At 67.8% G+C, this 55,342-nt stretch carries 54 protein-coding genes, 1 tRNA gene and 1 other RNA gene (1 of these 56 running past the window's edge); 36 read left to right on the top strand and 20 right to left on the bottom strand.

Translation table 11 applies throughout. The features are described from left to right. Positions 1-132 precede the first annotated feature (132 nt). The 10 genes from E0W60_RS24180 to hutG all read left to right on the top strand — a co-directional run bounded on the left by E0W60_RS24180 (position 133) and on the right by hutG (position 11,012). Positions 133-1,068 carry an ABC transporter substrate-binding protein gene (locus E0W60_RS24180; RefSeq protein ID WP_371702380.1) on the top strand — a complete coding sequence of 312 codons (936 nt, stop codon included), beginning with the start codon at positions 133-135 and terminating at the stop codon, positions 1,066-1,068. A gap of 30 nt (positions 1,069-1,098) precedes the next feature. After that, on the top strand, positions 1,099-1,959 hold the full coding sequence (locus E0W60_RS24175) for an ABC transporter permease (protein ID WP_133092204.1): 861 nt from the start codon (positions 1,099-1,101) through the stop codon (positions 1,957-1,959). Then, the gene (locus E0W60_RS24170; RefSeq protein WP_133092203.1) at positions 1,956-2,735 is read left to right on the top strand and encodes an ABC transporter ATP-binding protein; all 780 of its coding nucleotides are present in this window, start codon (positions 1,956-1,958) and stop codon (positions 2,733-2,735) included. Before E0W60_RS24175 ends, E0W60_RS24170 begins: the two co-directional genes overlap by 4 nt. Positions 2,736-2,741: 6 nt before the next feature. After that, positions 2,742-3,500 carry a histidine utilization repressor gene (hutC, locus tag E0W60_RS24165; protein WP_029046008.1) on the top strand — a complete coding sequence of 253 codons (759 nt, stop codon included), beginning with the start codon at positions 2,742-2,744 and terminating at the stop codon, positions 3,498-3,500. A gap of 63 nt (positions 3,501-3,563) precedes the next feature. Further along, positions 3,564-5,138: a histidine ammonia-lyase gene (hutH, locus tag E0W60_RS24160; protein ID WP_135705862.1), complete on the top strand. Its 1,575-nt coding sequence runs from the start codon at positions 3,564-3,566 to the stop codon at positions 5,136-5,138. 40 nt (positions 5,139-5,178) lie between these two features. Further along, a complete protein-coding gene (hutU, locus tag E0W60_RS24155) occupies positions 5,179-6,879 on the top strand; it encodes a urocanate hydratase (RefSeq protein ID WP_133092201.1) in 1,701 nt (566 codons plus the stop codon). Beyond that, positions 6,876-7,469: a HutD/Ves family protein gene (locus E0W60_RS24150; RefSeq protein ID WP_135705861.1), complete on the top strand. Its 594-nt coding sequence runs from the start codon at positions 6,876-6,878 to the stop codon at positions 7,467-7,469. Before hutU ends, E0W60_RS24150 begins: the two co-directional genes overlap by 4 nt. Then, complete coding sequence (gene hutI / locus E0W60_RS24145; protein WP_135705860.1) at positions 7,466-8,740, top strand: imidazolonepropionase; 1,275 nt, start codon at positions 7,466-7,468, stop codon at positions 8,738-8,740. Before E0W60_RS24150 ends, hutI begins: the two co-directional genes overlap by 4 nt. Further along, entirely contained in the window at positions 8,737-10,143 is a 1,407-nt protein-coding gene (locus tag E0W60_RS24140; protein ID WP_135705859.1) for a formimidoylglutamate deiminase, read from the top strand. The genes hutI and E0W60_RS24140 overlap by 4 nt, the downstream gene beginning before the upstream one ends. A gap of 53 nt (positions 10,144-10,196) precedes the next feature. Further along, positions 10,197-11,012, top strand: coding sequence for an N-formylglutamate deformylase (gene hutG, locus E0W60_RS24135; RefSeq protein WP_133092197.1), 816 nt, complete (start codon positions 10,197-10,199; stop codon positions 11,010-11,012). Between the two features lie 31 nt (positions 11,013-11,043). Here hutG and E0W60_RS24130 read toward each other — a convergent pair whose 3' ends face one another. Beyond that, entirely contained in the window at positions 11,044-11,787 is a 744-nt protein-coding gene (locus E0W60_RS24130) for a M48 family metallopeptidase (protein ID WP_133092196.1), read from the bottom strand. 169 nt (positions 11,788-11,956) lie between these two features. On the opposite strand from E0W60_RS24130, the gene E0W60_RS24125 reads away from it, so the two are divergent. After that, entirely contained in the window at positions 11,957-12,145 is a 189-nt protein-coding gene (locus E0W60_RS24125; RefSeq protein WP_240745897.1) for a BrnA antitoxin family protein, read from the top strand. Positions 12,146-12,200: 55 nt separating this feature from the next. Here the strand turns inward: E0W60_RS24125 and E0W60_RS24120 are convergent. Continuing rightward, positions 12,201-12,285: transfer RNA gene (locus E0W60_RS24120), tRNA-Leu, on the bottom strand. Between the two features lie 197 nt (positions 12,286-12,482). On the opposite strand from E0W60_RS24120, the gene E0W60_RS24115 reads away from it, so the two are divergent. Next, positions 12,483-13,409 carry an alpha/beta hydrolase gene (locus tag E0W60_RS24115; protein ID WP_135705858.1) on the top strand — a complete coding sequence of 309 codons (927 nt, stop codon included), beginning with the start codon at positions 12,483-12,485 and terminating at the stop codon, positions 13,407-13,409. Positions 13,410-13,428: 19 nt separating this feature from the next. Here E0W60_RS24115 and E0W60_RS24110 read toward each other — a convergent pair whose 3' ends face one another. The 4 genes from E0W60_RS24110 to E0W60_RS24095 all read right to left on the bottom strand — a co-directional run bounded on the left by E0W60_RS24110 (position 13,429) and on the right by E0W60_RS24095 (position 17,810). Further along, entirely contained in the window at positions 13,429-14,313 is an 885-nt protein-coding gene (locus E0W60_RS24110) for an NAD(P)-dependent oxidoreductase (RefSeq protein WP_135705857.1), read from the bottom strand. Positions 14,314-14,358: 45 nt separating this feature from the next. Further along, positions 14,359-15,528 (bottom strand): ABC transporter substrate-binding protein, encoded by a 1,170-nt coding sequence (locus E0W60_RS24105; protein WP_133092192.1) that lies wholly within the window; start codon positions 15,526-15,528, stop codon positions 14,359-14,361. 65 nt (positions 15,529-15,593) lie between these two features. After that, positions 15,594-16,757: a methyltransferase gene (locus tag E0W60_RS24100; RefSeq protein WP_135705856.1), complete on the bottom strand. Its 1,164-nt coding sequence runs from the start codon at positions 16,755-16,757 to the stop codon at positions 15,594-15,596. Positions 16,758-16,868: 111 nt separating this feature from the next. Continuing rightward, positions 16,869-17,810 (bottom strand): CysB family HTH-type transcriptional regulator, encoded by a 942-nt coding sequence (locus E0W60_RS24095; RefSeq protein WP_135705854.1) that lies wholly within the window; start codon positions 17,808-17,810, stop codon positions 16,869-16,871. A 165-nt stretch (positions 17,811-17,975) separates the two neighbouring features. On the opposite strand from E0W60_RS24095, the gene E0W60_RS24090 reads away from it, so the two are divergent. Genes E0W60_RS24090 through cobA form a run of 7 tightly spaced genes read left to right on the top strand, consistent with a single transcriptional unit; the run spans position 17,976 to position 25,020 of the window. Beyond that, positions 17,976-18,749 carry a sulfite exporter TauE/SafE family protein gene (locus tag E0W60_RS24090; protein ID WP_133092189.1) on the top strand — a complete coding sequence of 258 codons (774 nt, stop codon included), beginning with the start codon at positions 17,976-17,978 and terminating at the stop codon, positions 18,747-18,749. 28 nt (positions 18,750-18,777) lie between these two features. Continuing rightward, positions 18,778-20,460, top strand: coding sequence for a nitrite/sulfite reductase (locus tag E0W60_RS24085; protein ID WP_133092188.1), 1,683 nt, complete (start codon positions 18,778-18,780; stop codon positions 20,458-20,460). Positions 20,461-20,478: 18 nt separating this feature from the next. Further along, positions 20,479-21,075 (top strand): DUF934 domain-containing protein, encoded by a 597-nt coding sequence (locus E0W60_RS24080; protein ID WP_135705852.1) that lies wholly within the window; start codon positions 20,479-20,481, stop codon positions 21,073-21,075. Then, positions 21,072-21,875, top strand: coding sequence for a phosphoadenylyl-sulfate reductase (locus E0W60_RS24075; RefSeq protein WP_133092186.1), 804 nt, complete (start codon positions 21,072-21,074; stop codon positions 21,873-21,875). Before E0W60_RS24080 ends, E0W60_RS24075 begins: the two co-directional genes overlap by 4 nt. 13 nt (positions 21,876-21,888) lie before the next feature. Beyond that, positions 21,889-22,854 (top strand): sulfate adenylyltransferase subunit CysD, encoded by a 966-nt coding sequence (gene cysD, locus E0W60_RS24070; RefSeq protein ID WP_133092185.1) that lies wholly within the window; start codon positions 21,889-21,891, stop codon positions 22,852-22,854. 21 nt (positions 22,855-22,875) lie between these two features. Continuing rightward, positions 22,876-24,180: a sulfate adenylyltransferase subunit 1 gene (locus tag E0W60_RS24065; protein ID WP_135705850.1), complete on the top strand. Its 1,305-nt coding sequence runs from the start codon at positions 22,876-22,878 to the stop codon at positions 24,178-24,180. Positions 24,181-24,219: 39 nt separating this feature from the next. After that, complete coding sequence (cobA, locus tag E0W60_RS24060; protein WP_133092183.1) at positions 24,220-25,020, top strand: uroporphyrinogen-III C-methyltransferase; 801 nt, start codon at positions 24,220-24,222, stop codon at positions 25,018-25,020. 85 nt (positions 25,021-25,105) lie between these two features. Here the strand turns inward: cobA and E0W60_RS24055 are convergent, their stop codons facing one another. Genes E0W60_RS24055 through lptF form a run of 3 tightly spaced genes read right to left on the bottom strand, consistent with a single transcriptional unit; the run spans position 25,106 to position 27,806 of the window. Then, the gene (locus tag E0W60_RS24055) at positions 25,106-25,504 is read right to left on the bottom strand and encodes a sirohydrochlorin chelatase (protein ID WP_133092182.1); all 399 of its coding nucleotides are present in this window, start codon (positions 25,502-25,504) and stop codon (positions 25,106-25,108) included. An 8-nt stretch (positions 25,505-25,512) separates the two neighbouring features. After that, entirely contained in the window at positions 25,513-26,682 is a 1,170-nt protein-coding gene (gene lptG / locus E0W60_RS24050) for an LPS export ABC transporter permease LptG (protein ID WP_133092181.1), read from the bottom strand. Beyond that, entirely contained in the window at positions 26,679-27,806 is a 1,128-nt protein-coding gene (gene lptF / locus E0W60_RS24045; RefSeq protein ID WP_133092180.1) for an LPS export ABC transporter permease LptF, read from the bottom strand. Before lptF ends, lptG begins: the two co-directional genes overlap by 4 nt. A 187-nt stretch (positions 27,807-27,993) precedes the next feature. Between lptF and E0W60_RS24040 the strand changes: the two genes are divergently transcribed. The 3 genes from E0W60_RS24040 to E0W60_RS24030 are packed head-to-tail and all read left to right on the top strand — an operon-like array spanning position 27,994 to position 30,495. Further along, complete coding sequence (locus E0W60_RS24040; protein WP_133092179.1) at positions 27,994-29,532, top strand: leucyl aminopeptidase; 1,539 nt, start codon at positions 27,994-27,996, stop codon at positions 29,530-29,532. Positions 29,533-29,575: 43 nt separating this feature from the next. Next, positions 29,576-30,010 (top strand): DNA polymerase III subunit chi, encoded by a 435-nt coding sequence (locus E0W60_RS24035; RefSeq protein WP_135705848.1) that lies wholly within the window; start codon positions 29,576-29,578, stop codon positions 30,008-30,010. Continuing rightward, positions 30,007-30,495, top strand: coding sequence for a hypothetical protein (locus E0W60_RS24030; protein WP_135705846.1), 489 nt, complete (start codon positions 30,007-30,009; stop codon positions 30,493-30,495). Before E0W60_RS24035 ends, E0W60_RS24030 begins: the two co-directional genes overlap by 4 nt. Before the next feature lie 100 nt (positions 30,496-30,595). On the opposite strand, the gene ilvD is transcribed toward E0W60_RS24030, so the two are convergent. Beyond that, positions 30,596-32,269 (bottom strand): dihydroxy-acid dehydratase, encoded by a 1,674-nt coding sequence (gene ilvD, locus E0W60_RS24025; RefSeq protein WP_133092176.1) that lies wholly within the window; start codon positions 32,267-32,269, stop codon positions 30,596-30,598. 150 nt (positions 32,270-32,419) lie between these two features. Here ilvD and E0W60_RS24020 point away from each other — a divergent pair, with 150 nt between their 5' ends. Then, entirely contained in the window at positions 32,420-33,370 is a 951-nt protein-coding gene (locus E0W60_RS24020) for a LysR family transcriptional regulator (protein WP_135705844.1), read from the top strand. Between the two features lie 41 nt (positions 33,371-33,411). Next, entirely contained in the window at positions 33,412-34,230 is an 819-nt protein-coding gene (gene lgt, locus E0W60_RS24015; protein WP_135705842.1) for a prolipoprotein diacylglyceryl transferase, read from the top strand. Between the two features lie 19 nt (positions 34,231-34,249). Here the strand turns inward: lgt and E0W60_RS24010 are convergent, their stop codons facing one another. Continuing rightward, positions 34,250-35,338 (bottom strand): M48 family metallopeptidase, encoded by a 1,089-nt coding sequence (locus tag E0W60_RS24010; protein ID WP_135705841.1) that lies wholly within the window; start codon positions 35,336-35,338, stop codon positions 34,250-34,252. A gap of 26 nt (positions 35,339-35,364) precedes the next feature. Further along, positions 35,365-36,453, bottom strand: a complete 1,089-nt coding sequence (locus tag E0W60_RS24005; protein WP_135705839.1) for a YjgN family protein — start codon at positions 36,451-36,453, stop codon at positions 35,365-35,367. Between the two features lie 806 nt (positions 36,454-37,259). Here E0W60_RS24005 and E0W60_RS24000 point away from each other — a divergent pair. The 5 genes from E0W60_RS24000 to E0W60_RS23980 all read left to right on the top strand — a co-directional run bounded on the left by E0W60_RS24000 (position 37,260) and on the right by E0W60_RS23980 (position 43,197). After that, on the top strand, positions 37,260-37,967 hold the full coding sequence (locus tag E0W60_RS24000; RefSeq protein WP_133092171.1) for a GntR family transcriptional regulator: 708 nt from the start codon (positions 37,260-37,262) through the stop codon (positions 37,965-37,967). Between the two features lie 76 nt (positions 37,968-38,043). Then, positions 38,044-39,543, top strand: a complete 1,500-nt coding sequence (locus E0W60_RS23995) for a malonyl-CoA decarboxylase domain-containing protein (RefSeq protein ID WP_135705837.1) — start codon at positions 38,044-38,046, stop codon at positions 39,541-39,543. A gap of 150 nt (positions 39,544-39,693) precedes the next feature. After that, positions 39,694-40,707, top strand: coding sequence for a Bug family tripartite tricarboxylate transporter substrate binding protein (locus E0W60_RS23990; RefSeq protein ID WP_135705835.1), 1,014 nt, complete (start codon positions 39,694-39,696; stop codon positions 40,705-40,707). 44 nt (positions 40,708-40,751) lie between these two features. Then, positions 40,752-41,534: an enoyl-CoA hydratase/isomerase family protein gene (locus E0W60_RS23985; RefSeq protein ID WP_133092168.1), complete on the top strand. Its 783-nt coding sequence runs from the start codon at positions 40,752-40,754 to the stop codon at positions 41,532-41,534. Positions 41,535-41,643: 109 nt separating this feature from the next. Beyond that, complete coding sequence (locus E0W60_RS23980) at positions 41,644-43,197, top strand: malonate--CoA ligase (RefSeq protein WP_135705834.1); 1,554 nt, start codon at positions 41,644-41,646, stop codon at positions 43,195-43,197. Between the two features lie 65 nt (positions 43,198-43,262). On the opposite strand, the gene E0W60_RS23975 is transcribed toward E0W60_RS23980, so the two are convergent. The 6 genes from E0W60_RS23975 to E0W60_RS23950 form a co-directional block, all read right to left on the bottom strand. Then, the gene (locus tag E0W60_RS23975; protein ID WP_135705832.1) at positions 43,263-43,961 is read right to left on the bottom strand and encodes an SIMPL domain-containing protein; all 699 of its coding nucleotides are present in this window, start codon (positions 43,959-43,961) and stop codon (positions 43,263-43,265) included. Positions 43,962-44,055: 94 nt separating this feature from the next. Then, positions 44,056-44,880: a sulfite exporter TauE/SafE family protein gene (locus tag E0W60_RS23970; protein ID WP_135705830.1), complete on the bottom strand. Its 825-nt coding sequence runs from the start codon at positions 44,878-44,880 to the stop codon at positions 44,056-44,058. A 17-nt stretch (positions 44,881-44,897) separates the two neighbouring features. Continuing rightward, a complete protein-coding gene (locus E0W60_RS23965; protein ID WP_133092377.1) occupies positions 44,898-45,338 on the bottom strand; it encodes an EVE domain-containing protein in 441 nt (146 codons plus the stop codon). A gap of 141 nt (positions 45,339-45,479) precedes the next feature. Next, positions 45,480-45,697, bottom strand: a non-coding RNA gene (gene ssrS, locus E0W60_RS23960) — 6S RNA. Positions 45,698-46,001: 304 nt separating this feature from the next. Then, positions 46,002-46,334, bottom strand: a complete 333-nt coding sequence (locus E0W60_RS23955) for a cell division protein ZapA (protein WP_029046048.1) — start codon at positions 46,332-46,334, stop codon at positions 46,002-46,004. Next, entirely contained in the window at positions 46,331-46,642 is a 312-nt protein-coding gene (locus E0W60_RS23950) for a hypothetical protein (protein ID WP_133092164.1), read from the bottom strand. Before E0W60_RS23950 ends, E0W60_RS23955 begins: the two co-directional genes overlap by 4 nt. 580 nt (positions 46,643-47,222) lie before the next feature. Here E0W60_RS23950 and E0W60_RS23945 point away from each other — a divergent pair. Genes E0W60_RS23945 through E0W60_RS23915 form a run of 7 tightly spaced genes read left to right on the top strand, consistent with a single transcriptional unit; the run spans position 47,223 to position 54,099 of the window. Then, positions 47,223-49,133 carry a TonB-dependent receptor domain-containing protein gene (locus tag E0W60_RS23945; RefSeq protein ID WP_135705828.1) on the top strand — a complete coding sequence of 637 codons (1,911 nt, stop codon included), beginning with the start codon at positions 47,223-47,225 and terminating at the stop codon, positions 49,131-49,133. A 15-nt stretch (positions 49,134-49,148) separates the two neighbouring features. Beyond that, positions 49,149-50,156, top strand: coding sequence for a FecCD family ABC transporter permease (locus E0W60_RS23940; protein ID WP_135705826.1), 1,008 nt, complete (start codon positions 49,149-49,151; stop codon positions 50,154-50,156). Further along, the gene (locus tag E0W60_RS23935) at positions 50,153-51,001 is read left to right on the top strand and encodes an ABC transporter ATP-binding protein (protein WP_135705824.1); all 849 of its coding nucleotides are present in this window, start codon (positions 50,153-50,155) and stop codon (positions 50,999-51,001) included. Before E0W60_RS23940 ends, E0W60_RS23935 begins: the two co-directional genes overlap by 4 nt. Beyond that, positions 50,998-51,630, top strand: coding sequence for a cob(I)yrinic acid a,c-diamide adenosyltransferase (gene cobO, locus E0W60_RS23930; RefSeq protein WP_135705823.1), 633 nt, complete (start codon positions 50,998-51,000; stop codon positions 51,628-51,630). Before E0W60_RS23935 ends, cobO begins: the two co-directional genes overlap by 4 nt. A 44-nt stretch (positions 51,631-51,674) precedes the next feature. Further along, positions 51,675-52,715, top strand: a complete 1,041-nt coding sequence (cobT, locus tag E0W60_RS23925) for a nicotinate-nucleotide--dimethylbenzimidazole phosphoribosyltransferase (RefSeq protein ID WP_135705820.1) — start codon at positions 51,675-51,677, stop codon at positions 52,713-52,715. After that, positions 52,712-53,527: an adenosylcobinamide-GDP ribazoletransferase gene (locus tag E0W60_RS23920; RefSeq protein WP_135705818.1), complete on the top strand. Its 816-nt coding sequence runs from the start codon at positions 52,712-52,714 to the stop codon at positions 53,525-53,527. Before cobT ends, E0W60_RS23920 begins: the two co-directional genes overlap by 4 nt. Next, positions 53,512-54,099, top strand: a complete 588-nt coding sequence (locus E0W60_RS23915) for a histidine phosphatase family protein (protein WP_135705817.1) — start codon at positions 53,512-53,514, stop codon at positions 54,097-54,099. Before E0W60_RS23920 ends, E0W60_RS23915 begins: the two co-directional genes overlap by 16 nt. A gap of 15 nt (positions 54,100-54,114) precedes the next feature. On the opposite strand, the gene E0W60_RS23910 is transcribed toward E0W60_RS23915, so the two are convergent. Together E0W60_RS23910 and cobD are read right to left on the bottom strand one after the other, a co-directional pair. Continuing rightward, a complete protein-coding gene (locus E0W60_RS23910) occupies positions 54,115-55,029 on the bottom strand; it encodes a cobalamin-binding protein (protein ID WP_133092156.1) in 915 nt (304 codons plus the stop codon). A 9-nt stretch (positions 55,030-55,038) separates the two neighbouring features. Continuing rightward, positions 55,039-55,342: the 3' portion of a threonine-phosphate decarboxylase CobD gene (cobD, locus tag E0W60_RS23905; protein WP_135705815.1), read on the bottom strand. Its footprint extends 716 nt past the window's final position; only the last 304 of its 1,020 coding nucleotides appear in the window; its start codon lies off the right edge, out of view; it ends in the stop codon at positions 55,039-55,041.

Genomic DNA, 55,342 nt, shown 5'->3' with positions numbered 1-55,342 from the left:
TGTTTAATGCCCGAAAACGAGCGCGCCACAAGCATGGCCTGCCGTCGACGGACACACCAAAGGAGCGTTTCGATGAGGATGGAAAGCCGCATGCAGGGCAGGATTCAAGGCAGGATTCGTGGCCGCAAGGCAATGCAGGCCGCGCTGTTTGCCGCGGCAGTCACCATGGCAGGCGCCGGCCACGCGCAGACCACCAAGGTCACGCTCGGCATGAGCGGCTGGACCGGCTTCGCGCCGCTGACGCTGGCCGACAAGGCAGGCATCTTCAAGAAGAACGGTGTCGAGGTCGACATCAAGATGATCCCGCAGAAGGACCGCCACCTGGCGCTGGCCGCCGGTGCGATCCAGTGCGCGGCGACCACGGTCGAGACCCATGTGGCCTGGAACGCCAACGGCGTACCGATCACCCAGATCGTGCAGCTCGACAAGTCCTACGGCGCCGACGGCCTGGCCGTGCGCGGCGACGTCAAGACCTTCGCCGACCTGAAGGGCAAGACCATTGGCGTCGATGCGCCGGGCACCGCGCCGTACTTCGGCCTGGCCTGGATGCTGAAGAAGAACGGCATGTCGCTGAAGGACGTCAAGACCACGACGCTGTCGCCGCAGGCGGCGGCGCAGGCGTTCGTGGCCGGCCAGAACGACGGCGCCATGACCTACGAGCCCTACCTGTCCACCGTCCGCCAGAACCCGGACAAGGGCAAGATCCTGGCGACCACGCTGGATTACCCGATGGTGACCGACACGCTGGGCTGCGCGCCCAAGTGGCTCAAGGAGAACCCAAAGGCGGCGCAGGCGCTGGTCGACAGCTACTTCGAGGCGCTCGAGATGATCCAGAAGGAGCCGGCGAAGGCTAACGAAATCATGGGTGCCGCAGTCAAGCAGACCGGCGAGCAGTTCGCCAAGTCGGCCGCCTACCTGCGCTGGCAGGATCGCGAGGCCAACAAGAAGTTCTTCTCCGGCGAACTCGCCAGCTTCAGCAAGGAAGCGGCGGGCGTGCTGATGGAAATCGGCGTGATCCGCCAGGTGCCCGACGTGACGGCGTTGTATGACGCGCGTTTCCTCAAGTAAGCAGAGCAGTCGCAAGGAGGCGTGAACGTCATGACGCAAGCCCGAATCGGTTCCCACGCGCCCGCAGCGGTGTCCGCCCCCCCGGCGGCACCGGCGCGCCGGCGCCATCCCTGGCTGGCACCGCTGGTGCCGGTGCAGCCCAATACCCGCTGGATGCTGGGCCTGTCTTTCTTCGTGCTGTTCTTCGGCGTGTGGGCCGTGGTGACGCTGGGCGGCTTCGTGCCGCGCACGTTCCTGGCCGATCCGCTGACGATGGCCAAAGAGGGTCTGATCCTGTTCACCGAGCACAACTTCATCGGCGACATCGGCATGACGGTGTGGCGCGTTGTAGGCGGCTTCGTGCTGGCGGCGGTGCTGGCGGTGCCGCTGGGCATCTTCATGGGCGCGTACAAGGCGGCCGAGGCGTTCTTCGAGCCCTTTGTTTCGTTCTGCCGCTACCTGCCGGCGTCGGCCTTCATCCCGCTGCTGATCCTGTGGGCCGGCATCGGCGAGACCCAGAAGCTGCTGGTGATCTTTATCGGCTCGTTCTTCCAGATCGTGCTGATGGTGGCGGTGGCGGTCGGCGGCGCGCGCAAGGACCTGGTCGAGGCCGCCTACACGCTCGGCGCCAACAGCGCCGGCATCGTGCGCCGCGTGCTGATCCCGGGCGCCGCGCCGGAAATCGCCGAGATCCTGCGGCTGGTGCTGGGCTGGGCCTGGACCTACGTGATCGTGGCCGAGCTGATCGGCTCGTCGTCGGGCATCGGGCACATGATCACCGACAGCCAGGCGCTGCTCAATACCGGGCAGATCATCTTCGGCATCATCGTGATCGGCTGCATCGGCCTGGTCTCCGACCTTGTCTTCAAGCGCGCCAACCAGCGCCTGTTCCCGTGGAGTTCGATCCAATGAGCGCACTGTCCATCCAGCAGGTCTCGCGTACCTTCTCCAACCCGCGCGGCGGGAAGACGCTGGCGCTGCAGCCGGTCGATTTCGAAGTGCGCGATAACGACTTCGTCACCATCCTGGGCCCGTCGGGCTGCGGCAAGTCCACGCTGCTGCGCATCGTGGCCGGGCTGGACACGCCTTCCACCGGCCGCGTGCTGCTCGACGGCCAGCCGGTCTCCGACCCGGGCGCCGACCGCGGCATGGTGTTCCAGTCGTACACGCTGTTCCCGTGGCTGACGATCGAGCAGAACGTGCGCTTCGGCCTGCGCGAGCGCGGCATGAGCGCGGCGGAGCAGAAGGAGCGCAGCGACTTCTTTATCCAGCGCGTGGGGCTGCGCGGATTCGAGCACCATTACCCGAAGCAGCTGTCGGGGGGCATGCAGCAGCGCACCGCGATCGCGCGGGCGCTGGCCAACGATCCCAAGATCCTGCTGCTCGACGAACCGTTCGGCGCGCTCGACAACCAGACCCGCGTGCTGATGCAGGAGTTATTGCTCGGCATATGGGAAGCGTCGCGCAAGACGGTATTATTCGTGACCCATGATATCGACGAGGCCATTTTCATGGCCAACCGGGTGGCGGTGTTTTCCGCCAGGCCGGGCCGGATCAAGAGCGATATCGCGGTCGATTTTCCGCATCCGCGCCATTACACGATCAAGACCTCTCCGGAGTTTTCCGCGCTCAAGGCGCGGCTGACCGAGGAAATCCGCGCCGAGGCCATTGCCGCGGCCGAGCACTGAAACGCCATGAACCACGCCGTCGGCTCCGCCACCCCAGCTTCCTCTCCCACCGCGCTCTACCAGCAGGTGAAGGAGTACATCGCCCGCCAGATCCAGAGCGGCGCGTGGCAGCCGGGCGACCGGGTGCCGTCGGAGCAGGAACTGGTGAACCGCTTCGGCGTCTCGCGCATGACCGTCAACCGGGCCCTGCGCGAGCTGTCGGAGCAGGGGCGGGTGGTGCGCGTCGCCGGCGTCGGCACCTTCGTCGCCGAGCACAAGCCGCAGTCCACGCTGCTGTCGGTGGTTAACCTGCAGGACGAGATCCGCATGCGCGGGCATGACTATGCCTGCGACGTGATCCTGGTCGAGCGGGTGTCGGCGTCGATCGAGGTGGCGGCCGCGCTGGAGCTGCACACCGGAGAGTCCGTGTTCCATTCGGTCTGCGTGCATCGCGAAGATGGCGTGCCGGTGCAGCTGGAAGACCGCTACGTGAACCCGCGCGTGGCGCCGGACTTCATCGGCCAGGACTTCAGCGCGACCCAGCCCGGCGAATACCTGTTGCGCCACGTGCCCTACGATCAGGTAGAGCACGTGGTCGATGCCATTGCCGCCACGCCGGAGCAGGCCGCGCAACTGGAAATGCCGCCAACGCAACCTTGCCTGATGCTGACCCGCCGCACCTGGACCAATGGCGTGCCAGTGACATTCGTTCGTTGCCTGCACCCGGGCAACCGTTACCGCCTCGGCAGCCGATTCCGCGCCGACGGCAATCCCGCTTTCGGCTGATCCGCGCGAGGGTCAGCCATTGCTTCAATTTTTATCCTAAGCTGTATAGACAGGAACATACAAATGACTGCGAGCCAACACGACCAAGCCTCCTGCCCGCTGCTGACCTTGCAGCCGGGCCAAGTCACCCTGGCCGACCTGCGCCGCATCTACCGCGGCGAAGTGCGCGTGGCCATGGCCGATTCCGCCTGGCCCGGCGTGCGCGCCGCGCAGGCCACCGTGCAGGACATCATCGACGCCGACGCCGTGGTCTACGGCATCAATACCGGCTTCGGCAAGCTGGCGCAGACCCGTATCCCCAACGACAAACTGGCGCAGCTGCAGCGCAACCTGGTGCTGTCGCACAGCGTCGGCACCGGCCCGGACCTGGCCGAGGATACGGTGCGCCTGATCCTGGCCACCAAGGCGGTCAGCCTGGCGCGCGGCCATTCCGGCGTGCGTCCGGAATTGATCGAGGCATTGCTGGCGCTGGTCAACCACGGCGTGACGCCGTGCATCCCGGCCAAGGGTTCGGTCGGTGCCTCGGGCGACCTGGCGCCGCTGGCGCATATGTCGTGCACGCTGATCGGCGTGGGCGACGTGCTGGTCGACGGCAAGCGCGTGCCGGCAGCCGAGGGCCTGGCCCGTGCCGGCCTGAAGGCGTTCGAGCTGGGCCCGAAGGAAGGCCTGGCGCTGCTCAACGGCACGCAGGTGTCGACCGCGCTGGCACTGGCCGGCTTGTTTGCCGCCGAAGACACCTTTGCCGCCGGCCTGGTGGCGGGCGCCCTGTCGCTGGAAGCGATCAAGGGCTCGGTCAAGCCGTTCGACGCCCGCATCCATGAAGCCCGCGGCCAGGCCGGCCAGATCGCCGTGGCCGGCGCCGTGCGCGCGATGCTGGATGGCAGCGAGATCGTCGATTCGCACAAAACCTGCGGCCGCGTGCAGGACCCGTATTCGATCCGTTGCCAGCCGCAGGTGATGGGCGCTTGCCTGGACAACCTGCAGCACGCCGCGCGCATCCTGCAGATCGAGGCCAATGCCGCGTCGGACAACCCGCTGGTGTTTTCCGAGCAGGGCGACGTGGTCTCCGGCGGCAACTTCCACGCCGAGCCGGTGGCCTTTGCCGCCGACATCATTGCGCTGGCGATCGCCGAGATCGGTGCGATTTCCGAGCGCCGGCTGGCGCTGCTGCTCGATACCGGCCTGTCGGGCCTGCCGCCGTTCCTGGTGCGCGACGGCGGCCTGAACTCGGGCTTCATGATCGCGCAGGTGACCGCGGCCGCGCTGGCCTCGGAGAACAAGTCGCTGGCGCATCCGTCCAGCGTGGACAGCCTGCCGACCTCGGCCAACCAGGAGGACCATGTGTCGATGGCCACCTACGGCGCGCGCCGGCTGGGCGACATGGCGGCCAACACCGCGGTAGTGGTCGGCATCGAGGCGATGGCAGCGGCGCAGGGTATCGAGTTCCACCGCCCGTTGAAGTCATCGCCGCTGGTGGAGCAGGAACTGGCACGTATCCGTGCGCGGGTGGATTTTGTGGAAGGCGACCGCTACCTGGCGCCGGATATCGAAGCGATGAAGCAGTGGGTGGTGCAGGGGGATGCGGGGGCGGGGTGGCCGCAGGCGGTTCGGGAAATCTTGCCGACCAACGCTGGTTGATTGGAGCGCGTCACAAGCGCCAACGAAGGAGAACAAGCACATGAACGCCAACGAAAGCCAATTCATCCAGCGCGGCCAGCGCGAAATCCGCGCCCCGCATGGCACCCAGCTGCACTGCAAGAACTGGCTGATCGAAGCTGCCTACCGCATGATCCAGAACAACCTGGACCCCGACGTGGCCGAGCGCCCGCAGGACCTGGTGGTGTACGGCGGCATCGGCAAGGCCGCGCGCAACTGGGAATGCTTTGACGCCATCCTCGACAGCCTGCGTCGCCTGGGCGAGGACGAATCGCTGCTGGTGCAGTCGGGCAAGCCGGTCGGCGTGTTCCGCACGCACCCCGACGCGCCGCGCGTGCTGATCGCCAACTCCAACCTGGTGCCGCACTGGGCCACCTGGGACAAGTTCAATGAACTGGACCGCGCCGGCCTGATGATGTATGGCCAGATGACCGCGGGCTCGTGGATCTACATCGGCACGCAGGGCATCGTGCAGGGCACGTATGAGACCTTTGTCGAAGCCGGCCGCCAGCACTACGACGGCGACCTGTCGGGCAAGTGGATCCTGACCGCGGGCCTGGGCGGCATGGGCGGCGCGCAGCCGCTGGCCGGCGTGCTGGCGGGTGCCTGCGTGCTGGCGATCGAGTGCCAGGAATCGCGCATCGACTTCCGCATCCGCACGCGCTACCTCGACAAGAAGGCCACCACGCTGGACGAGGCGCTGGCGATGATCGCCGAGGCCACGGCAAAGAAAGAAGCCATCTCGGTCGGCCTGCTTGGCAATGCCGCCGACATCGTGCCGGAGCTCGCCAAGCGCGCGCAGGCCGGCGGCATGCGTCCGCATATCGTTACCGACCAGACCTCGGCGCACGACCTGGTCAACGGCTACCTGCCGCAAGGCTGGACGGTCGAGCAGTGGGAAGACGCACGCAAGCGCGATCCCAAGTCGGTGGAAGCCGCCGCGCGCCCGTCGATTGTCAAGCACGTGCAGGCCATGCTCGACTTCCAGAAGATGGGCGTGCCGACGGTCGACTACGGCAACAACATCCGCCAGGTGGCGTTCGATGAGGGCGTGCACAATGCCTTCGATTTCCCGGGCTTCGTGCCGGCCTATATCCGCCCGCTGTTTTGCCGCGGCAAGGGCCCGTTCCGCTGGGTCGCGCTGTCGGGCGATCCCGAGGATATCTACAAGACCGACGCCAAGATGAAGGAGCTGTTCCCCGAGGACAAGCACCTGCACCGCTGGCTCGACATGGCGCACGACCGCATCGCCTTCCAGGGCCTGCCGGCGCGTATCTGCTGGGTTGGCCTGGACGAGCGCCACCGCGCCGGCCTGGCCTTCAACGAGATGGTGAAGTCCGGCGAGCTGAAGGCGCCGGTGGTGATCGGCCGCGACCATCTGGACTGCGGCTCGGTGGCGTCGCCCAACCGCGAGACCGAAGCGATGCGCGACGGTTCCGACGCCGTGTCCGACTGGCCGCTGCTGAACGCGCTGCTCAATACCGCCGGCGGCGCCACCTGGGTCAGCCTGCACCATGGAGGTGGCGTGGGCATGGGTTTCTCGCAACACTCCGGCGTGGTGATCGTCTGCGATGGCACCGATGCAGCAGCCAAACGCATCGAGCGCGTACTGTGGAACGACCCGGCCACCGGCGTGATGCGCCATGCCGATGCGGGATACGACATCGCCATCGCATGCGCGCAGGAAAAGGGCCTGAACCTGCCGATGGTGAAGGGCGTATGAGGACGTTCACGCTCGCGGCCATCGACCCGACGCGCTGGAAGAATGGCGGCGGCAACACGCGCGAGATCGCGGTGTGGCCGCCGGGTGCCGGCATGGATGACTTCGTTTGGCGCCTGAGCGTGGCCGATATCGAAGCCGACGGCCCGTTCTCCGCCTTTCCCGGCATCGACCGCCAGATCGTGCTGCTCGACGGTGCCGGTGTTGTGCTGCGCGCCGACGACGGCAGCTTCAGCCATCGGCTGGTCCAGCCCGGCGCACCGTTTGCCTTCTCTGGCGACACCGGCCTGCAGTCGGCATTGCTCGACGGCCCCACGCGCGACTTCAACGTGATGACGCGGCGTGGCCGCTGCCGCGCGCGCGTCGACGCCTTCCGCCAGGGGTTTGCCATCAGCACCGGCGCCGATACCGTTTGCCTGCTTGCCGTGTCCGGCACCTGGCTGGCGCAGGACGCGCAGCCGGCCGTAGCGCTGGACGCGGGGCAGGGCGTGCTGTATCCCGCCGGCGAACCCGCTGGCCGGCAAGCCTTCGCGCCAGGCGCCGGCGACGCGCTGTGCCTGTGTGTCACGCTGGAAATGGAGTCCGATCAATGACGCTGCCTTCCGTACCTGGCACCGCCAGTGCAGCCAATGCTGCCAGCGCCGACGGTGTCTGGCACAACTGCCACCTGTTGCCCGACGCCGACCCGGCGCGCGCCATCCGCGATGCCGCGCTCGTGGTCGAGCAAGGCCGCATTGCCTGGCTTGGCGCCGCGGCAGAATTGCCGCAGTCCTACCGCGACCTGCCGCGCCACGACGCCAACGGCGCGTGGATCACGCCGGGACTGGTCGATTGCCACACGCACCTGGTCTACGGCGGCCAGCGCGCCGACGAGTTCGCGATGCGACTCGCCGGTGCCGGCTATGAAGAAATCGCGCGCGCCGGCGGCGGCATCGTCTCGACCGTGCGCGCCACCCGCGACGCCGACGAAGACACGCTGTTCGCGCAGGCCGCCGCGCGCCTGCAACCGCTGCTCGCCGAAGGCGTGACCGCCATCGAGATCAAGTCCGGCTATGGCCTCAGCCTGGAAGCCGAGCGCAAGCAGCTGCGCGTGGCGCGTCGCCTGGGCGAGCAGTTCGGCGTCGCGGTGCGCACCACCTTCCTCGGCGCGCACGCGCTGCCGCCCGAGTACGCGGGGCGCGCCGACGACTACATCGACCTGGTGTGCGGCAGCATGCTGCCGGCGCTGGCCGAAGAAGGGCTGGTCGACGCCGTCGATGCCTTCTGCGAATCGATCGGCTTCTCGATCGCGCAGACCGAACGCGTTTTCGATGCCGCTGCGCGCCACGGCCTGCGCGTCAAGCTGCACGCCGAGCAGCTCAGCAACCTCGGCGGCGCGGCGCTGGCCGCACGCCATCGCGCACTGTCGGCGGACCATCTCGAGCATCTCGACGAGGCCGGTGTCGCCGCGATGGCGGAAGCCGGCACGGTCGCGGTGCTGCTGCCCGGCGCCTACTATTTCCTGCGCGACACCAACCTGCCGCCGATCGCGCTGTTGCGCCAATACGGCGTGCCGATGGCGATCTCGACCGACCACAACCCCGGCACGTCGCCGGTGACGTCGCTGCTGCTGATGATGAATATGGCCTGCACGCTGTTCCGCCTGACGGTGCCCGAAGCGCTGGCCGGCGTGACCGTGCATGCGGCGCGCGCGCTGGGTGCACCGGAGCGCCACGGCAAGCTGGAAGCGGGGCGAGGGGCTGACTTCGTGCTCTGGCGCGTCGATTCGCCGGCGGAGCTGGCGTACTGGTTCGGCCGCAATCCCGCCTTGACGGTCGTGCGGCAAGGGCGCGTATATCCGGCGCAAGCGGAGGCACAGCCATGAGCGCATCGCAGCTGTTCGCAGACTGGGCCCTGCTGCCCGAAGGCTGGGCGCGCGATGTGCTGCTCGCCTGGGACGAGCAGGGCCGCCTGACCACCGTGCAGGCCGGTGCCGCCGCAAATGCCGGCGTGCCGCGCGCCGCGGGCCCGGTGCTGCCGGGCATGCCCAACCTGCATTCGCACGCATTCCAGCGTGGCTTTGCCGGCCTGACCGAATACCGCAGCCGCCCGCAGGGCGACAATCCCGCCGGCGCCGATTCGTTCTGGAGCTGGCGCACGCTGATGTACCGCTTCGCGCAGCGGATCTCGCCCGACACGCTGGAAGCCATCGCCACCCAGCTCTACATCGAGATGCTGCGCGCAGGCTATACCAGCGTGTGCGAGTTCCACTACGTCCACCACGACGCCGACGGCAAGCCCTACGCCGATGCCGCCGAGATGTCGCTGCGGCTGCTGCGCGCGGCGCAGCGCACCGGCATCGGCATGACGCTGCTGCCGGTGCTGTACCAGACCGCCGGCTTCGGCGGCAAGCCGCCGCTCGCCGAACAGCGCCGCTTCCTGCACAACACCGACGCCATGCTGCGCCTGCTGGAGCGGCTGTCGCCCGTGTGCGCGCAGGCCGGCGCGCGTCTCGGCCTGGCGCCGCATTCGCTGCGCGCTGTGCCCGAAGACAGCCTGCTGCATGCGCTGGCGGGGCTGAAGGCGATCGACGCGCAGGCGCCGGTCCATATCCATATCGCCGAGCAGCAGCGCGAAGTCGACGACTGCATCGCGTGGTCCGGCACGCGCCCGGTGACATGGCTGTTCGATCATGTCGACGTCGACGCGCGCTGGTGCCTGGTGCACGCCACGCACATGGACTGGGACGAGCGCCGGCGCCTCGCGCATAGCGGCGCCGTGGCCGGCATCTGCGCGACCACCGAAGCGAACCTCGGCGATGGCGTGTTCGAGGCGGCGCCTTACCTCGCGCAGCACGGCGCGTGGGGCATCGGCTCGGACAGCCATGCCAGCGTCAGCGTGGCCGAGGAACTGCGCCTGTTCGAATACGGCCAGCGGCTGGGCCTGCAGCAGCGCAACGTGCTGGCCTCGGATACCCACCTGCAGGTGGCCGACCGCCTCTATCTGGAAGCCGTGGCGGGCGGCGCACGCGCCAGTGGCCGCGGCGTGGCCGGGCTGGCGCCTGGCCAGCAGGCGGACTTCGTGGTGCTGGACGGTGCGCACCCGACGCTGACCGGCCTCGACGGCGCCCAGGCGCTGGCCACCCACGTGTTTGCGAACCACGGTCATGAGACACTAGCGGAGGTCCGCACCGCCGGCCGCAGCCGCGTGCAGCATGGCGCGCATGCGCTGCAGTCCGAAGCGGCCCGGCAGTTCATCGCCGCCCGCGCCAGCCTGCTGGCCGACTGATACGCGACAAGTACGCGACAAATACGGGCACCGCCCAACGCATTGCAAAGAACATGTCCTTCTCCACCGATACCCCCGCCTTCACCCTGCATCGCGGCACGCGCCCGCTGCTGGTATCGATGCCGCACGTCGGCACGCACCTGCCGGCTTCGGTCTCTCAGCGCCTTACCGCCGAGGCGCGCACCGTGCCCGATACCGACTGGCACCTGGAACGGCTCTACGGCTTTGCCCGCGAGCTGGGCGCCTCGGTGCTGGTCGCCACGCATTCGCGCTATGTGGTCGACCTGAACCGCCCGCCCGACAATGCCAACTTGTATCCCGGCCAGGACACCACCGGCCTGTGCCCGGTCGACACCTTTGACAAGACGGCGCTTTATGCCGATGGCAGCAACGGCCCCGACGATGCGGAAATCGCCGCACGCCGCGACGCGATCTGGCGCCCATACCATGAAGCGCTGGCGGCGGAACTGGCGCGCCTGAAGGCCGAGCACGGCACCGTCGCCCTGTGGGACGCGCATTCGATCCGCTCGTTGCTGCCGCGCTTCTTCGAAGGCAAGCTGCCGGATTTCAACCTCGGCACGGCCAATGGCGAGAGCTGCGACGCGGGGCTCGCGAACCAGCTGCTCGAGCTGGCGAGCGCGGTGCCCGGCCATACCGCGGTGCTCAACGGCCGCTTCAAGGGCGGCTATATCACGCGCCAGTACGGCAAGCCGCAGGATGGCGTGCACGCGGTGCAGCTCGAGCTGTCGCAGTGTGCGTATATGAGCGAGACATACCCGTTCGCCTACGATGAGGCGCGGTCGGCGGCGCTGCAGCCGGCGCTGCAAGGCATGCTGGCCACGGTGCTCGCGTTCGTCGAATCGCGGTAAGGCGCCAGGCGGGGCGCGTCAGGCAGCGCGCTCAGCGCCCGCCAGCCAGGCGATCTTCGATATGCTTGGCGCGCTCCAGCGAGCCGGGGTGCGTGCTGAGCATGCTCGACTTCCCGCCGTCAAGCTGCGACATCTTGCGGAACGCCGACGCCAGCGCCTGCCGGTTGGCGCCGTTCTTGGTCAGCAAGTTGAAGGAGTAGTCGTCCGCAGCGGTTTCCTGGCGCTGCGAGAACTGTGCATTGACGAACGTCTCCGCCAGATCCCCGATCTGTGAGGACGACAGCGCGGTCAGCGAAGCAATGCCGGTAGATCCCAGCAGGCCGCGCGCAGCGGCGGTGGAGTAGGCCACCTGCATCGCCGCCTTGGTATGGCCCAGCGCCACATGGCCGATCTCGTGTCCGACCACGCCGCGCACCTCGTCGTCGCTGAGGAAGTCCATCAGCCCGCTGTACACGCGCACGCATCCATTGGCCATGGCCCATGCGTTGATGTCCTTGGTCACGTAGACCTTGGCATTGAGCGGCAGCCCGGTATTGCCAAGCCCGTTCATCACATTCGCGAGCCGCCTGGCGTAGGTGCTGTCGGGCGGGGCAATGGTGTTCTTCTGGTCCATTTCCGCGCACGACTGGTCGGACAGCGTCTTGACGTTGGTGTCCGACAGCGTGGCGGCGGTGAACAGGCTGCCGCCTGCCTGGGTCAGGTTTTCCACATTTGCGCCGGCGCAGCCGGCGAGCAGGGCGGCGCAGGCGAGGGCGGGTAGGGTCGGTCGGTTCATGGTGGCTCCTGTTGACGGGATGGCAATGCCATAGGATAGGAAGCCAGGCGCAGGGGCACCAGTGGGCGCTGTCCGACACCTTTCAAGGCTTTAGCCGAAAGGAGTCGCGGGTATAAGTGACGTGATTGGCTGGTGATGCAGAGCTAATTTCGTACGTACAAAAACACTGTTGTCTGACAAGCTCGTCAAGCGAGGGCGCGGCCGTCCGCGCGGTACCACGAAGACAGCCACCACGGTGCGACTCGATGACGATGTCCTGGAAGCCCTGAAGGCGAGCGGGCCACGTTGGCAAACACGGCTCAACGTATTGGTTCGCGATTGGCTGAAAACGCACAAGCTCGACGAAATCGAGGTTTGAGCATGAGCCCCGGGCCGCCCATCATGTGGACGACTGATTGCTTTGGAGGGAAATGTGGTGCCCGGGGTCGGACTCGAACCGACACGCCTTGCGGCGGGGGATTTTGAGTCCCCTGCGTCTACCTGTTTCACCACCCGGGCAGGTGTGACGGCATCGGAACCGATGCCGGGCTGAGCCGGCGATTATGCCGCAATTCCCCCCGGCCGACAACCGGCCGCCGTGGCGATGGTAATGGCCCCGATAACTTGTGCATCGCGATTGCGGTTAGCATCGCCGTCACCGCGTGCATCACCGACGCCGCGCCAAACCAGTCCCGACCCCGCACCCACCGACCGCCATGACCGACCAAGCCTCGCTGGCGAGCCTCGCCAGCCTGCCCTCGCAGGACCCCGTCTTCTACGACCGCGAATACAACAACCGAGCCAATGTGCCGGACAACCCGGCGCATATGGCGCGCTGGGGTGAATGGTCGGCGCGGGTGCGCGAGCGCGGTGGCTTTATCGCGGACCTGGGCTATGCCGATGCAGGCTCGCGGCATCCGCAGGATCAGACGCTGGACTATTTCCCGGCGACGGCGCCAGCGGATGACGGCGCGGCGCCGCCGCTGCTGGTGTTCGTCCACGGCGGCTACTACCGCGCGCTCGACAAGCGCGACCACAGTTTCGTCGCCAGCGTGCTGCCGGCGCTCGGCGTGTCGGTGGCCGTGGTCAATTATTCGCTGGTGCCGTCGGTGACGGTGCCCGACATCGTGCGGCAGGTGCTGCGCAGCGTGGCGTGGCTGTACCGGCAATCCGGCGTGCTGGGACATGACCCGCAACGGCTGTTCGCCGCCGGGCATTCCGTCGGCGGCCACCTGGTGGCGATGCTGATGGCGGCACGCTGGCCGCAATTGGCGCCAGACCTGCCCGCGGACCTGGTCCGGGGCGGGCTCTCGGTCAGCGGGCTGTACGACATGGAGCCGCTGCGCCGCGCCGCGTTCCTGCAATGCGACCTGCGGCTATCGGAAGACGATGTGACGCGGTTGTCGCCGGCGTACATGGCGCCAGCCACCGCCGCGCCGCTGGCGCTCGCCGTGGGCGAGCTGGAAGCGGCCGAATACCACCGCCAACATGCGCTGATGCGGGCGGCGTGGCCCGCCAATGTCGGCAGTCCGGCAGCGAGCGATCTCGTGCTGCCGGGCTGCCATCACTTCAATGTGCTCGACGGCTTCAATGATGCCGACAGCGCGCTGGTACGCGCCGTCCTGCGCCTGACAGGCACCTGAGCAGGCACCTGAGCGGCCCTCAGCCCTCCAGCACGCGCAGCAGCGACGAGGTATCGTCCTTGCCCCAGCCGTTGGCCATCAGCGTGCGCAGCTGCGCCGAGGTGGCCTGCATCGCCGGCAGGTCCAGGCCGATTTCCTCGGCGATAGCGCGCGCCAGCCCGAAGTCCTTGTCGTGCAGCCGCGCCTCGATGCCGGCGGCGAAATTGCGCGACACCATCTTGGGCCCCATCAGGTCGAGCATGCGGCTGCCCGCCATGCCCGTCGACATGGCCTGCAGCACGCGGCCGGTATCGACGTTCTGCGCCGAGGCAAAGCGCATGGCTTCGGCGATGCCTTCGATATTGACCACCTGCGCGATCTGGTTGCACAGCTTGGCGACCTGGCCGGCGCCGTTGTCGCCGATATGCGTGATGGTCGTGCCCAGCAGCTCCAGCAGCGGCAGCACGCGTTCCAGAACGTCGAGCTTGCCGCCGACCATGATGGTCAGCTTGCCGGACGCGGCGGCCATGGTGCCGCCGGAGACCGGGCAGTCGAGCGCCTCGAGGCCGCGCTCGGCCAGTGCCGCGGCGATCTCGCGCGTGACCACCGGCGAGATGGTGCTGTGGTCGACGCATACCGTGCCGGGGGCCGCGCCGTGGATCACGCCTTGCTCGCCCAGCAGCACTTCGCGCACGTCTTCGGACGAGGTCACGTTGGTGAAGACGACGCTGGCGCCGCGCGCGGCCTCGGCGGGCGTGAAGAACGGCTCCGCACCCATGGCGCGCGCCGCTTCGGCGGCCTCGGGGCGGCGCACGAAGGCGCGCACGGTGTGGCCGGCGGCCAGCAGGTGGCGGACCATGTGCGAGCCCATGGCGCCCAGGCCGATGAAGGCAACGGTGACGGAAGGAGTGGAAGTGGTGGTCATGATGCGATGCTTCCTTTCAGAAGGCCGGGTTCGGCGGGCGCTGGGCTACTTGTCGCCCGCATAGGCGAACTTGCCGTTGCGGATCACCCCCATCACGCGCGAACGCTGGTCGAAGCCCTGGTGGTCCTTCGCGTTCAGGTTCAGCACGCCGTTGGGGATGGTGAGATTGGTGGTGGATTCGAGCGCGTCGCGCATGGCGGCGCGGAATTCGCGCGTGCCGGGCTGGGCGCCGGTCTTGAGCGCGCGGCGCGCGGCATCGTCCAGCAGCAGCCACGCGCCCCAGGCGTCGCCGGCAAACTGCGTCACGCTGTCGGCGCCGTACTTGCCCTCGTAGCGGTTGACGAAGTCCAGCGCGACCTTGCGCACGGGGTGGTTCTCGGGCAGCTGGCGCGCGACCACGACCGGGCCGGTCGGGAACAGCGTGCCTTCCACGTCCTTGCCGCCCATGCGCAGGAATTCCCAGGTGGCGATGCCGTGGGTCTGGTAGACCTTGCCCTTGTAGCCGCGCTCGCCCAGCGTCTTCTGCGGCAGCACCGAGGGCGTGCCGGCGCCGGCGATCAGCACGGCGTCGGGGTTTGCCGCCATCAGCTTGAGCACCTGGCCGGTCACCGAAGTATCGTTGCGCGAGAAGCGCTCGTTGGCGACGACCTTGATCTTGCGCACTTCGGCCAGCCTGGAGAACTCGCGCCACCAGCTTTCGCCATAGGCGTCGGCAAAGCCGATGAAGCCGACCGTCCTGATGCCGTGGTTGCTCATGTACTCCGTCAGCACGGTCGCCATGTGCGAGTCGTTCTGCGGCATCTTGAAGGCCCAGCGGCGCTTGGCGTCGGTCTGCGGCTCGACGATCGACGCCGACGCGGCCAGCGCCACCATCGGCGTCTCGCCCTCGGACACGGCGTCGAGCGCGGCCAGCGCAGTCGGCGTGATATTGGGGCCGACGATCACGTCGACCTTTTCCTCGGAAATCAGCTTGCGCACATTGCGCACCGCCGCGGCCGGGTCGGAGCCGTCGTCCAGGATCACGTAGTGCGCCTTCTGGCCGCCCAGCGTCTGCGGCCACATCAGCACGGTGTTCTTGGAGGGGATGCCGATCGAGGCCGCCGGCCCGGTGGTGGACACGTCGATGCCGACGCGGATATCGGCCAGCGCGGCGGCGCTGGCGCCAAGCAGGGTGGAAAGTACGATGGCGGGCAGCAGGCGGGGCAACTTCGGCATTTGTCTCCTCCAGTCTTATTTGTGACGGGAAGGATAGCCGAACTCCGCCTGCAAGGGCACGCGCGTCAGCGCACGCCCAGGCGCCACAGCGAAGTCACCTCGGCCGAGCGCGCCGCATGCAGCGGATCGCTGGGGTCCGCGGCGCGCGGATGACGCGGGCGGATATCGGAGCGGCCCAGCACCTTCAGCCCGGCGGCCTCGATCCAGCCTTCGAGCTGCTCGCGCGGGCGCAGGCCCAGGTGCTCCGCCAGGTCGGATAGCAAGAGCCAGCCTTCGCCGCCGGGTTCCAGGTGGGCGGCCAGCCCATCGAGGAAGCCGTGCAGCATGGCGCTGTCCGGATCGTAGACGGCGCGCTCGACCGGCGAGCTGGGCCGGGCCGGCACCCACGGCGGGTTGCACACCACCAGCGGCGCACGGCCTTCCGGGAACAGGTCGGCCTGCACGATCTCGACGGCGCCGGCATAGCCGAGCTGGCCGATGTTCTCGCGTGCGCAGGCCAGCGCACGCGGGTCCTGGTCGGTGGCGACGATGCGCTGCACGCCGCGCCGGGCCAGCACCGCGGCCAGCACGCCGGTGCCGGTGCCGATGTCGAAGGCCAGCGTTTTCGACGGCAGCGGCTCGGCGGCGACCAGGTCGACATACTCGCCTCGCACCGGCGAGAACACGCCGTACCAGGGATGGATGCGGTCTTCCAGCGCCGGGATTTCCACGCCTTTCCTGCGCCATTCATAGGCGCCGATCATGCCCAGCAGCTCTCGCAGCGACGCCACATAGGGCTCGCCCGCCGGACCGTAGACCTGCTCGCAAGCTTCGCGGACATCGGGCGCGCGGCGCAGCGGCACGCTGTGGTCGGCCTCGAACGGCAGCAGCAGCATGCCCAGCGTGCGGGCGCGCTGCGACTGCGCCAGCCGGTGCAGGTGGAACGCCTCGGTGGCGGAGCCGGGCGCGCCCTTGGCCTTCTGGCCTGGCCGGCTGGCCTTCTTGGGCTTGCGCTCGGTGCGCCGCGCCATGGCGTTGAGCAGCTGGCGCGCGTTCTGGAAGTCGCCGCGCCACAGCAGGGCAGTGCCCTCGCAGGCTAGCCGGTAGGCGGTGTCGGCGCTGGTGGTGTCGTCGGCGACCACCACGCGGCGCGGCGGCGGGTTGCCGGCCTCGGAGCGCCAGGCGGCGCTGCGCTCGGTGCCGTCCTCGGTCCAGTGGATGCGGGGCAGTTCGCTGGTGGCTTCGCTCATGGGTTCGCTCATGGGTTTGCTCACAGCGCCTCCGGCCGGCGCGGCGTGACGGATTGGGAATGCATATTGGGTTCTGCTTCTTATATAGAGAGAGGCGGCGGGCTGCCGCGCTCAGAGTTCGTAGGCTTCGTGCTCGCCCGACATGGCCTGTTCGACCAGCTTGCGGTTCAGCGTCGGCGAGAACAGCTCGATAAAGGTGTAGACAAAGCTGCGCAGGTAGGCCCCCTGCTTGACCGCCAGGTGCGTCACATTGCTGCCGAACAGGTGCCCGGCCGAAATCCCGCGCAGGTTTCGGTCGCGCTCGGCATCATAGGCCACGCCGGCGACGATGCCCACGCCCAGGCCGATCTCCACGTAGGTCTTGATCACGTCGGCGTCGATCGCCTCGAGCACGATGTCCGGCTTCAGGTGGCGCAGCTCGAAGGCCTTGTCGATCTTGGGCCGGCCGGCAAAGTTGGGATCGTAGGTGATCAGCGGGTAGCCCATCAGGTCTTCCAGCGCCAGGTGCTTCTTGTCCAGCAGCGGATGATCGGGTGGCGTAATCACCATATGTGTCCACTGGTAACCCGGCAGCGACACCAGGTTCTTGTCGTCGGTGATGCCTTCCGTGGCGATCCCGATATCGGCCTGGTCATGCAGCAGCATGTCGGCGATCTGCGCCGGGTTGCCCTGCTGGATCGACAGCCGCACCTTGGGGTAGCGCTTGGTGAACTCGCCGATCACCCGCGGCAGCGCGTAGCGCGCCTGGGTATGGGTGGTGGCAATGGTGAAGTTGCCCTGGTCCTGCGCGGCATAGTCCATGCCGACCCGCTTCAGGCTCTCGACCTCCTGCAGGATCTTCTCGACCGAGGTCAGGATCCGCCGCCCGGGCTCGGTCAGGCTGCGGATGCGCTTGCCATGGCGCGTGAAGATATCGACACCCAGCTCTTCTTCCAGCTCGATGATGGCCTTGGACACGCCGGGTTGTGACGTATAGAGCGCTTTAGCGGCTTCGGTCAGGTTGTAGTTCTGCCGGACGGCCTCGCGCACGAAGCGAAACTGGTGCAGGTTCATATAACTCGGGTCGTATAAACAAACAACTTCTTATTAGTTTGAGGTATGAGGCCAGTTTATTACGATTCTCGAACTTTGTTAATGAACGTCCTGCCCTCAGTGCGTCCGCTCGCAGCCCCCGGATTGTGATGCGAGCCTCACGGGCCAGGGCCCACCGAGTCCCTCATGTCGCTGGCCTATACCGTTTCCGGTCTGTTTGTAGGCGTCCTCGTCGGTCTGACCGGCGTGGGTGGGGGCTCGTTGATGACGCCGCTGCTGACGCTGCTGTTCGGCTTTTCGCCGGCGACCGCTGTCGGCACCGACCTGGCCTTCGCGGCCATCACCAAGGGTTTCGGCACTATCGCGCACCGTGCCCACGGCCATGTGCAGTGGCAGGTAGTGCGGCGCCTGTGCATCGGCAGCCTGCCGGCGGCGGTCGTGGCGATCCTGGTGCTCAAGAGCGCCGGCGAGCTCAACGCCCAGTGGCTGCACGCGATCCGCGTGACCATCGGCGTGTCGGTGCTGCTGACCGTATTGTCGCTGCTGTTCCGCAAGCAGATGCTGGCCTGGCTCGAGCGCAACCCGCGCTTCCAGCTGCACGGCCGCACCCAGGTCATCGCCACCATCGTGGTCGGCGCGGTCATCGGCGTGCTTGTGACGGTGTCGTCGATCGGCGCCGGCGCGGTTGGCGCCACGCTGATCCTGCTGCTGTATCCCCATATGAAGCCGGCCGAAGTCGCCGGCACCGATATCGCCTACGCCGTCCCGCTGACGGCGCTGGCCGGGCTGGGCCACGTGTGGCTCGGCACCGTCAACTGGAATTTGCTGCTGGCGCTGCTGGTGGGTTCGATCCCCGGCATCTGGCTGGGCGCGCAACTGTCGCGGGCGCTGCCCGAACGGCTGGTGCGTGCCGCCCTGGCGACCACGCTGACGCTGGTCGCCATCAAGCTCGTTTCCTGAATTCAACGAATACTGAACGGACCCCGCCATGTATCAGTACGACCAATACGACCAGCGCATCGTCAACGAGCGCGTCGCCCAGTTCCGTGACCAGGTGCGCCGCCGCCTGTCGGACGAGCTGACCGAGGAAGAATTCCTGCCGCTGCGCCTGCAGAACGGCCTGTACATGCAGCGCCATGCCTACATGCTGCGCGTGGCGATCCCGTACGGCCTGCTGTCGTCGACGCAGCTGCGCAAGCTGGCTCACATCGCGCGCGAATACGACCGCGGCTATGGCCACTTCTCCACCCGCCAGAACATCCAGTACAACTGGATGGAGCTGGAGCGCGTGCCCGACGTGCTGGCCGAGCTGGCCAGCGTCGAGATGCACGGCATCCAGACCTCGGGCAACTGCGTGCGCAACATCACTACCGACCACTTCGCCGGCGTTGCGCCGGACGAGTCGGTGGACCCGCGCGTGCTGGCCGAACTGCTGCGCCAGTGGAGCACGTTCCAGCCGGAATTCGCCTTCCTGCCGCGCAAGTTCAAGATCGCGATCTCGGCCTCGAAGGATGACCGCGCCGTGGTGCAGATGCATGACATCGGCATCTACGCCTACAAGAATGCCGACGGCGAAACGCGCCTGCGCATCCTGGCCGGTGGCGGCCTGGGCCGCACCCCGATCCTGGGCTCGGTGATCAAGGAAGACCTGCCGTGGCAGCACATGCTGACCTACGTCGAGTCGGCCATCCGCGTGTACAACCGCTATGGCCGCCGCGACAACAAGTACAAGGCCCGCATCAAGATCCTGGTGAAGGCCATCGGCGTGGAGAAGTTCGCGCAGGAAGTCGAGGAAGAATGGCAGCACAGCAAGGACGGCCCGGCCACGCTGACGCAGGTCGAGTTCGACCGCGTGGCCCAGTACTTCACGCCGCCCGCGTATGAAAAGCTGGCCGACACCGACGCCTCGTACGAAAACCACCTGCTGGAAGACAAGGCGTTCGCGCGCTGGGTCAGCCGCAGCGTGCACGGCCACAAGGTGCCGGGCTACGCCGCGGTGACGCTGTCGACCAAGCCGGGCCTGGCCTCGCCCCCGGGAGATGCCACCGACGCGCAGATGGAAGCCGTGGCGGACTTCGCCGACCAGTTCGGCTTCGGCGAGCTGCGCGTGGCGCACGAGCAGAACCTGGTGCTGCCGGACGTGAAGAAGCAGGACCTGTACGCACTGTGGCAATTGGCGAAGAAGGCTGGCCTGGCCACCCCGAACATCGGCCTGCTGACCGACATCATTGCCTGCCCGGGCGGCGACTTCTGCTCGCTGGCCAACGCCAAGTCGATCCCCATCGCGCAGGCGATCCAGGACCGTTTCGATGACCTCGACTACGTCTACGACCTGGGCGAGATCTCACTGAACATCTCGGGCTGCATCAACGCCTGCGGCCACCACCACGTCGGCAACATCGGCGTGCTGGGCGTCGACAAGGACGGTTCGGAGTGGTACCAGGTCACGCTGGGCGGCGCGCAGGGCAACCAGACCGCGCTGGGCAAGGTGATCGGCCCGTCGTTCAGCGCCGAGGAAATGCCCGAGGTCGTGACCCGCATCATCGACACCTTCGTGGCCAACCGCATCGAAGACGAACGCTTTATCGAAACCCTGTCCCGCATCGGCATCGCCCCGTTCAAGGAGCGCGTCTATGCCGACAAGCAGCCGCGCGAGCGCGCCGAAGCCTGAGGACCGGAGAGACTGAACATGGCAAAGATCATTCAACTGCAACGCCAGGATGCAACGGGCAGTGCGAACGTCACCCCGGTGATCGTCGAAGACAACTGGACCGTGCTGCGCGCCACTGAAGAGCAACCGCTGACCGAAGAGCGCATCGCCGCCGCAGTGCAAAGCCAGGACGCCGTGCTGTTCCCGCTGTCGGTGTGGAAGGCCAATGAAGCGCTGCTGGCCGGCCGCGACGCGGCCCGCACCGGCGTGTGGCTGGCGCCGGAAGACGAGCCGGGCGATGCCGCCGCGTACTTCGACCGCGTGTCGCTGGTAGCGGTGGACTTCCCGGTGTTCCGCGACGGCCGCGGCTTCTCCGCGGCCTACCTGCTGCGCACCCGCTACAAGTGGGAAGGCCAGCTGCGCGCCGTCGGCGACGTGCTGCGCGACCAGCTCAACTTCATGAAGCGCTGCGGCTTCGATGCCTTCGCGGTCCGCGCCGACAAGAACATCGACGACGCCATCAAGGGCTTCACCGAGTTCACCGTGACCTACCAGGCTTCGGTCGACGAGCCGCTGCCGCTGTTCCGCCGTGCCCGCACCGAAGGCGGCGCCGTGCAGCCGAAGGCGACGGCATGAGCACGGTGCTGAGCGATATCGCGGTGGTCGATGCCAGTGCGGTGTCGGGACTGCGGCCGCCCGCGCTGTGGGTGGCGCCGGAATACACCGGCAGCATCGAAGCGCTGGAACAGAAGGAGCGCGAGCTGGGCGAGCGCCTGGCCGGCATCGCCGCGCGTTTCTACCGCGCGCGCTTTGCCTCCAGCCTGGCTGCCGAAGACATGGTGCTGACCGATGCCATCCTGCGCGGCACCCCCGCCGTGCGCGCCGGCATCCGCGTCTTCACGCTGCAGACCGGGCGCCTGCACGCCGAGACGCTGGCGGTGCTCGACAAGGTGCAGTCGCACTACGGCTATAGCATCGAGCAATACACGCCGGACGCCGAGGCGGTCGAGAACTACCTGAAGAAGCACGGCCTGAACGCCTTCTACGACAGCATCGACCTGCGCAAGGAATGCTGCGGCATCCGCAAGGTCGAGCCGCTCAACCGCGCGCTGTCGCACGCCGACGCCTGGCTGACCGGCCAGCGCCGCGAGCAGGCCGTGACGCGCGCCGAGCTGCCGTTCGAGGAAATGGACGACGCCCGCGGCATCCCCAAGTTCAATCCGCTGGCGGACTGGAGCGAGGCCGAGGTGTGGGCCTACCTGAAGCGCCACGACGTGCCGGTCAACGACCTGCACGCCAAGGGCTATCCCAGCATCGGCTGCGAACCCTGTACGCGTGCGGTACGCGCGGGCGAGGATGTGCGCGCGGGACGCTGGTGGTGGGAGAGCAAGGACTCGAAAGAGTGCGGGCTCCACGAACAGAACATCAAGCATTGAGGCCGGTACAAAAATGGGCATCATGAACGACATCGCAGAAGCCACCTCCAGTGTGGCGCACCTGTTGCAGGTACAGAACGACCATCTCGACCGCCTCGAAGCGGAATCGATCTACATCATCCGCGAGGTGGTGGCCGAGTGCCGCAACCCGGCGCTGCTGTTCTCCGGCGGCAAGGACTCGATCGTGATGCTGCACCTGGCGCTGAAGGCCTTCCGCCTGGGCGACCGCAAGATCGAGCTGCCGTTCCCGCTGGTGCATATCGACACCGGCCACAACTACCCGGAAGTGATCGAGTTCCGCGACCAGCGCGTGGCCGAACTGGGTGCGCGCCTGGTGGTGGGCCATGTGGAAGACTCGATCAAGCGTGGCACCGTGCGCCTGCGCAAGGAAACCGATTCGCGCAACGCGGCGCAGGCCGTGACGCTGCTGGAAACCATCGAGGCGCACAAGTTCGACGCGCTGATGGGCGGCGCCCGCCGCGACGAAGAGAAGGCCCGCGCCAAGGAACGCATCTTCTCGTTCCGCGACGAGTTCGGCCAGTGGGACCCGAAGGCCCAGCGCCCCGAGCTGTGGAGCCTGTACAACGCCCGCATGGCGCAGGGCGAGCAGATGCGCGTGTTCCCGATCTCGAACTGGACCGAGCTGGACGTGTGGCAGTACATCGCCCGCGAAAACCTGGCGCTGCCGCCGATCTACTACGCGCACCAGCGCGAAGTGGTGCGCAAGAACGGCCTGCTGGTGCCGGTCACGCCGATCACGCCCAAGCAGGACGGCGACGTCAGCGAAGTGCTGTCGGTGCGCTTCCGCACCGTCGGCGACATCAGCTGCACCTGCCCGGTGGCCAGCGTTGCCGATTCGCCGGAAGCGATCATCGCCGAGACCGCGGTGACCGAGATCACCGAGCGCGGCGCCACCCGCATGGACGACCAGACGAGCGAAGCCTCGATGGAGCGCCGCAAGAAGGAAGGCTACTTCTAAGCCGCAGCAAAGGATTCAGACATGACTCACCAAGCAACTCATCAAGGCCTGCTGCGCTTCATCACCGCCGGCTCCGTCGACGACGGCAAGAGCACGCTGATCGGCCGCCTGCTGTACGACAGCAAGGCCGTGCTGTCCGACCAGCTGACCGCGCTGGCCAACGCCAAGAACAAGCGCACCGCCGGCGAGCAGATCGACTTCTCGCTGCTGACCGACGGCCTGGAAGCCGAGCGCGAGCAGGGCATCACCATCGACGTGGCCTACCGCTACTTCTCGACCGCGCGCCGCAAGTTCATCATCGCGGATACGCCGGGCCACGAGCAGTACACCCGCAACATGGTCACCGGCGCCTCCACCGCGCATGCGGCCATCGTGCTGGTCGATGCCACGCGCGTCACCGTCAATGACGGCCGCGCCGAACTGCTGGCGCAGACCAAGCGCCACTCGGCGATCCTGAAGCTGCTGGAAATCCAGCACGTGATCGTCGCCGTCAACAAGATGGACCTGGTTGATTACAGCGAGCAGCGCTTCAACGAGATCCGCACCGCCTATACCGAACTGGCCGAGCAACTGGGCCTGAAGGACGTGCGCTATGTGCCGGTCTCCGCGCTGCGCGGCGACAACATCGTGCACGAGAGCGACGCCATGCCGTGGTACCAGGGCGAGCCGCTGCTGCCGCTGCTGGAAGAGCTGCCGGTGGAAGAAGCCGCGCCCGAGGATGACGCCGCGCTGCGCTTCCCGGTGCAGCTGGTGATCCGCCAGGACGGTTCGCAATCGGACGATTTCCGCGGCTATGCCGGCCGCGTGGAAGCCGGCACCGTGCGCGTCGGCCAGAAGCTGCGCGTGCTGCCCGCCAACCGCGAAGCGGTGGTGGCCGAAGTGCTGACACCGAATGGCGCCGCTGAATCGGCCAACGTCGGCGACACCGTCACCGTGCGCCTGGCCGAGGACGTCGATGTATCACGCGGTGACATGTTCGTTGCCGCCGATGCGACGGCGGCTTCCGCCAAGAAGCTGCAGGCCGACCTGTGCTGGTTCGACGACGAGTCGCTGAACCCGTCGCGCAAGTACGTGCTCAAGCACACCACGGCCAGCGTGTTCGCGCGCGTGTCGGCGGTGGACCGCGTGCTGGACGTGCACACGCTGTCGCACGAGACCGGCCGCCACGACGTCCGCCTGAACGATATCGGTTCGGTGCAGATCTCGCTGCAGAAGCCGATCGTGTGCGATGCCTACGGCGATAATCCGGCAACGGGCGCCTTCGTGCTGATCGACGAGGCGACCAACCACACGGTGGCCGCAGGCATGATCCGTGCGTTCTCCTGATCGGTAATCAACAGGAACACGGCGGACGAGGGGCTGGAGATGGGCAAGCAGGCACGGAAGACTTACGGCAAGGTGTACCTCATCGGGGCAGGCCCCGGTGCGGCAGACCTCATTACGGTGCGTGGTGCACGGCTTTTGGGCGAAGCCCAGGTGGTGCTGCACGATGCACTGGTGTCGCCGGAGATGCTGGCCTGGTGTCCGCAGGCGGAACTGGTCGAAGTCGGCAAGCGCTGCGGCCAGCGCTCCACCGCGCAGCTGTTCATCAACCGGCAGATCGTCGACCTGGCCGGCAAGTACGAGCGCGTGGTGCGCCTGAAGGGCGGCGACCCGATGCTGTTCGGCCGCGCCGACGAGGAACTGCAGGCGCTGGAAGCGGCCGGCATCGAATATGAGGTGGTGCCCGGCATCACCGCGGCGCTGGCGGCCGCGTCGGCCATCGGCAAGCCGCTGACCAGGCGCGGCGTGTCGCGCAGCGTGGCGTTTGCCACGCAGGCCAAGGCGGCGGACGGCGAGGGTTCGCCCGATATCGAAGCCGCGGTCAGGGCCGACACGCTGGTCTACTACATGGGCCGCGACCAGGCCGCCTCGATCGCCGCGCAACTGATCGCGCACGGCAAGCCCGCGTCGACGCCGGCATGGGTGGTGGAAGCCGCCACCACGCCGCGCCAGCGCAGCCGCGAGTTCACGCTCGGCCAGATGGCGGCCGGGGAAGCGGCGGCATGGATTGACCCGGTGCAACCCAGCTTGCTGATGATCGGCGCCGCGCTGGCCGCGCGCGCGACGGAGGCGCCGCGGGAGGACGTGGGCGTGACTGAAGTGCGCACGCCGCGCGCTGCCTGAGCCACAAGCGCACGCCAGAATGACAAAGCCCCGTGCCGGTATGCCGGCACGGGGCTTTTTTCATTGATTCGAGGCAAGGTGCCGCTCAGGGCTGTGCGCGATCCGCGCCCGGCAGCGACGCCATGCAGTAAGCCGCGATCGCATCCAGCACCGCATCGGACTCGCCGACCGCGGCCGCGCAGTGAAGCTGCAGGCCAGGATGGGCCTGCCGGCACTGGTCGAGAAGGGCAGGCAGGTCGCGCCGGATATGGCCGCCCTGGCCAAAGAACACCGGCACCACGGTGACCTCGGCCACGCCGCCCGCGGCAAGTTCCGCCAGCGTATCCGGCAGCAGGGGCGACATCAGTTCCAGGAACGACAGCCGCACTTCGCAGCCGGGCAGGGCGGCAACCAGCTTCTGCTGCAGCCGCTCGAACGGCTCGCGCCAGCGCGCATCGCGCGCGCCGTGTGCGAACAGGACCAGGGCACGACCGGAAGCTGCCATGGCCGTCCTCAGTGCCGGTCGACCCAGCGCAGCGCCAGCAGCGCCACCGTCAGGTAAAGCGTGCCTGGCACCAGCGCGGAGATGATCGGCGGCCAGGTATGCAGCAGGCCGACGTGCGAGAACAGCGTATTCGACAGGTGGAACGACAGCCCCAGCATGATGCCGCCGAACACCTTCACGCCCACCGCCCCGGCACGCGCGTGCAGGTAGGCAAAGGGCAGGGCCAGCGCCACCATCACGAACAGCGTCAGCGGGTAGATCACCTTTTTCCAGAACGCGATCTCGTAGCGCTGCGTGTCCTGCTTGTTGTCGCGCAGGTGGCGGATATAGCGGAACAGGTCCAGCGTCGACATCCGCTCCGGCGTCACCAGCAGCACCGACAGGATCTGCGGTGTCAGCTCCGAGTGCATCGCCACGCGCGGGAATTTGAGCTGCTCGGCGCGGAAATCCGGCGCCAGTGCATCACGCGGCGGCGCGGGCTTGGCCGGATCGGCCTGCGGCATCAGCTCGGTAAAGCGCGTCTCGCTGACCCCTTGCAGTTCCCACGCCTGGCCGCCCTGGTAGCGGCCTTCGTTGGCCACGCGGATCACGCGCAGGCGGTATTGCGGGTCGAATTCGTAGATGGTGATGCCGGTGATGGTCTGGTCCGGGCGCAGCCCCGCCACGTTGACGAAGCGGGTGATCTCGCCGCCGCCGGCCGGATCCTGGTCGCGGTCCTTGACCCAGACGCCGGAACGGAAGCCCGCCGATACCGTCGCGCCGATCGCCTCGAGCTTGAGCTTCTGCGCATACTGCTCCGCGCGCGGGCCGATGAACTCGCCGAAGAGAAAGGTCACGATCGCCAGCGGCACCGCCAGCTTGAACAGCGAGAACAGCGCCTGCCGCGTATTCAGGCCGGCGACACGGAAGATGGTGAACTCGGACTGGCTGGCCAGCTGCGAGAACACGTAGATCGCACTGATCAGCACCGCGATCGGCAGCACCTCGTAGACCCGGGTAGGGGCCTGCAGCAGCACGTGGAACAGCGCCACCAGCGAGGTGTACTGGGCGTTGACGTTCTCCAGCTCGTTGAGCATGTCGAAGAACACGAACAGCGACAGCACCGCGAACAGGATGAAGGCGAACACGCTATAGACCAGCCGCCCGAAGTAGCGTTCATAGACGCGCAGGATCCTCATGCCTGGCTCCCGCTGGTGGCGGCATTGCGCCGTTTCAGGCCGAACACGGCGCGCCAGCCGCCCAGGCTGCGGTTCTGCCGGTAGCGGAACAGCATCAGCGCCCCCAGGAACACCGTCAGGTGGATCGGCCACCAGGCCAGCCAGAACGGCACCGAGCCGTTGCGCACCCAGGACTGCGTCAGGTTGACCAGGTTGCTGTAGGTCAGGTAGATCAGCACCGCGAACACCAGCGGGGTATAGCGGCCCAGGCGCGGGTTCACATAGGCCAGGGGGATCGCGATCATCACGAAGTTAAACGCCAGGATCGGCAGCGAGATACGCCAGATCAGCTCGCCCAGGTTCTCGCGCGTGGGGTTGCGGATCAGCTCGATGGTGTCGCGGCTCTTGGGCGGCAACTTGGCCTCGGACTCGGGCGGCTTGCTGTCCACCTTGACCGCGTAGCGTTCGAACTCGACGATGCGGTAGTCGATCTGGCCGGGCGTGCCGGAATAGCGGCGGCCGTTCTCCATCACCACCAGGCGGTCGCCATTGGGCATGGTCTCGAACTTGCCCTGGTGCGCCAGCGCCACGCCGATCTTGTCGGCCTCGGCATTGGCGACGAAGACATTGCGCGCGAACTTCATGCCGGGGTCCATGCCCTCGATGAACAGCACGTAGTTGGCCTTGGCCGGCTCGATGAAGCGGCCGGCGGCGATCATCGACATCACCCCGCGCTGCTCGAAGCGGTCGCGGAACAGCGCGCTCTGCTGGTTGGCCCACGGCCACGCGAACATGCCCAGCAGCAGCGCCAGCACGATGAACGGCGCGGCGAACTGCAGCACCGGCTTGACCAGGTCGCGCAGCGAGATGCCGGCCGAGAACCACACCACCATCTCCGAATCCTTGTACCAGCGCGTGAGCACGATCAGGGTCGAGATAAACAGGGTGGCCGACAGCAGGATGGACAGGTAGCCGATGGTGGCCAGGCCGATCAGCATCAGCACGTCGTTGGGACTGGCCTTGCCGTTGGCGGCCAATCCCAGGATGCGGATCACGAGCGACGTGAGCATGAAGGTCAGCATCACCAGGAACACCGCCCCGGCGGTGTAGGCGAGCTCGCGTCGCAGGGCTTGTTGAAGGATCATGCGGGTTCGGTTCCGGGCTGCCGGCCGGAGCGGGCGATGTGCCGTGCGAGGTGCCTGGCAGAACAGCGGGCTGGCAGCACAACTGGCTGTCAGCGTGGCCGGGGCGTATCAGCGGCGGCAGGTCGCGGGGTAAAAATCGCGGATAATGGAGGCTTTCGTGTCTAACGAGCCCCTGGAAGGAAGCGCGATGGAATTTAGCACAAAAGCCCTTGATTTGAGCAAAGCCGGCCAAAATGGTTTCCTGGCGACCAAGACCGACTGCCTCGTGGTCGGCCTGTTCGAGGGCCAGAACCTGGCCGGCGTGGCCAAGGCGCTGGATACGGCCACCAAGGGCTTGGTGGCGCGGCTGGTCAAGCAGGGCGACTTCGAAGGCAAGCGCGGCACCCACCTGATGCTGCACGAAGTGGCCGGCGTCGGCGCCGCGCGCGTGCTGCTGGTGGGCCTGGGCAAGGAAGCCGAGTTCTCGGACAAGGCCTTTGCCGACGCCGTGCGCACCGCGGTGCGTGCCTTGTCGTCCACGCGCGCCACCACCGCGCTGTGGTGCCTGGCGCAGCAGGCGCCGCAGCAGCGCGACGTTTCGTGGGCCATCATCAGCACCATCACGCTGGTGCGCGACGCCGGCTACCGGTTGCTCGAGCGCCACCCCGGCCTGAAGCGCGCCAATGCCAACGGCAAGCCCAACGGCGCCGACAAGTCGTCGCTGCGCAAGGTCGTGATCGCGGTCGACAGCAGCGACGCCCGCGCCGCCACCCAGGCCGCTGTGCGCGGCACCGCCATCGCCAACGGCATGGAAGTGACGCGTGACCTGGGCAACCTGCCGTCCAATATCTGCACCCCGACCTACCTGGCCAATGCCGCGCGCAGCATCGCCAAGCGCCACAAGCTCAAGGCCGAAGTGCTGGGCCGCAAGCAGATCGAGGCGCTCAACATGGGCGCCTTCCTGGCCGTGACCAAGGGCAGCGAGGAGCCGCCGCAGTTCATCGTGCTGCGCTATGACGGCGCCGGTGCCAAGCAGGCGCCGGTGGTGCTGGTGGGCAAGGGCATCACCTTCGACACCGGCGGCATCTCGCTCAAGCCGGGCGAGGGCATGGACGAGATGAAGTACGACATGTGCGGCGCCGCCTCGGTGCTGGGCACCATCCAGGCCGTGGCCGAGATGGGCCTGAAGCTCAACGTCGTGGCCGTGGTGCCGACCTGCGAGAACATGCCCAGCGGCGTCGCCACCAAGCCGGGCGATGTCGTCACCAGCATGTCGGGCCAGACCATCGAGATCCTGAACACCGACGCCGAGGGCCGCCTGATCCTCTGCGACGCGCTGACCTACGTCGAGCGCTTCAAGCCGGCCGCGGTGATCGACGTGGCCACGCTGACCGGCGCCTGCATCATCGCGCTGGGCCACCAGAACAGCGGCCTGTACTCGCGCTCCGACATGCTGGCCGACCAGCTGCTGCAGGCCGGCCGCCATGCCATGGATACCGCCTGGCGCATGCCGCTCGATGACGAGTACCAGGACCAGCTCAAGTCCAACTTCGCCGACATGGCCAATATCGGCGGGCGCCCGGCGGGCAGCGTGACCGCGGCCTGCTTCCTGTCGCGCTTTACCGAGAAGTACGACTGGGCCCACCTGGACATCGCCGGCACCGCCTGGAAGAGCGGTGCGGCCAAGGGCGCCACCGGCCGCCCGGTGCCGCTGCTGACGCAGTTCCTGATGGACCGCGCGGCCTGACGGCTGCAGTCAGCCACCCCGGCAACGCAAGCAGCAAACGCCCATGACGCGCATCGACTTCCACAGCAACGTGCCGGACCTGCTCGGCTATGTCTGCCGGCTGGTCCGCAAGGCCTACGGCGCCGGCCAGAAGGTAGTGATCCACGGCACGCCGGCGCAGCTGGCGGACCTGGATGCGCGCCTGTGGACCTTTTCGGCGCTGGATTTCCTGCCGCATTGCGGGCTTGAACACCCCAATGCGGCGGTCACGCCGATCCTGCTGGCCGCCACCACCGAAGGCGTGCCGCACCACCAGCTGCTGATCAACGTGTCCGACCAGCCGCCGGCGCAATTCGCCAGTTTCGAACGCCTGATTGAAGTGGTGGGGTCCGGCGACGCCGCCCGCGAAGCCGGCCGCCAGCGCTACCGCTTCTACCGCGAACGCGGCTATCCGCTGACGCATCACGATATCGGCCAGCCCAAGGGAGACGCAGCATGAGCGAACGCACCACATCGCGGGTGATTCCGCGGCCGGGGCCCAACGACAGCATTCCGCTGCTGACGGAGGTGGTCGAACTGCCGGATGCGGAATCGGCGGCGCAGCCGCAGGCCGCTACGCAGGAGGGCGTCATCGATACCTTCGGCATGGCCGAATCCGGCATGGTCATGCATGTGGGCGATACTGGCGATAGCGCGGAGCCGCAGGCCGAAGCAGCGGCGCCGCAAGCCCCGGCAGGGGCGACCGATCCCGGCGAGGACGACCTGCGCGCCATGCGCAGCGAGCTGCTGTCGCGCGTGATGCTGCGCTTTCGCACCGAGTGGCCGCAGGTGGTCGAGGCCCATACCGAAGCCACGCTGCAGGCGCGGCTGGCGCCGCTGACGGCGCAGCTCGCCAGCGAGCTGACGCAGTCGCTGGAGGCCCGGCTGGTGGAGTGGCTGGACGCCACGCTGGAGGAGATCGAGCGGACGCCGGGCGGGGATTGAAGCGAGCCATCGCCCCCCTTGGCGCGGCCGGCATGCAAGACGCCTCAGCCAACAAAAAAGCCCGCGGGATTGCGGGCTTTTCTCATCCGGCAAGTGCGCCTCAATCCGTCACTGCACCCTTGCTGGCCGTCGACGCCAGCTTCGAAAACTTCGCCAGCACCCCACGCGTATAGCGCGGCGCCGGCGCCTTCCAGTCGGCACGCCGCTTCGCCAGCTCTTCCTCCGGCACGTTCAGCTGCAGCAGCAGCTTGTGCGCGTCGATGGTGATCGAGTCCCCTTCCTGCACCAGCGCGATCGTGCCGCCCACCGCCGCCTCAGGCGCGACGTGGCCGACCACCATGCCCCAGGTACCACCCGAAAAGCGGCCATCGGTGATAAACCCGACCGACTCGCCCAGTCCCTTGCCGATGATGGCCGAGGTCGGCGCCAGCATTTCCGGCATGCCCGGGCCGCCCTTGGGGCCGAGGTAGCGCAGCACCAGCACGTCGCCGGCGTTGATCTTGTCGGCCAGGATGGCTTCCATCGCGCTCTGCTCGTCCTCGAACACGCGCGCCGGGCCGGTGATGACCGGGTTCTTGAGCCCGGTGATCTTGGCGACGGCGCCTTCCTCGGCCAGGTTGCCCTTCAGGATGGCAAGGTGGCCTTCCTTGTAGAGCGCTTTTTCGATCGGCAGGATCACATCCTGGTCGGCACGCGGGGTGTCTGGCACGTGTTCGAGTTCTTCGGCCAGCGTGCGGCCGGTAATGGTCAGGCAGTCGCCATGCAGCAGGCCGGCCTTGAGCAGGATCTTCATGACCTGCGGGATGCCGCCCGCCTTGTGCAGGTCGGTGGCCACGTATTGCCCCGAAGGCTTCAGGTTGCAGATCACCGGCACCTTGCGGCGGATGCGCTCGAAGTCCTCGATGGTCCATTCGACTTCCGCCGAATGCGCGATGGCGAGGTAGTGCAGCACCGCGTTGGTCGAGCCTCCGGTGGCCATGATCAGCGCCACGGCATTCTCGATCGACTGGCGCGTGATGATGTCACGCGGCTTGATGTCCTTCTTGATCGCCTCGACCAGCACGCGCGCAGATTCCGCCGCGCTGTCGACCTTCTCCTGGTCCGGGTTGGCCATGGTCGACGAGTACAGCAGCGACATGCCCAGCGCCTCGAACGACGAACTCATCGTGTTTGCGGTGTACATGCCGCCGCACGAGCCGGTAGACGGGCAGGCGTGCTGTTCGACGCCCTCGAAGTCTTCCTGGCTCATGCGGCCGGCGGTGAATTCGCCTACGGCTTCGAACGACGACACGATGGTCAGGTCCTTGCCCTTCCAGTTGCCCGGCTTGATGGTGCCGCCATAGACATAGATGCCCGGCACGTTGGTGCGTGCCAGCGCGATCATGCCGCCGGGCATGTTCTTGTCGCAGCCGCCGATCACGACCACGCCGTCCATCCACTGGCCCTGCGCCGCGGTCTCGATGCAGTCGGCGATGACCTCGCGCGAGATCAGGGAGTACTTCATCCCCTCGGTGCCCATCGACATGCCGTCCGAGATGGTCGGCGTGCCGAACACCTGCGGGTTGGCGCCGGACGCCTTGACCGCGTCGATCGCCGCGTCGGCCAGGCGCTGCAGGCCGGCATTGCACGGCGTGATCGTCGAGTGACCGTTGGCGATGCCCACCATCGGCTTGTCGAAGTCTTCCTTCTTGTAGCCGAGGGCGTAGTACATCGAGCGGTTGGGGGAACGCGCCACGCCTTGGGTGATGTTCTGCGAGCGTTTGTTGAATGCCATGGTGGGTCTCCGGGGGATGTCCGGCGCCGCGGAGTTGTGCGCTGTCACGCGGGCAGCCGATGTTGTGCCGGAAAGCATGCCCCTTGCATTTTGGAGTGTCAAATATATTATTTTCCCTCTATTGAGTCGAAAAAAATATCAGGAGGCGTCTTGGACCTGCGTCAGCTGCGTTACTTCGTCACCGTGGCGGAAGAGCTGCATTTCGGCCGGGCCGCGCAACGGCTATCGATGACACAGCCGCCGCTGTCGCAGCAGATCCAGGCGCTGGAGGAGGAACTTGGCGTGCCGCTGTTCGTGCGCACGCGGCGCTCCGTGGCGCTGACACCGGCCGGCGCGCAGTGGCTGCCCGAGGTGCGGCGGGTGCTGGCCGATGCCGCGGCCCTGCCCGGGCTGGCGCAGCGGCTGGCGCGGGGCGAGCTGGGTTCGCTGTCGCTGGCCTTCGTCAGCACCGCCGACTACGGCATCCTGCCTGACCTGCTGCGGCGGTTCCGGGCGCGTCATCCGGAGGTGCAACTGCAGTTGCGCGAGGCCACCAGCGACGTCCAGCTCGAAGCGCTGCTGGAAGGCGCGATCGACGCGGGCCTGGTGATCCGGCCACAGCTGCCTGCGATGCCGCCCGGACTGGCCTACCTGCCGCTGGTCAGCGAACCGCTGGTGCTGGCAGTCGCCGACGGCTGGCGGCCGGCAGGCGGGCTCGCGCAGGACGGCAAGGTATCGCTGCGCGAGGCAGCATCCGAACCGCTGATCATCTTCCCGCGCCGAAGCGCGCCGGCGTTTTATGACATCATTACGGGCTACTATGCGCGCGAGGGCCTGGTGCCGGCGATCGCGCAGGAAGCCATCCAGATGCAGACCATTGTCAGCCTGGTGTCGGCTGGCATGGGCGTGGCGCTGGTGCCGGCATCGCTGTGCAACCTCCGGCGCACCGGCGTGTCGTACCTGGCGCTGCGCGAGTCCGGCCCGCAGATCGAGACCGGGCTGGCCTGGCGCGACGGCGGCAGCGCCGGCGTCGCGCCGGTGCTGCGGTCGTTCATCGAGATTGCCGGCGCACTGGACACCGAGGCCACCGAGGCCACCTTAGCCGCCGCGGCGCCGCGCTGAGCGCGCGGCCGGCCCATACCGATAACTTCATTCACGCCAACATGCTGATCCATCCCCAGTTCGACCCGGTTGCCATCCACCTGGGCCCGCTTGCCATCCGCTGGTACGGGCTGATGTACCTGGCCGGGTTCATCATGTTCCTGTGGTTCGGCCGCCTGCGCATCCGCCAGCCGCACATGGCGGCCAAGGGCTGGACCACGCGCGACCTCGACGACATGCTGTTCTTCGGCGTGCTGGGCGTGATCCTGGGCGGGCGGCTGGGCTATGTGCTGTTCTACAAGCCGACGTACTACCTGTCGCACCCGATGGAAATCTTCAAGGTGTGGGAGGGCGGCATGGCCTTCCACGGCGGCTTTCTCGGCGTGATCGTGGCCATGTGGCTGTTCGGCAGGCTGCGCCGCCGCCACTGGATGGAGGTGACCGACTTCATCGCACCGATGATCCCGTGCGGGCTGGCCGCCGGCCGCATCGGCAATTTCATCAACGGCGAGCTGTGGGGCCGCGCGACCGACCTGCCCTGGGGCATGATCTTCCCGCAGGCGGGCGACAACATCCCGCGCCATCCGTCGCAGCTGTACCAGTTCGCCGGCGAAGGCGTGGCGCTGTTCATCATCCTGTGGCTGTTCGCGCGCAAGCCGCGGCCGATGGGCGCGGTCTCGGGCGTGTTCCTGATCGGCTATGGCGCGTTCCGCTTTGCCGCCGAATTCGCGCGCGAGCCGGACAGCTTCCTGGGCCTGCTGGCGCTGAAGATGTCGATGGGGCAGTGGCTGAGCCTGCCGATGATCCTGGCCGGCATCGCGATGGTGATCTGGGCCTACCGGCGCCAGCCGGGCGCGGGCGCGCCGCAGCCGGCGGCCTGAGCCAAGGCGCCGCGGGCGGTTACTTTCCGGCGCGGCGCAGTGCGTCGATGCGCGCCTGCGTATGCGGGTGCGTCGACAGGAAGTCCTGGCCGCGCTCCGGTGCGGTCTCCGGTGCCGACGATGCCGACGATGCCGACGATGCCGACGATGCCGACGATGCCGACGATGCCGACGATGGCGCGCCGGCGCCCGCACGATGTTCCAGCTTGACCAGCACATCGGCTAGCGCCGCGGGCGGCAGGCCATTGCGCTGCATGACCTCGATGGCAAAGTCGTCGGCCTCGCGCTCGTGGTCGCGCGAGTAGCGCAGCGTCAGCATGGCGGCCGGCACGCCCGCCAGTACGGTCGAGATATCGCCGAACAGGTAGGCCGACAGCGCACCCAGCGCCGAGGCCTGGATGACCTGCTGCAGGCCGTGGCGGCGCGCCACGTGGCCGGCTTCGTGCGCCAGCACCCCCATCATTCCGGCGCCGGTGCCGGCCAGGCCGACCAGTTCGTCGGTGACTACGATGGTGCCGCCGGGCAGCGCCAGGGCATTGGCGCCGATTTCACCGCCCTGGCGGAACAGGATCTGGTAGTCGTGCCCCGCGTCGGGCGGCCGCCTGAGCGCGGCAAAGCCCTGGCGGATGCGTTCCTGCTCGGCCTGCGGCAGCTGCGTCGGCTTGACCACGCCGTTGTCCAGGCTCGCCAGCGTCAGCCTGCCCAGATGGGCCTCCACTTCCGCCGGCACCGTGCGCGCCATCACGCCCGCGCCCCACGGCAGCAGCACGTAGTAGCCCAGCACCAGCACCGCCACCAGCGCCGCCACCGCCATCCCCGCCAGGCGCCAGCTGTTCTGCGCGCGAGACACCAGCCCTTCGCGATGGCCGGTGGCGGCCAGCATGTGGTCGAAGGCGGCGTGGTCGTTGATTTCGCAGAAGGCGCCGTCGGCGAACGTGACCAGCCGCGGCGCGCGCCGTACGCGTTCGGATACGCGCACATCGGACAGCGCCGCGCGGCGCAGTTCGGCGCCGCTGTCGTCGCGCAGCACCGCCTGCTGCGCTTCCACGGCCAGGGTTGCCGGATGCGCACGCGAGGTGCGGCCATCGAAGAAGGTGACTGGGATCATGGTGCTGACGCTACCGGGCGCTGCAGTCAGAGCGCGATGTCGATGTCGTACCAGTCTACTGCTGCATCGCCGAGCGCACCGACCTGCTGCACCTCGCCGGCGACAAAGCTGTCGAGCGGGCCGGCGGCCAGCATGGTCACGCTTTCGACCCGGTAACGCGTAGCGCGCACCCGCGCGAAAGGCAGGTACAGGCCCAGCGTGAGCGCGATGGCGATCAGGTTGGTGACGAAGATAAAGATCATGCGGCCCGCGCCGACCTGGCAGCGGAACGCGTGCTGGGCGAGCGTGGTGTGGCTCCATACGACGTTCTGCAGGCGCGCCATCAGGTAGGGGCTGACCGCCAGCAGGCCCAGGTAGAAACCGGCAATCGCGAAGCCGAGGATCGCCGCGGCGGCGAGGCCCTTGGTCCCCGGTGCCACCACCGCGCCCAGGACAAAGCTGAGCACGATGCCGGCGACAGCCGTTGCCAGCACCACGCCGAACGCCCGCAGGTAGACGCCGTAGAACTCGCCGGCGCCGGCGGCAAAGCCGAATGGCGCCGTGCCGAAGCGCGTGTTGCGGTGCTGGTACTGCTTGAAACGCTGGTGCGCCAGCGGGCCGAGCAGCCCCAGCGTGAACACCGCCGCCAGCGGCCACAGCACGAATACCTTGTAGGCCTCGGCATCCCCGCCGGTAAAGGCAAAGCGCAGGCCGCGGTAGCTGGAATTGGCCATGCGGAAGCGCAGCGAGCGCACCAGCAGCAGCGGGAACACCGCCAGCAGCGCCACCAGCATCGCCAGCGCGAGGAAGGGCGATACGTTCGAGGCCAGCTGGAACGCAAGGGCGAGGCCGAACACGATGGCGCGGCCCTTCAGGATCGCCGAGGGCTTGCCGTGGTAATCGAAGCTGGCCCCGTCGAGCCGGGTATTGCGATAGAAGTACTGCAGCGTGCGCACCTTGGCCCATGCGGAATAGATGCCGAAGGTGACGATGGTCAGCAGTACATTAACAATCCAGATACGGAAATATTCCGATCCGGACCCGGTGAAAGACAGGCGCAGAGGTTGCGGTGACGCCGGCTCCGTGTCAAAGGCCGCGGACGAAGAGAACGTGAAATCGCTGCTGCCGGCGTGCATGAGGGAAGCTCCCGGGAAAATGGAAATGCGGATTGGCCAATGGAACGCGGCCAAAGACCCTGCGCGCTTGTATCAGATATGCAACCATTTGAAATCAGGCCATTGCGATGCGCGCGGCACATTCTCGCATCGATAAATTAAGACCGCGGCACATTTTGCATATGCAATTGCCGACAGTCGGGTTTGCCTGGTTGGCGCCATGGGAAAACCCTCGTAACAATCGAGAAACATCCTGTTACACTGATTGTAATCTGTAACAAGTTTCGGATGCGTGCCATCAATAAATTCAAGGACTTAGATCCACTGGCACGGTAATCGCTAACGATGCTGTTACAAGATGAGCGGCAAGCCACAGTCGCCACGGAAGCGTTCAGGGAGGGTCCACACGGACCACTGGGGGCGGATGCTTCACGCCACAGAACAGGGGCAACGGGAAAATCCGCGCGCAAGCGCGTTTCGAGGGGGGCGCCGGGCCAGCGCCAGGTTTGAATGATGACCCACGCAGCGGATACGAACCTATTCGCAGGCGATGCAAGCAGTTCAGTAGTCCTTTCAGGCGCGGGCGTTTCTTTGCAGGGAGGCATGGAAACGCCCGCCGCACCTCCTTCTCGCCACGCCGGCGCCATTCACGCGCTTTCTTGCGCGCTTCCTCGCACGCTTTCTCCGACGCCTGATTCCGTATTGATCCCGTATTCTGCAGTGCAACATCGAAACCGCTTGTATCGTTGCCGCCCTAATCCATAATTATGAATTATGGCGACCGGGACGCATGGTTCCGGCCACGGATTCCTCAACCGGGGGTGGCAATGCGCATCGTCCAGCAGGCGCTGTACCTCGAAGTCGCAGACCGGCTGCGCGCAATGATCGATGCCCATACGCTGACCCCCGGCGCCTGGATCGATGAAAGCGCGATGGCCGAGTCGCTCGGCATCTCGCGCACGCCGCTGCGCGAAGCGCTGAAGGTGCTGGCTGCCGAAGGGCTGGTCCGGCTCGAGCCGCGCCGCGGTTGCTTTGTCAATAAATTGTCCGAGCAGGACCTGGACGAGATCTTCCCGCTGATGGCGCTGCTCGAAGGCCGCTGCGCCTACGAGGCCGCGCGCAACGCCACGCGGGCCGACCTGGACGCGCTTGACGGCCTGCACGCCGACCTGGCCCGCTATGCGCAGGCTGGCGATATCGATGCCTATTACGAAACCAACGCGCAGATCCATGAGGCGATCCAGCGCCTGGCCGGCAACCGCTGGCTGTCGGGGCTGATCAGCGACCTGCGCAAGGTGCTGCGGTTGTCGCGCCACAAGAGCCTGAAGTTGCCCGGCCGCATCCACGAGTCCTGCGCCGAGCATCTGTCGGTGTTCGCCGCGCTCAAGGCGCGCGACCCTGAAGGCGCCGAGGCGATGATGAAGACCCATCTGCTGCGCCAGCGCGCGGCCCTGCAGGCGCTCGACCATGCCGCCGGCGCGGCCCAGCCGACCCGGGCGCCGCCGCCACTGCGCGTGGCCGGCGGCGACGACTAGCCGCCCGCGCCCCACGCTTTACGCCGCAGCATGGCAAGTCCTTTACGTTCCGATCGATGCACAAGGCAGGTACCGCATGAACTCCTTCGACACGGGTGACCGGAAAATCAGCGCGCCGCTGGGCGAGAGCGAGCCGGCCGGCAGTAATTTCCTGTCGCGGCTGGGCCGCTGGTGGGGCCGCAAGGGCGAGGCCGAGGCCGCGACCAAGGCAGCCAACGGCGTGGCGCACGCCGACGGCGAGGTGCCGTTGCCAACGCGCGTGGCGCGGCGACAGCGCGAGCAGTTGCGGCTGTGCTTCGATGCCCGCCTGACCGACGGTGCCGCCAATGCCGCTGCGCAGGCGTGGCAGGCCGAGTACGAGGCCGCGGGCGAGGCCACCCGGCGCGCCATGCTGGAGTTGCTTGCGGAGGTCGCCGGCAGCAGCGGCGAAAAGGCCGCCGACGCCAAGGGCGAGGGCAAGGGTGACACAAAGGGTGAAGCCAGGGGTGACACAAAGCCCGACGGCAAGGCAGGCCATTCCGGACTGACCCACGCCCTGTCCAGCGCCCGCATCCGCTTCTTCAAGCGTTTGGCCGCGCTCCACGGCCAGCGCGGCAGCAGCGCCTGCGGGCTGCACTTCCTGATCCAGCTGCGCGCCGACATGCTGCGCTGGCAGCGCCGGGTGCCGGGGCTGCGCGTGCTCGACGACGACCTCGAGGCGCTGTTCTCCAACTGGTTCGACGTGGGCCTGCTGGAACTGCAGCCGATCACCTGGGACTCGCCCGCCTCGCTGCTGGAAAAGCTGATCCGTTATGAGGCCGTACACGAGATCGCCTCGTGGACCGACCTGCGCAACCGGCTCGACTCCGATCGCCGCTGCTACGCCTTCTTCCATCCGCGCATCCCGCGCGAGCCGCTGATCTTCGTCGAGGTCGCGTTCGTCCCCGAGATGGCCGCCAATGTCCAGACATTGCTCGACGAGGCCGCCCCGCTGGAAGACCTGCGCCGCGTAAAGTGGGCCATCTTCTACTCGATCAGCAACACGCAGGCCGGCCTGCGCGGCGTCAGCTTCGGCAATTTCCTGCTCAAGCGCGTGATCGAGGAACTGCAGCGCGAATTTCCCAAGGTCAAGCAGTTCGCCACGCTGTCGCCGATTCCCGGGTTTGCCGACTGGCTGCGCAAGCAGGACGCCGAGGCGATCTCTCGCGCGCTCGGCGACAAGCGCCTGGCGCGCTGGCGCGAGCGCCACGGCGAGGCGCCGGCCGACGGGGCAGGGTGGCTGGCGGCGCTGTCGCCCGAAGCGCCCGCCGATGCCGACCCGCTGACGCGCGATACCGCGATGGCGCTGGCCGCGCATTACCTGGTGCGCGAGCGCCACCAGGCGCTGCCGGCGGACCCGGTGGCACGCTTCCATCTCGGCAACGGCGCCTGTGTCGAGCGGCTCAACTGGGCCGCCGACCTGTCGCGCAAAGGCCGAAGCCAGAGCTGCGGCATGATGGTGAATTACCTTTACGTGCCCGAGGCGCTGGATGACAATCTGGCACGCCTGGGTGCAGGCAACCCGCGCATCGGCCGTAGCGTCGGGAAGCTGCTGTGACCCTGGTGCGGTCACGGGGATGGCCCAGCACAGCGCGGCGCCGTGCGCCGCGTTTCCTTGTCGGGACCTTGCAGTAGAGCCGTGCCACAGCGCCTGCGCGTGGCAATTCAGATCGACTTTCCGCAGAAAAGAGAGAGAGGAGACAGCAACATGAATCGTCGTCAGTTCAGCCTGGCCGCCTGCGCGCGCGCAGCGGGCATGGCACTTGGCGTGGCCGGCATCGGCGCCGCCACGCTGTTCGCGGCACCCGCCGCCCATGCCGATGCCTGGCCGTCCAAGCCCGTCACCGTGATCGTGCCGTTCCCGGCCGGCGGCGGCACCGATGCCTTTGCGCGCCCGCTGACCGCGCAGCTGTCCAAGCAGCTGGGCAAGCAGTTCGTGATCGACAACCGCGGCGGCGCGGGCGGCACGGTCGGGGCCAGCATCGCGGCCAAGGCCGCGCCGGACGGCTACACCGTGTTCATCGGCGGTGCGCACCATGCGATCGCGCCGTCGTTCTACAAGAAGCTGGACTACGACATCGAGAAGGATTTCATCCCGGTGACGGTGATCGCCCAGCCGCCGCAGGTGATAGTGGTCAATCCCAACCGCGTCAAGGCCAATACGCTGCAGGAGCTGATTGCCTACGCCAAGGCCAATCCCGGCAAGCTCAACTACGGCTCGGCCGGCAACGGTTCGGCCCACCACCTGGCGGGCGAGCTGTTCAAGATCCAGACCAAGACCTTCATCACCCATATCCCGTACAAGGGCGCCGGCCCCGCATTGTCCGACCTGATCGCGGGCCAGGTCGACCTGATGTTCGACGGCCTGGGCTCGTCGGCGCAGCATATCCGTGCCGGCCGCATCAAGGCGCTGGCGGTGGCATCGAGCAAGCGCTCGGCGGCCTTCCCCAATGTGCCGACCGCGGCCGAGGCCGGGGTGCCTAACTACGAGGTCTCGACCTGGTATGCGATGTGGGTGCCCAAGGGTACGCCCAAGGACATCGTCGACCGCCTGTACGCCGAGACCGAGAAGGCGCTGAACACGCCGGAAATGAAGCAGGTCTGGCTCAACAACGGCTCCGAGACACCGGTCTTCACGCAGGAGCAGTTCGCGCAGTTCCAGCGTGCCGAGATCCGCCGCTGGGCGCAGGTGGTGCAGCAGTCCGGCGCCAAGATGGATTGACGCGTCATCATGTCGAAGTCCGATCCATGCAACGGAGCGGGGCGATGAGCGGTACCGTCGTCTTTGCCTCCCAGGGCACCACTGCCACCGTCACGCTGTCGCACGCCGGCAAGCTCAACGCCATCTCCGCGCAGATGTGGCGCGAGCTGGCGGCAGGCTTCACCCGCCTGGCGGCCGACTCCGCGCTGCGCTGCGTGGTGGTGCGCGGCGCCGACGGCAACTTTGCCGCCGGCGCCGACATCGCCGAGTTTCCCGCCGAACGCGGCGACGAGGCTGCGGTGCGGCACTACCACATGGCCACCATCGCGCCGGCGCTGGCCGCCGTGGCGCAATGCCCGCACCCGACCGTGGCGAAGATCGAGGGCGTATGCGTAGGCGGCGGCCTGGAGATCGCATGCCATTGCGACCTGCGCATCGCCGCCTCGGACAGCCGCTTCGGGGTGCCGATCAACCGGCTCGGCTTCCCGATGGCGCCGGGCGAGCTGCAAGGCCTGCTGGCGCTGGCGGGGCGCGCCGCAACGCTCGAGATCCTGCTGGAAGGCCGTGTCTTCGACGCCGCCGAGGCGCATGCCAAGGGCCTGTTGACGCGCGTGGTGGAGCCAGGCGCGCTGGCCGCCGAAGTCGATGCCGCGGTGCGCCGCATTGCCGCCGGCGCACCCGCCGCGGCGCGCATCAACAAGGCCACCATCCACCGCCTGGCGCCGATGCCGGCGCCGCTGTCGCCGGCCGAGCTCGACGCGCACTTCGCCTATGCGGAAGGCGCCGACCATGCCGAGGGCGTGGCCGCCTTCCTGGCGCGCCGGCCGCCGCAGTTCCGGGGAGAGTAGTCCGGCAAATCTGCCAGAATGCGGGATTGCCATGCCCGCACCATCTGGCATCGGGGGCCATGCCCCTGCGTGACCCATACCGTTCCAAGCCTTTCGTTCGATCCACACCATGAACGCCAACCTGTTCGCCCTGTTCGAAACCCGCTTTCCCGCGGACCGCACCGCCTGCTGCATCGAGACCCACGACGGCCTGTACTACAGCTGGGACGACCTCGACCGCGCCACCGCCAAGCTGGCCAACCTGCTGGGCTCGCTGAACCTGCCCGAAGGCGCGCGCGTGGCCGTGCAGGTCGAGAAGTCGCCCGAGGCGCTGTTCCTGTATCTGGCCACGCTGCGCGCGGGCTACGTCTACCTGCCGCTGAATACCGCTTACCAGGAGGCGGAGATCGACTATTTCGTCGGCAACGCCGAGCCGTCGGTGGTGGTGTGCAGCAGCAAGAATTTCGCCTGGGTGTCCAAGGTGGCTTTCCGCCACGGCGTCAACCACGTCTTTACGCTGGACGATGACCGCAGCGGCTCGCTGCTGGCACGTGCGGCCGGCAAGGACGACACCTTTGCCACCGTCGCGCGCGCGGACGACGACCTCGCCGCCATCCTCTACACCTCGGGCACCACCGGCCGCAGCAAGGGCGCGATGCTGACGCACCGCAACCTCGCCTCCAACGCGCAGACGCTGCACGAATACTGGGGCTGGCGCAGCGACGACGTGCTGCTGCACATGCTGCCGATCTTCCACGTGCACGGCCTGTTCGTGGCCTCGCACGGCGCGCTGCTGGCCGGCGCCAAGATGATCTGGGCGCCCCGGCTCGACATGGCGCAGGTGCTGAAATTCCTGCCGCGCTCGACCGTGATGATGGGCGTGCCGACCTACTACGTGCGCATGCTGCAGGAGCCGCGCTTCGACGACGACACCTGCCGCCGCATGCGGCTGTTCGTGTCGGGCTCGGCGCCGCTGCTGCTGGAAACCTTCGACGCCTTCCGCGAGCGCACCGGCCATACCATCCTGGAGCGCTACGGCATGAGCGAGACGGTGATGCTGGTGTCCAACCCGTATGACTCCGCGCTGGGCGAACGCATCGGCGGCACCGTCGGGATGCCGCTGCCGGGCGTGTCGGTGCGCGTGGTCGATGGCGATGGCAATCCTTGCGCGCCGGGCGAGATCGGCAATGTCGAGGTCAAGGGCCCGAACGTATTCCATGGCTACTGGCGCATGCCGGAGAAGACCAGGGAAGAGTTCACCGGGGACGGCTGGTTCAAGACCGGCGACGTCGGCCGCTTTGGCGGCGCCATTGTCAGCCAGGCTGGCGAGCGCCAGGTGCCGGACAGCTACCTGACCATTGTCGGCCGCAGCAAGGACCTGATCATCTCGGGCGGCTACAACGTCTACCCGAAGGAAATCGAAAGCTTTATCGACGAGATGCCGGGCGTGGCCGAGAGCGCGGTGATCGGCGTGCCGCACTCGGACTTCGGCGAGGCAGTGGTGGCGGTGGTGGTGACGAAGCCAGGCGCGGAGATCGATGAGTCGGCGATGATCGGCACGCTGAAGGGACGCATCGCCAATTTCAAGGTGCCCAAGCGCGTGCACGTGGTGGACGAACTGCCGCGCAATACGATGGGGAAGGTGCAGAAGAACGTGTTGCGGCAGCAGTTTGCAACGCTCTGACGTTCCAGGGCATGCTGCCTCTCCCGCTTGCGGGAGAGGCAGCATGCAAGCGGTGGCTCACCGGCTTACTTCAGCATCTGCACCGACCCGTTCACCGATACCGTCACCTGCGTCTTGCCGCCTTCCACCGGCACCGGCACCGCGGCATCGGCCATCATCGCCTTGGCTGCGCCATACATGCGCGGCATCGGCGGCACCACGCCGCTTTCGCTCACGTTGACCTCCCGGATGGTATAGCTGTTGTAGCCGAACAGCTTGGTGCTCGACTGCGCCTTGTTGCGGAACGTTGCCACCGCCTGTTCGGCCAGCCTGGCCTCGGCCGCTTCGCGCGCTTCGCGCGACAGCGAGAAGGCGATGTTCTGCACCTGCATCTGGCTGGCCAGCTCGCCTGCCAGCTTCGATACCGCCGGGAAATCGCGCGACTTCAGGATGACCTCGGAGCGCCCGCGCCACGTGCTGATGCGGCCGTTGCGGTCGGTGCTCGGGTGGATGGTGAAGCCGCCCGATTCCGCGGTCACGCCCTGCGTGCGCTTTGCCTGTGCCAGCACGGCCTGGGTGCGCGTGGACAGCGCCGTCGAGATCGCCGTGGGCTCCGCGCCTTCCTGTTCGGCGGCCAGCGTCAGTTGCACGATGTCGGTCGGCACTTCGCTCATTGCCTGTGCTGACAGCGACAGCACGCCGGACGGCGTCTCGGCCGGCCCGCCATGCGCCGAAGCGACGATGGCGGTGGTGCCCAGCAGGGTGGCGGCAAGCCATTGTTTCATCTTGTTCTCCCGAAAAAACGTAGTGGCTGTCAGACGGAACCGGCGCCTGAAACGTTCCGCGAGATTGCAAACGAATGTTGCGGACCCGGTGCCCTCAGAACGCCTGCCAGGCCTTCCACAGCATGTAGGACGCCAGGCACAGCAGCAGCACCGCAAAGGCCTTGCGCAGCTGCCCGACATCCATCTGGTGCGCGGTGCGCGCCCCCAGCGGCGCGGTCAGCATGCTGGCCGCGACAATGACGAGCATCGCCGGCAGGTAGATGTAGCCGATCGATCCCGGCGGCAGTCCCGGCATCTGCCAGCCGCTCCAGACATAGCCCGCCACGCTGGCGGCAGCGATCGGGAAGCCCAGTGCGGCCGACGTCGCCACCGCGTTGTGGATCGGCACGTTGCACCAGGTCATGAACGGTACCGAGACAAAGGCGCCGCCCGCGCCGACCAGGCTCGACAGGAACCCGATCACGCCGCCCGTGCCCAGCATGCCCGCCGCGCCCGGCAGTTGCCGGCTCGGGGCGGGTCGGCGGCTGCGCAGCATCTGCAGCGCGGAAAACCCGACAAACACGGCAAAGGCAAGCGACAGCCAGCTGGTCTTGAGCGCGGCAAAGACCTTGCCGCCCCCGATCATGCCGCCGAGCACGATGCCCGGTGCCAGCGCCAGCACCACCGGCCAGCGCACCGCGCCGCGCTTGTGGTGCGCGCGCACCGACGACAGCGACGTGAACAGGATGGTGCCCATCGAGGTGGCGATCGCCATATGGACAATGGCTTCCGTGGGAAAGCCCAGCGCGCTGAACAGCAGCGTCAGGAACGGCACCATCATCATGCCGCCGCCGACGCCGAGCAGCCCGGCGCAGAAGCCGGTAAAGGCGCCAAGGGCCAGCAGCGCAGGGACCAGCACCGGCAGGGTAGCAAGCTGCATGGGTCAGCGCGCCGGTGTCAGCGCATCAGCTTGCCGGTAATGAAGCGCCATTCCGCCGGCGTGACCGGCGTGATCGAGAGCCGGTTGCCACGGCGCAGCACCACCATGTCGGCCAGTTCTTCATGCTCGCGCAGCGCGGCCAGCGAAATCAGCTCGCTCTTGCGCTCGAAGCGCACGTCGACCAGCAGCCAGCGCGGCGTATCGGGCGTCGACGCGGCGTCGTAGTACGGGCTCTTGGCATCGAACTGGGTCGGGTCGGGGTAGGGCGTGGAGCAGACCTCGGCCAGGCCGGCAATGCCGGGCTCGGGACACGACGAGTGGTAGAACAGCACGCCGTCGCCGATCTGCATGGTGTCGCGCATGAAGTTGCGCGCCTGGTAGTTGCGCACGCCGGTCCACGGCAGCGTCCCCTCGCGGGCGAGGTCGTCGATGCTGGCCTCGTCCGGTTCCGATTTCATCAGCCAATACTGGCGGGCGCGTTTGTTCGGGGTCGGGCTCACGGCGCGGTTCGAGGATGAAGGAGTCGGAGTGCGCGGGCGAGGCCCGCGCGCGTGCGCAAAGAAAAAAGGCGATGGTTCAGAAAACCACCGCCTTTTTAGGGGGTCCCCGCCTCGGCCGCTGGGTCGGCATCCTGAACCCAAGTGAGGTTCAGAGTGGCTGCGGAAGTCGCATTTCGGGTACATCATCCACTCAGGGAGTCCAAGCCAGGCCCGGACTATGAATGCGACGACGCGCTCGCCCACGCGACATGATCCCGCACCATGCAATGCATATCGGTTCAAGGAGTTTATGACCCTCACGAACCAGGCAGGGAAACTGTCAAACGTCTGACGCTACAACCGCTTCGACCGGCCGGGTAGGTGACCTGCCTGCGGGATGTCAGACGTTTGCCGTTTCTAACTAGGATGGGATGAAAACGGCGGCCGGGCGCGATAACCTGGCCAGTCAGCTGCACTTTTGTGGTGCCTCGTGCAGTCTGGCTACACTATACACCGCGTCGCAGGCCTTACCAAGTCCACACGCGCGTATCGTTACATTTTGCGCGACAGCGCGGCATCCGCTGCACATCCCTCCATTTTCACGGTATATAAGGCTGCCCGGCTGGGTTTCAACCGGCCCGTTCAGCCCCGCGTGCCGGTACCCACGTGCGCGTATTGCCGCAACGCTTCGTCGGCGCGTTCGTTCAGTTCGCGGATGCGCGCGTGGATGGCCTCGACCGGGATCGTGCCTTCGGCCTGCTGCTTGCGCTGCAGGGCCAGCAGATCGGACGCGATCGAAATCGCGGCCATCACCGCCACGCGCTCGACGCCCTTGGCGGCAATGCCGTTGCGCAGCTTGTTCATCTGCGTGTCGACCAGTGCCACGGCCTCGAGCAGCGCGGCCTCGTTCTCGGGCGCGATGGCAAAGCGGTACGGCTGGCCGGCGATATTGACTTCGACTTGCTTGTTGCTCATGCGTGTTCTCCGGAGGCCTTGTGCGGCTCTGCCGCGGCGCCCTCGCCCAGCAGGTCGAGCTGGCGCGTGTCGCTGGCGGTCGGCAGCTTGTCAAGGATGGACTGGATGCGCAGCTGCGCTTCCTCGATCTTGATGTTGAGCAACTCGCGGTCGGCTGCCATGGCCTCGCGCTCGCTGCGCAACTGCGCGGCTTCACCCTCCAGCCGGGCGATCTCGTCGCGCAGCCGCTGGTTTTCCGCCGCCAGGGTGTCCGCATGGTGCAGCACGCGCCCGATCTTCGCGGCCAGTTGTTCGAGTTCGTTGAGCATAGGGCCTGTCATGATGGGATAAAGGTCAGGTAACGCGATTCTAGCCGATGCGCCGCCGCGCACAATGCGAAGGAAAGCGTTTGTGACCGGGTACCTGCATGGAAGTTGCAGCCTTCTGCACCCAAAACCACGGCAGAGTTGTGACAAAACACTACGGGCGCCGCGTTGACTCGGGTAGCGAAACTCCCTACACTCGCGCACGTTCCAGGTGCTCGCCCTTTTCGTCCCTGGCGAAAGGGCAGTTCAACGGGAAACAGGGAGCCTTGCCGGCCGCGCGCCGGACGGGCCAACCTGTGCTGCCCCCGCAACGGTAAGCGACCGCGTGCGCATCCGCCAGCGCCAGCCACTTCCGCAGCCAGCTGCCGGAAGGGCCGCCGGCAACGACCGGGATCCGATCCCGGCCACATGTCCACGCAGGACCGGCCGCACGCCACTGAACCTCGGGTTCGGGAAGGCGCCGGTTCCGAGTCGCCAGCCCGGATACCGGCCTGAACGCGGGCTGCCGCCCGTGCGCGGCACGCCTCATCGCCATATGGTCCGCGGGGGAACGGGCCCGGCCGTTCCTACCTAGTCCTGCATCATGCGTTCATCGCTCCACAGGTCGACCCGCCCGGCAGCAGCCCCGGCGGTGCGTCCGCTCGTGCCCGCAACCTCGTCTGCGATTGCGGCAGCCATTGCCTCGTTCACCCTGGTCCCGGCCACCTCGTTCGCGCAAGCCGCCGACAGCGGCACCGCCCAGCAACTGGCCCCGGTGGTGGTGACCTCCACCCGCACCGCGCAATCCATTACCGAGGCACTGCCGCACACGACGGTGGTGACGCAGCAAGATATCGTCAACTCGCAGGCGCCCGACCTGCGCACGCTGCTGCGCAACCAGGCCGGCGTGGAGCTCACCGCCAATGGCGGCATGGGCACCAACACCTCGCTGTTCATGCGCGGCGCCAACTCCAACCAGACGCTGATCCTGATCGATGGCGTGCGCGTGTCGTCGGCCAGCAGCGGCACCGCGCAGCTGGCCAATATCCTGCCCGACCAGATCGACCGGATCGAGGTGGTACGCGGCAACGTGTCGGCGCTGTACGGCTCGGACGCGATCGGCGGCGTGGTGCAGATCTTTACCAAGAGCGGTGCGGGCCAGGCCCCGGCGGCCAATGCGTCGGTGGAGTACGGCAGCAACAACACGCGCCAGGGCACGGTCGGCTACGGCGGGCAGGTGGGCGATACCTCGTTCAACCTGACCGGATCGGCGTTCAAGACCGATGGCTTCTCGTCGATCAATACGCAACAGGCGCCGCGCGCCAACCCCAACGACAACCCCTACGAGAACCAGAGCGTGTCGGGCCAGGTGAAGCACCGCTTCACGCCCGACTGGGATGCGGGCTTCAGCGGCTACTACTCGAAGAGCAAGCTGTCGTTCGACAGCGCCTTCGGCCGCCCGACCGACGACAACCGCACCAATAGCGAGCTGTACACGCTGTCGGCCTTCGTCAACGGCAAGGTCGGCGCCGACTGGACCACGCACTTCAAGCTGTCGCAGAGCGCGGACAACAGCGACACCTTCCTGAACGGGCGTCCCAACGGCACCTTCAACACCCGCAACCGCCAGTTCAACTGGCAGAACGAGTACGCGGTCGCCGCCAACCACACGCTGCTGTTCGGCACCGACTACCTGCAGCAGGAACTGGTCTCGAGCGCCTACGGCGCGCCCACGCGCAACGTGTTCTCGGTGTTCGGCGGCTACGACGGGCGCATCGGCAAGCACCAGCTGCAGCTCAACGCGCGCAACGACCATTATTCCGACTTCGGCAACCAGGGCAGCTTCTTCGCCGGCTACGGCTATAACGTGACCGATGCGTTCAAGCTGATCGCCAGCGTCAGCAACGCCTTCCGCGCGCCGACCTTCAACGAGCTGTACTTCCCCAACTTCGGCCAGCCCAACCTGCAGCCGGAGCGCGCCAAGTCGGTCGAGGCGGGCGTGCAATACACCACCGCCACGGCGGGCCTGCTGCGCGTGACCGCGTTCGAGACCCGTTACGACGACCTGATCGTGTCGGCGCTGCAGCCCAACGGCATGTTCCTGGCAGAGAACGTCAACAAGGCCAAGGTGCAGGGCATCGAGGCGTCGTGGCGCGCCACCGTGTACGGCACCGACGTTGGCGCCAGCGTGACCTTCCAGAACCCGGTCGACGAGCAGAACGACACCCAGCTGCTGCGCCGCGCGCGACGCCACGCCGCGCTGGACGTGGGCCGCAACTTCGGCAACTGGCGCTTCGGCGGCGAATGGCTGGTATCGTCGTCGCGCATGGACGCCGGTTCGCGCCGCCTGGGCGGATACGGTATCGTCAACCTCAACGCCCGCTACAACATCGACAAGCAATGGTTCGTTGCCGCCCGCGTCGAAAACCTGTTCGACAAGGACTACCAGCTCGCTTACCCCTACAACACGCAGGGGCGCGCGGGCTTCATCACGCTGGGCTGGCGCCAGCGATGAGCGCACGGGCGCGCCATGTCTGAGTTCCGGCGCGCCCTGGCGGTGTGGCTGGCGCTTGCCGTTGCGTCAGCCGCAGTCTTCGCGGCCTCGCTCGCGCTGGGCAGCGTATCGCTCGATGCGCGCGAGCTGTGGCAGGCGCTCAGCGGTGCCGACACCGGTACCGCGGGCGCCATCGTGCGCGAGCTGCGCCTGCCGCGCGCGGCCGCGGCCTTTGCCTGCGGCGGCCTGCTGGCGCTGTCCGGCGCGCTGATGCAGGTGCTGCTGCGCAACCCGCTGGCCGAGCCCTATGTGCTGGGCGTCTCCGGCGGCGCGTCGGTCGGCGCCTTGCTGGCGATGCTGGTGCTGTCGCCGTGGTGGGGCGTGCAGACGGCCGCCGCCGTCGGCGCGCTGGGCTCGATGCTGCTGGTGGCAACGCTGGCACGGCGCGACCTGCTGCACCCGCAGGTGCAGGGCGGCCATCGCGAGGCCGGCGCGCGCCTGCTGCTGACTGGCGTGATCATGGCCGCGGGGTGGGGCGCGGTGATCACGCTGATCCTTGCCGTGGCGCCGGAATCGCGGCTGCGCGGCATGCTGTTCTGGCTGACCGGCGACCTGGGCGGCACCGCCAGCTACGGCGGCGCGCTGGCGACGATGATCGTCGCGCTGCTGCTGGCCATGCCGATGGCGCGCGCGCTCAACGTGATGCTGCTGGGCGAGACCGTGGCGCAGTCGCTGGGCGTGCGCGTGGGCCGGGTGCGGCTGCTGACCTTCCTGCTGGCTTCCGTGTGCATTGCCGTGGCCATTACCACGGCCGGTTCGATCGGCTTTATCGGCCTGGTCGTGCCGCACCTGGTGCGGCTGGCATGGGGCAACGACCAGCGCCTGCTGCTGCCGGCGGCGGTGTTGCTGGGCGGTGCGCTGCTGATGGCGGCCGACCTGGTCGCCCGCACCGTGATCGCGCCGGCGCAACTGCCGGTGGGCGTGATCACGGCACTGCTGGGTGTGCCGACCTTTCTCTACCTGCTGCTGCGGAGGCCGCGATGAACGCGAGCGCCGACTGGTCGCTGCCGCTAGCCGCCTGCCCGGTGCTGGCGCTGCGCGACGTGCGGCTGCGCACCGGCCAGCGCGTGCTGGTCGATGACCTGACGCTGGACATCGGCCCCGGCCAGCTGTGGTGCATCGCCGGGCCCAACGGCGCCGGCAAGTCCACGCTGATGACCGCGTTGGCGGGCCTGCGCCACGTGGACGGCGGCACTGTCGAGATCGACGGCAAGCCTGCCGTGCAGGTGGCGCCGTCGGCGCTGGCACGCCAACGTGCCTACCTGCCGCAGGCGGTGCACGATACGTTCTCCATGTCGGTGCTCGATGCGGTGCGCGTAGGCCGCCACCCGCACCTGTCCGGCTGGGGCTGGACCGGGCGCGAGGACGACCGTGTGGTGCACGACACCATCCGCGCCATGGATATCGAGGCACTGGCGGCCCGCGACGTGCTGACGCTGTCCGGCGGCGAGCGGCAGCGCGCCTCGCTCGCCGCGGCGCTGGCGCAGCAGGCGCCGCTGCTGCTGCTCGACGAGCCGGTCTCGCACCTCGACCTGCGCCACCAGATCCTGGTGCTGGAGCAGCTTGCCGCGCTGGCCCGCGCCGGTCGCCACGCCATCGTGGTGATCCTGCACGACCTGACGCTGGCGCTGCGCTACGCCACCCACGCGTTGCTGATGGCCGAAGACGGCACCGCGCTGCATGGCCCGGCGGCACAGGTACTGACTCCCGAACATTGCTCACGCGCGCTGCGCACCCGCATCGTCAGCGTCAGCGACGGCGTGCATACTGCACTGATTCCCGATGGCGCCACGGCGCCGCGATTCTTTACGCAAGGCCCGAGTAAATGACCGATTCTCACAATCCCGCCACCGACGACCCGGAGCGCGACGCACGCCACAAGGCGCGCATGGTGCGCAAGAAAGAAGTGATCGACGCCAAGATCGCCGCCGCGCAGGACGAGCGCGGCGTGATCGTGATCACGACCGGCAACGGCAAGGGCAAATCCAGCTCCGGCTTCGGCATGGTGGTGCGCGCGCTCGGACACGGCATGCGCACCGGCGTGGTCCAGTTCATCAAGGGCGCGCAGCCGACCGGCGAAGAGATGTTCCTGCGCCGCTTCCCCGAGGAATGTGCTTTTCACGTGATGGGCGAGGGCTATACCTGGGACACCCAGGACCGCGCGCGCGACGTGGCCAAGGCCGAAGCCGCGTGGGAAGTGGCCCGCGGCATGCTGCGCGACCCGGCCGTCGGGCTGGTGCTGCTCGATGAACTCAACATCGCGCTCAAGCTGCACTATCTTGATGTGGATCGGGTCATTGCCGACCTGCGCGCACGCCCGCCGATGCAGCACGTGGTCATCACCGGCCGCGGCGCGCCGCCGGCGCTGGTGGAGGCGGCCGATACCGTCACCGACATGACGCCGGTCAAGCACGCCTTCCAGCAGGGCATCAAGGCGCAGCGCGGCGTGGAAATGTAGCCCCGAGTGTTTCCCACGATCCAGACCTCAAGAACCACAGCATCATGCAGTTTCCCGAAATCGCTCCCCTCGACAACACACTGCGTCCCGTGCTGCAGGCCGCCATCGACGACAAGACCAAGCCGCTCGGCGCGCTCGGCCGGCTCGAGTCGCTGGCGCTGCAGCTGGGGCTGATCCTCGGCACGCAGCGCCCCGTGCTGCAGCGGCCGACGGTGATCGTCTTTGCCGCGGATCACGGCGTGGCCGACGCGGGCGTCAGCGCCTATCCGGCCGAGGTCACCGCGCAGATGGTCAGGAATTTCCTGGCCGGCGGCGCGGCGATCAATGTGTTCTCGCGCCAGCACGGTATTGCGCTGGAAATCGTCGACGCCGGCGTGCGCGTGCCGCTGCCGGCGGCACCCGGGCTGGTCAACTGCCGCATCGCCGACGGCACCCGCAACTTCGCGCAGGAACCGGCGATGACGCCGGAACAGGCCGCGGCGGCGATGACCGCCGGCATGGCGCGCGTGCTGCGACATGCCCAGCAGGGCTGCAATGTGATCGGCTTCGGCGAGATGGGCATTGCCAATACCTCGGCCGCCGCGTGCCTGATGCAGCGGCTGACCGGGCTGCCGCTGGCGGACTGCATCGGCCGCGGCACCGGGCTGGACGATGCCGGGCTGGCGCGCAAGCGCGAGGTGCTGGAAGGCGCCCTCGCGCTGCACCCTGATGCGCAGGCGCCGCTCGATGTGCTGGCGACGTTCGGCGGCTTCGAGATCGCGATGATGGCTGGCGCCTTTCTCGCCGCCGCGGCCAGCCGCATGGTGATCCTGGTCGATGGCTTTATCGCCACGGCCGCGCTGCTGGTGGCGCAGCGCATCGACCCCAACGTGCTGCAGTACTGCGTGTTCACGCATTGCTCGCACGAGCGCGGCCACCGCGCGCTGCTGGACCACTTTGGCGCCGAACCGCTGCTGGCGCTGGACCTGCGCCTGGGCGAGGGCACCGGCGCGGCGCTGGCGTGGCCGCTGCTCGCGTCCGCGGTCGCGTTCCTCAACGAGATGGCGACCTTCAGCGGCGCCGGCGTCAGCACGGCCTCGGCATGAGTGTGCCGTCCGACCCCGCGCCCGCGCCGGCCGGCTTCGGCGGCGAGCTGCGCTATTTCTTTACCGCGCTGGGCTATTTCACGCGTGTGCCGCTGCCTGGCCGGCTGGCGCGATGGGTCGGATTCGAGCCGCATTACCTGCATGCCGCGGCGCGTTATTTCCCGCTGGTGGGCCTGCTGGTCGGCGGCGCCGGTGCGCTGGTTACATGGGGCGCGCTGCAGTGGTGGCCGGTCGGCGTGGCGGTGCTGCTGGGAATGGCGGCCACGCTGCTGCTGACCGGCGCCTTCCATGAGGACGGCCTGGCGGACTGCGTCGATGCCTTCGGCGGCGCATGGCAGCGCGAAGACGTACTGCGCATCATGCATGACTCGCGCATCGGCGCGTTCGGCGCCATCGCGCTGGTGGTGGCGCTGCTGCTCAAGTGGCAACTGCTGGTGGCGATCGGCACGCAGCACGGTGCGGCGGTATTGCTGGCGGTGCTGGTGGCAGCGCACGCCGCCAGCCGCGCGATGGCGGTCAGCTATCTCGCCACGCTGCAGTACGTGCGCCCGGAAGGCAAGGCCAAGCCTGTGGCGCAGCGGCTCGCCGGCGCGGGGCTGGGGTTCGCGCTGTTGTGCGGGGTGGTACCGCTGTGGCTGGTATCGCCATCGTTCTTTGCGGGCGCCGTGGCTGCGCTGCTAGTGTTGCGCGTGCTGCTCGGCCGCTACTTCGTGCGCCGCATCGGCGGCTATACCGGCGATTGCCTCGGCATGGCCCAGCAGTGCGCGGAGACCCTGATCTACCTGGTGGCATCGGCATGGACCTGGTCCTGATCCGCCATGCGCAGCCCGAGGTGGCTGCGGGCACCTGCTACGGCTGCCTCGACCTGCCGCTGGTGTCGCCACTGATGCCGGTTGCCGCGCAGATCGTGGCGGGCCTGCCGGCGCCCGCGCGCATCGTCAGCAGCCCGCTGGCGCGTGCGCTCGGGACCGCGCAGGCGCTGGTGCAGACCTTGCCGGCCGGCGTGCCGGCTATTCCGGCTATTGCCACCGAACCGCTGTTGCGCGAGCTGGACTTCGGCAGCTGGGAAGGCGTACCGTGGGACGAGATCGACCGCGCCGCGCTCGACCAGTGGGCCGCGGACCTGCTGCATGCGCGCCCGCATGGCGGCGAGTCGCCGGCGCAGGCGATGGCGCGCGTGGCCGGCTGGGCCGACGCGCTCGATGTGCGGGACGATTGCTGCGTATGGGTGGTCGGCCATGCCGGGCCGATGCGCATGCTGGCCGCGCACTGGCTCGGCGTGCCGCTGGCGGTGACGGTCAACTGGGCGCTGGGCTTCGGCGCGAGCTGCCGCTTCCGGCTGGGTGCGGATGGGGCGCGGCTCGAATGGTGGAACCGGACTTAAAACCGCGGTGGCTGATCAGCGCGCCGGGCGCCGGCTGCGCGCCACGTCGAGGTCCTTGCAGATCTGCTCGATGCCTTGCACCACGCGCGGACCGGCGCGGTTGACCAGGTCGCCGTCGATCACGAACAGGTTGTTGCGCGCCACCGCGGTGATTTGCTTCCAGCGCTGCCACATCGCGTAGTCGGGCAGCGGCTGGTCCGAGCGCGTGGCGCCCATGCCCGCGGTCAGCATTGCTTCCGGATTGCCCGCCACCACCGCCTCGACCGATACCGTCGGCACCAGTGGCGTCTCGGCCCCGAACAGGTTGCGCCCGCCGCACAGCGCCAGCATGTCGCTGACCAGGTGCTGGCCGTTGAGCGTCATCAGCGGCTGCTGCCAGACCTGGTAGAACACGGTCACCGGCGGCCGTGCCGCGTAGGTCTTGCGCAGCGTCTCCACCTGCTGGCGGAAGCTGTCGGCGGCGCGCCGCGCGGTGGCTTCCGTGCCCAGCAGGGTGCCCAGCTTCTCCACGTTTTCCGGGATCGATGCCAGCTTGCGCGGCTCGCTGTAGAACAGCGGCAGGCCCAGGGCGCGCAGGCGGTCGGTCTGCTTCTGAGCATTGCCATGGCGCCAGACCACGATCAGGTCCGGCTTGAGCGCGGCGATGCGCTCCAGGTCCAGCGCCTTGTTGTCGCCCACGCGCGGGATGTCGCGCGCTTGTGGCGGGTAGTCGCTGTAGTGGACCGTGCCGACGATGCGGTCGCCGCCGCCGGCGGCAAAGATCATCTCGGTCACGTGCGGCGCCAGCGAGATCACGCGGCGTGCCGGCTGCGCCAGCGTGATGGTCTGGCCGGCATCGTCGACCACCGATACGGCGGCCTGCGCCGCGGGTGCGGCAAGCAGGGCGGTGGCGGCCAGCATCGGGGCAATGGCGAATTTCAATGCGTACATGGCGAGGTTTCAGGCGGTCACCGCGGCCAGCGCGGCATCGAGCCGCTGCCAGCAGGCCGGCCGGTCGGGCGGCAGGCCCAGGCGCAGGCTCGGCAGGCAGCCGCCTGCGGCGTCGAAATATCGGGTCCAGACGCCATGGCGCGCCAGCGCTTCGTGCAGCGCCAGCGCCTCGGCATGCGGTACCCAGCAAAACAACGGGTGCACGACAGCGGTCAGCCCGTGGCGCGCCAGCAGCGTGCCGAGCCGCGCGCCGGACAGGCCCAGTTGCGCACGGTTGGTTTCCTGCCACTGGCGGTCCGCCAGCGCATGCCGG

Origin of the sequence: Cupriavidus oxalaticus (assembly GCF_004768545.1) — a bacterium.
GTDB lineage: Bacteria > Pseudomonadota > Gammaproteobacteria > Burkholderiales > Burkholderiaceae > Cupriavidus > Cupriavidus oxalaticus_A.
This window is presented reverse-complemented; position numbering and strand designations above follow the sequence as displayed.

Bases quoted from the DNA above. Each gene is read 5' to 3' on its own strand.
- cysD (WP_133092185.1), top strand. From the start codon at position 21,889: ATGGGCATCATGAACGACATCGCAGAAGCCACCTCCAGTGTGGCGCAC.
- E0W60_RS24080 (WP_135705852.1), top strand. From the start codon at position 20,479: ATGGCAAAGATCATTCAACTGCAACGCCAGGATGCAACGGGCAGTGCG.
- E0W60_RS23965 (WP_133092377.1), bottom strand. From the start codon at position 45,338: ATGAAATCGGAACCGGACGAGGCCAGCATCGACGACCTCGCCCGCGAG.
- E0W60_RS23915 (WP_135705817.1), top strand. From the start codon at position 53,512: ATGGACCTGGTCCTGATCCGCCATGCGCAGCCCGAGGTGGCTGCGGGC.
- E0W60_RS23985 (WP_133092168.1), top strand. From the start codon at position 40,752: ATGAGCGGTACCGTCGTCTTTGCCTCCCAGGGCACCACTGCCACCGTC.
- cobT (WP_135705820.1), top strand. From the start codon at position 51,675: ATGCAGTTTCCCGAAATCGCTCCCCTCGACAACACACTGCGTCCCGTG.
- lptG (WP_133092181.1), bottom strand. From the start codon at position 26,682: ATGAGGATCCTGCGCGTCTATGAACGCTACTTCGGGCGGCTGGTCTAT.
- E0W60_RS23920 (WP_135705818.1), top strand. From the start codon at position 52,712: ATGAGTGTGCCGTCCGACCCCGCGCCCGCGCCGGCCGGCTTCGGCGGC.
- hutI (WP_135705860.1), top strand. From the start codon at position 7,466: ATGACGCTGCCTTCCGTACCTGGCACCGCCAGTGCAGCCAATGCTGCC.
- cobA (WP_133092183.1), top strand. From the start codon at position 24,220: ATGGGCAAGCAGGCACGGAAGACTTACGGCAAGGTGTACCTCATCGGG.
- E0W60_RS23980 (WP_135705834.1), top strand. From the start codon at position 41,644: ATGAACGCCAACCTGTTCGCCCTGTTCGAAACCCGCTTTCCCGCGGAC.
- E0W60_RS24030 (WP_135705846.1), top strand. From the start codon at position 30,007: ATGAGCGAACGCACCACATCGCGGGTGATTCCGCGGCCGGGGCCCAAC.
- ilvD (WP_133092176.1), bottom strand. From the start codon at position 32,269: ATGGCATTCAACAAACGCTCGCAGAACATCACCCAAGGCGTGGCGCGT.
- E0W60_RS24170 (WP_133092203.1), top strand. From the start codon at position 1,956: ATGAGCGCACTGTCCATCCAGCAGGTCTCGCGTACCTTCTCCAACCCG.
- E0W60_RS24000 (WP_133092171.1), top strand. From the start codon at position 37,260: ATGCGCATCGTCCAGCAGGCGCTGTACCTCGAAGTCGCAGACCGGCTG.
- E0W60_RS24095 (WP_135705854.1), bottom strand. From the start codon at position 17,810: ATGAACCTGCACCAGTTTCGCTTCGTGCGCGAGGCCGTCCGGCAGAAC.
- E0W60_RS24150 (WP_135705861.1), top strand. From the start codon at position 6,876: ATGAGGACGTTCACGCTCGCGGCCATCGACCCGACGCGCTGGAAGAAT.
- E0W60_RS23970 (WP_135705830.1), bottom strand. From the start codon at position 44,880: ATGCAGCTTGCTACCCTGCCGGTGCTGGTCCCTGCGCTGCTGGCCCTT.
- E0W60_RS24175 (WP_133092204.1), top strand. From the start codon at position 1,099: ATGACGCAAGCCCGAATCGGTTCCCACGCGCCCGCAGCGGTGTCCGCC.
- E0W60_RS23950 (WP_133092164.1), bottom strand. From the start codon at position 46,642: ATGCTCAACGAACTCGAACAACTGGCCGCGAAGATCGGGCGCGTGCTG.
- hutH (WP_135705862.1), top strand. From the start codon at position 3,564: ATGACTGCGAGCCAACACGACCAAGCCTCCTGCCCGCTGCTGACCTTG.
- E0W60_RS24140 (WP_135705859.1), top strand. From the start codon at position 8,737: ATGAGCGCATCGCAGCTGTTCGCAGACTGGGCCCTGCTGCCCGAAGGC.
- E0W60_RS24055 (WP_133092182.1), bottom strand. From the start codon at position 25,504: ATGGCAGCTTCCGGTCGTGCCCTGGTCCTGTTCGCACACGGCGCGCGC.
- E0W60_RS24130 (WP_133092196.1), bottom strand. From the start codon at position 11,787: ATGAACCGACCGACCCTACCCGCCCTCGCCTGCGCCGCCCTGCTCGCC.
- hutG (WP_133092197.1), top strand. From the start codon at position 10,197: ATGTCCTTCTCCACCGATACCCCCGCCTTCACCCTGCATCGCGGCACG.
- E0W60_RS24005 (WP_135705839.1), bottom strand. From the start codon at position 36,453: ATGCACGCCGGCAGCAGCGATTTCACGTTCTCTTCGTCCGCGGCCTTT.
- E0W60_RS23955 (WP_029046048.1), bottom strand. From the start codon at position 46,334: ATGAGCAACAAGCAAGTCGAAGTCAATATCGCCGGCCAGCCGTACCGC.
- E0W60_RS24110 (WP_135705857.1), bottom strand. From the start codon at position 14,313: ATGACCACCACTTCCACTCCTTCCGTCACCGTTGCCTTCATCGGCCTG.
- E0W60_RS24105 (WP_133092192.1), bottom strand. From the start codon at position 15,528: ATGCCGAAGTTGCCCCGCCTGCTGCCCGCCATCGTACTTTCCACCCTG.
- hutU (WP_133092201.1), top strand. From the start codon at position 5,179: ATGAACGCCAACGAAAGCCAATTCATCCAGCGCGGCCAGCGCGAAATC.
- E0W60_RS23910 (WP_133092156.1), bottom strand. From the start codon at position 55,029: ATGTACGCATTGAAATTCGCCATTGCCCCGATGCTGGCCGCCACCGCC.
- E0W60_RS23935 (WP_135705824.1), top strand. From the start codon at position 50,153: ATGAACGCGAGCGCCGACTGGTCGCTGCCGCTAGCCGCCTGCCCGGTG.
- E0W60_RS24085 (WP_133092188.1), top strand. From the start codon at position 18,778: ATGTATCAGTACGACCAATACGACCAGCGCATCGTCAACGAGCGCGTC.
- E0W60_RS24010 (WP_135705841.1), bottom strand. From the start codon at position 35,338: ATGATCCCAGTCACCTTCTTCGATGGCCGCACCTCGCGTGCGCATCCG.
- E0W60_RS24065 (WP_135705850.1), top strand. From the start codon at position 22,876: ATGACTCACCAAGCAACTCATCAAGGCCTGCTGCGCTTCATCACCGCC.
- E0W60_RS23975 (WP_135705832.1), bottom strand. From the start codon at position 43,961: ATGAAACAATGGCTTGCCGCCACCCTGCTGGGCACCACCGCCATCGTC.
- E0W60_RS23940 (WP_135705826.1), top strand. From the start codon at position 49,149: ATGTCTGAGTTCCGGCGCGCCCTGGCGGTGTGGCTGGCGCTTGCCGTT.
- E0W60_RS24090 (WP_133092189.1), top strand. From the start codon at position 17,976: ATGTCGCTGGCCTATACCGTTTCCGGTCTGTTTGTAGGCGTCCTCGTC.
- hutC (WP_029046008.1), top strand. From the start codon at position 2,742: ATGAACCACGCCGTCGGCTCCGCCACCCCAGCTTCCTCTCCCACCGCG.
- lptF (WP_133092180.1), bottom strand. From the start codon at position 27,806: ATGATCCTTCAACAAGCCCTGCGACGCGAGCTCGCCTACACCGCCGGG.
- E0W60_RS24075 (WP_133092186.1), top strand. From the start codon at position 21,072: ATGAGCACGGTGCTGAGCGATATCGCGGTGGTCGATGCCAGTGCGGTG.
- E0W60_RS23945 (WP_135705828.1), top strand. From the start codon at position 47,223: ATGCGTTCATCGCTCCACAGGTCGACCCGCCCGGCAGCAGCCCCGGCG.
- E0W60_RS23990 (WP_135705835.1), top strand. From the start codon at position 39,694: ATGAATCGTCGTCAGTTCAGCCTGGCCGCCTGCGCGCGCGCAGCGGGC.
- E0W60_RS23995 (WP_135705837.1), top strand. From the start codon at position 38,044: ATGAACTCCTTCGACACGGGTGACCGGAAAATCAGCGCGCCGCTGGGC.
- E0W60_RS24115 (WP_135705858.1), top strand. From the start codon at position 12,483: ATGACCGACCAAGCCTCGCTGGCGAGCCTCGCCAGCCTGCCCTCGCAG.
- E0W60_RS24180 (WP_371702380.1), top strand. From the start codon at position 133: ATGCAGGCCGCGCTGTTTGCCGCGGCAGTCACCATGGCAGGCGCCGGC.
- lgt (WP_135705842.1), top strand. From the start codon at position 33,412: ATGCTGATCCATCCCCAGTTCGACCCGGTTGCCATCCACCTGGGCCCG.
- E0W60_RS24040 (WP_133092179.1), top strand. From the start codon at position 27,994: ATGGAATTTAGCACAAAAGCCCTTGATTTGAGCAAAGCCGGCCAAAAT.
- E0W60_RS24100 (WP_135705856.1), bottom strand. From the start codon at position 16,757: ATGAGCGAAGCCACCAGCGAACTGCCCCGCATCCACTGGACCGAGGAC.
- cobO (WP_135705823.1), top strand. From the start codon at position 50,998: ATGACCGATTCTCACAATCCCGCCACCGACGACCCGGAGCGCGACGCA.
- E0W60_RS24035 (WP_135705848.1), top strand. From the start codon at position 29,576: ATGACGCGCATCGACTTCCACAGCAACGTGCCGGACCTGCTCGGCTAT.